General features: G+C 55.8%; 49 protein-coding genes (1 of these 49 running past the window's edge). 25 read left to right on the top strand and 24 right to left on the bottom strand.

Annotated features, from left to right (window positions below):
* Together prlC and rsmJ are read left to right on the top strand one after the other, a co-directional pair.
* Positions 1–303, top strand: partial view of an oligopeptidase A gene (gene prlC / locus GS12_RS06580; protein WP_034945092.1) — the 3' portion only. Its footprint begins 1,740 nt before the window's first position; 303 of the gene's 2,043 nt are visible here — the last part of the coding sequence; its start codon lies beyond the left edge, outside the window; the stop codon is at positions 301–303.
* The gene (rsmJ, locus tag GS12_RS06575) at positions 304–1,053 is read left to right on the top strand and encodes a 16S rRNA (guanine(1516)-N(2))-methyltransferase RsmJ (RefSeq protein WP_034917805.1); all 750 of its coding nucleotides are present in this window, start codon (positions 304–306) and stop codon (positions 1,051–1,053) included.
* Between the two features lie 33 nt (positions 1,054–1,086).
* Here rsmJ and uspA read toward each other — a convergent pair whose 3' ends face one another.
* The gene (gene uspA, locus GS12_RS06570; RefSeq protein WP_034917801.1) at positions 1,087–1,527 is read right to left on the bottom strand and encodes a universal stress protein UspA; all 441 of its coding nucleotides are present in this window, start codon (positions 1,525–1,527) and stop codon (positions 1,087–1,089) included.
* Between the two features lie 399 nt (positions 1,528–1,926).
* Between uspA and uspB the strand changes: the two genes are divergently transcribed.
* A complete protein-coding gene (uspB, locus tag GS12_RS06565; protein ID WP_034917798.1) occupies positions 1,927–2,262 on the top strand; it encodes a universal stress protein UspB in 336 nt (111 codons plus the stop codon).
* 49 nt (positions 2,263–2,311) lie between these two features.
* Here uspB and pitA read toward each other — a convergent pair whose 3' ends face one another.
* Positions 2,312–3,811 carry an inorganic phosphate transporter PitA gene (pitA, locus tag GS12_RS06560; RefSeq protein WP_152601366.1) on the bottom strand — a complete coding sequence of 500 codons (1,500 nt, stop codon included), beginning with the start codon at positions 3,809–3,811 and terminating at the stop codon, positions 2,312–2,314.
* A gap of 243 nt (positions 3,812–4,054) precedes the next feature.
* Between pitA and GS12_RS06555 the strand changes: the two genes are divergently transcribed.
* The 3 genes from GS12_RS06555 (at position 4,055) to GS12_RS06545 (ending at position 9,787) form a co-directional block, all read left to right on the top strand.
* The gene (locus tag GS12_RS06555) at positions 4,055–5,239 is read left to right on the top strand and encodes a BaiN/RdsA family NAD(P)/FAD-dependent oxidoreductase (protein ID WP_034945086.1); all 1,185 of its coding nucleotides are present in this window, start codon (positions 4,055–4,057) and stop codon (positions 5,237–5,239) included.
* 136 nt (positions 5,240–5,375) lie between these two features.
* A complete protein-coding gene (gene cybB, locus GS12_RS06550; protein ID WP_034945082.1) occupies positions 5,376–5,918 on the top strand; it encodes a cytochrome b561 in 543 nt (180 codons plus the stop codon).
* Positions 5,919–6,640: 722 nt separating this feature from the next.
* The gene (locus GS12_RS06545) at positions 6,641–9,787 is read left to right on the top strand and encodes an autotransporter family protein (protein ID WP_034945079.1); all 3,147 of its coding nucleotides are present in this window, start codon (positions 6,641–6,643) and stop codon (positions 9,785–9,787) included.
* A 49-nt stretch (positions 9,788–9,836) separates the two neighbouring features.
* On the opposite strand, the gene proP is transcribed toward GS12_RS06545, so the two are convergent.
* Positions 9,837–11,342, bottom strand: a complete 1,506-nt coding sequence (gene proP, locus GS12_RS06540) for a glycine betaine/L-proline transporter ProP (RefSeq protein WP_034945076.1) — start codon at positions 11,340–11,342, stop codon at positions 9,837–9,839.
* 266 nt (positions 11,343–11,608) lie between these two features.
* A complete protein-coding gene (locus GS12_RS22950) occupies positions 11,609–11,896 on the bottom strand; it encodes a hypothetical protein (protein ID WP_152601365.1) in 288 nt (95 codons plus the stop codon).
* A 125-nt stretch (positions 11,897–12,021) separates the two neighbouring features.
* On the opposite strand from GS12_RS22950, the gene GS12_RS24245 reads away from it, so the two are divergent.
* A complete protein-coding gene (locus tag GS12_RS24245; protein WP_152601364.1) occupies positions 12,022–12,261 on the top strand; it encodes a hypothetical protein in 240 nt (79 codons plus the stop codon).
* A 38-nt stretch (positions 12,262–12,299) separates the two neighbouring features.
* Here GS12_RS24245 and uxuA read toward each other — a convergent pair whose 3' ends face one another.
* Positions 12,300–13,484: a mannonate dehydratase gene (gene uxuA, locus GS12_RS06530; protein WP_034917784.1), complete on the bottom strand. Its 1,185-nt coding sequence runs from the start codon at positions 13,482–13,484 to the stop codon at positions 12,300–12,302.
* Between the two features lie 173 nt (positions 13,485–13,657).
* Here uxuA and GS12_RS06525 point away from each other — a divergent pair, with 173 nt between their 5' ends.
* Complete coding sequence (locus GS12_RS06525; RefSeq protein WP_034917782.1) at positions 13,658–14,347, top strand: FadR/GntR family transcriptional regulator; 690 nt, start codon at positions 13,658–13,660, stop codon at positions 14,345–14,347.
* A 3-nt stretch (positions 14,348–14,350) separates the two neighbouring features.
* Here GS12_RS06525 and GS12_RS06520 read toward each other — a convergent pair whose 3' ends face one another.
* A complete protein-coding gene (locus GS12_RS06520; RefSeq protein ID WP_034945073.1) occupies positions 14,351–15,406 on the bottom strand; it encodes an AI-2E family transporter in 1,056 nt (351 codons plus the stop codon).
* Between the two features lie 175 nt (positions 15,407–15,581).
* Between GS12_RS06520 and GS12_RS06515 the strand changes: the two genes are divergently transcribed.
* Positions 15,582–16,781 (top strand): MFS transporter, encoded by a 1,200-nt coding sequence (locus GS12_RS06515; RefSeq protein WP_034945070.1) that lies wholly within the window; start codon positions 15,582–15,584, stop codon positions 16,779–16,781.
* A 5-nt stretch (positions 16,782–16,786) separates the two neighbouring features.
* On the opposite strand, the gene GS12_RS06510 is transcribed toward GS12_RS06515, so the two are convergent.
* From GS12_RS06510 to ygfK, 3 genes are all read right to left on the bottom strand, one after another.
* The gene (locus tag GS12_RS06510) at positions 16,787–18,259 is read right to left on the bottom strand and encodes a nucleobase:cation symporter-2 family protein (RefSeq protein WP_052118369.1); all 1,473 of its coding nucleotides are present in this window, start codon (positions 18,257–18,259) and stop codon (positions 16,787–16,789) included.
* Positions 18,260–18,396: 137 nt separating this feature from the next.
* Complete coding sequence (gene ssnA / locus GS12_RS06505) at positions 18,397–19,713, bottom strand: putative aminohydrolase SsnA (RefSeq protein WP_034945067.1); 1,317 nt, start codon at positions 19,711–19,713, stop codon at positions 18,397–18,399.
* A 2-nt stretch (positions 19,714–19,715) separates the two neighbouring features.
* The gene (gene ygfK / locus GS12_RS06500) at positions 19,716–22,820 is read right to left on the bottom strand and encodes a putative selenate reductase subunit YgfK (RefSeq protein ID WP_034945064.1); all 3,105 of its coding nucleotides are present in this window, start codon (positions 22,818–22,820) and stop codon (positions 19,716–19,718) included.
* Positions 22,821–23,180: 360 nt separating this feature from the next.
* Here ygfK and GS12_RS06495 point away from each other — a divergent pair, with 360 nt between their 5' ends.
* Positions 23,181–24,032 (top strand): XdhC family protein, encoded by an 852-nt coding sequence (locus tag GS12_RS06495; protein ID WP_052118368.1) that lies wholly within the window; start codon positions 23,181–23,183, stop codon positions 24,030–24,032.
* On the opposite strand, the gene arcC is transcribed toward GS12_RS06495, so the two are convergent.
* From arcC to ygeW, 5 genes are all read right to left on the bottom strand, one after another.
* Positions 24,019–24,951, bottom strand: a complete 933-nt coding sequence (gene arcC, locus GS12_RS06490) for a carbamate kinase (protein ID WP_034945061.1) — start codon at positions 24,949–24,951, stop codon at positions 24,019–24,021. The two genes, GS12_RS06495 and arcC, sit on opposite strands and share 14 nt — an antisense overlap.
* The gene (gene hydA / locus GS12_RS06485; protein WP_034945058.1) at positions 24,948–26,339 is read right to left on the bottom strand and encodes a dihydropyrimidinase; all 1,392 of its coding nucleotides are present in this window, start codon (positions 26,337–26,339) and stop codon (positions 24,948–24,950) included. The genes arcC and hydA overlap by 4 nt, the downstream gene beginning before the upstream one ends.
* A gap of 49 nt (positions 26,340–26,388) precedes the next feature.
* On the bottom strand, positions 26,389–27,606 hold the full coding sequence (locus GS12_RS06480) for a YgeY family selenium metabolism-linked hydrolase (protein ID WP_034945055.1): 1,218 nt from the start codon (positions 27,604–27,606) through the stop codon (positions 26,389–26,391).
* Positions 27,607–27,619: 13 nt separating this feature from the next.
* The gene (dpaL, locus tag GS12_RS06475; RefSeq protein WP_034945053.1) at positions 27,620–28,825 is read right to left on the bottom strand and encodes a diaminopropionate ammonia-lyase; all 1,206 of its coding nucleotides are present in this window, start codon (positions 28,823–28,825) and stop codon (positions 27,620–27,622) included.
* Positions 28,826–28,895: 70 nt separating this feature from the next.
* Positions 28,896–30,086, bottom strand: coding sequence for a knotted carbamoyltransferase YgeW (ygeW, locus tag GS12_RS06470; RefSeq protein WP_034945050.1), 1,191 nt, complete (start codon positions 30,084–30,086; stop codon positions 28,896–28,898).
* Between the two features lie 357 nt (positions 30,087–30,443).
* Between ygeW and GS12_RS06465 the strand changes: the two genes are divergently transcribed.
* A complete protein-coding gene (locus tag GS12_RS06465; RefSeq protein ID WP_235421094.1) occupies positions 30,444–32,222 on the top strand; it encodes a sigma 54-interacting transcriptional regulator in 1,779 nt (592 codons plus the stop codon).
* On the opposite strand, the gene GS12_RS06460 is transcribed toward GS12_RS06465, so the two are convergent.
* From GS12_RS06460 to GS12_RS06450, 3 genes are read right to left on the bottom strand one after another with little or no spacing between them, the layout of a single operon-like run.
* The gene (locus GS12_RS06460) at positions 32,219–32,788 is read right to left on the bottom strand and encodes a CTP--molybdopterin cytidylyltransferase (protein ID WP_034945047.1); all 570 of its coding nucleotides are present in this window, start codon (positions 32,786–32,788) and stop codon (positions 32,219–32,221) included. The two genes, GS12_RS06465 and GS12_RS06460, sit on opposite strands and share 4 nt — an antisense overlap.
* 33 nt (positions 32,789–32,821) lie before the next feature.
* Positions 32,822–33,283, bottom strand: coding sequence for a (2Fe-2S)-binding protein (locus tag GS12_RS06455; protein WP_034945044.1), 462 nt, complete (start codon positions 33,281–33,283; stop codon positions 32,822–32,824).
* A 9-nt stretch (positions 33,284–33,292) separates the two neighbouring features.
* Positions 33,293–36,514, bottom strand: a complete 3,222-nt coding sequence (locus GS12_RS06450; RefSeq protein ID WP_034945041.1) for a molybdopterin cofactor-binding domain-containing protein — start codon at positions 36,512–36,514, stop codon at positions 33,293–33,295.
* A 358-nt stretch (positions 36,515–36,872) separates the two neighbouring features.
* Here GS12_RS06450 and GS12_RS06445 point away from each other — a divergent pair, with 358 nt between their 5' ends.
* The 3 genes from GS12_RS06445 to fdhF are packed head-to-tail and all read left to right on the top strand — an operon-like array spanning position 36,873 to position 41,478.
* Positions 36,873–38,801 carry an FAD-dependent oxidoreductase gene (locus GS12_RS06445; protein WP_034945038.1) on the top strand — a complete coding sequence of 643 codons (1,929 nt, stop codon included), beginning with the start codon at positions 36,873–36,875 and terminating at the stop codon, positions 38,799–38,801.
* A complete protein-coding gene (locus GS12_RS06440; protein WP_034945035.1) occupies positions 38,798–39,313 on the top strand; it encodes a 4Fe-4S dicluster domain-containing protein in 516 nt (171 codons plus the stop codon). Before GS12_RS06445 ends, GS12_RS06440 begins: the two co-directional genes overlap by 4 nt.
* A 14-nt stretch (positions 39,314–39,327) precedes the next feature.
* Positions 39,328–41,478: a formate dehydrogenase subunit alpha gene (fdhF, locus tag GS12_RS06435; RefSeq protein ID WP_034945033.1), complete on the top strand. Its 2,151-nt coding sequence runs from the start codon at positions 39,328–39,330 to the stop codon at positions 41,476–41,478.
* A gap of 36 nt (positions 41,479–41,514) precedes the next feature.
* On the opposite strand, the gene GS12_RS06430 is transcribed toward fdhF, so the two are convergent.
* Positions 41,515–42,072, bottom strand: coding sequence for a DcrB family lipoprotein (locus GS12_RS06430; RefSeq protein WP_034917739.1), 558 nt, complete (start codon positions 42,070–42,072; stop codon positions 41,515–41,517).
* Between the two features lie 72 nt (positions 42,073–42,144).
* The gene (locus GS12_RS06425) at positions 42,145–42,810 is read right to left on the bottom strand and encodes a 7-cyano-7-deazaguanine/7-aminomethyl-7-deazaguanine transporter (protein ID WP_034945030.1); all 666 of its coding nucleotides are present in this window, start codon (positions 42,808–42,810) and stop codon (positions 42,145–42,147) included.
* Between the two features lie 195 nt (positions 42,811–43,005).
* On the opposite strand from GS12_RS06425, the gene tusA reads away from it, so the two are divergent.
* Complete coding sequence (gene tusA, locus GS12_RS06420) at positions 43,006–43,251, top strand: sulfurtransferase TusA (RefSeq protein WP_034919476.1); 246 nt, start codon at positions 43,006–43,008, stop codon at positions 43,249–43,251.
* A gap of 3 nt (positions 43,252–43,254) precedes the next feature.
* Here the strand turns inward: tusA and GS12_RS06415 are convergent, their stop codons facing one another.
* Together GS12_RS06415 and GS12_RS06410 are read right to left on the bottom strand one after the other, a co-directional pair.
* The gene (locus GS12_RS06415; RefSeq protein WP_034945028.1) at positions 43,255–45,486 is read right to left on the bottom strand and encodes a zinc/cadmium/mercury/lead-transporting ATPase; all 2,232 of its coding nucleotides are present in this window, start codon (positions 45,484–45,486) and stop codon (positions 43,255–43,257) included.
* 89 nt (positions 45,487–45,575) lie between these two features.
* Positions 45,576–46,202, bottom strand: a complete 627-nt coding sequence (locus tag GS12_RS06410; protein WP_034917731.1) for a lysoplasmalogenase — start codon at positions 46,200–46,202, stop codon at positions 45,576–45,578.
* 146 nt (positions 46,203–46,348) lie between these two features.
* Between GS12_RS06410 and GS12_RS06405 the strand changes: the two genes are divergently transcribed.
* Complete coding sequence (locus GS12_RS06405) at positions 46,349–46,732, top strand: DUF2500 domain-containing protein (protein WP_052118367.1); 384 nt, start codon at positions 46,349–46,351, stop codon at positions 46,730–46,732.
* A gap of 3 nt (positions 46,733–46,735) precedes the next feature.
* Here the strand turns inward: GS12_RS06405 and GS12_RS06400 are convergent, their stop codons facing one another.
* Positions 46,736–47,005 (bottom strand): DUF1145 family protein, encoded by a 270-nt coding sequence (locus GS12_RS06400; RefSeq protein ID WP_034945025.1) that lies wholly within the window; start codon positions 47,003–47,005, stop codon positions 46,736–46,738.
* Positions 46,995–47,603, bottom strand: coding sequence for a 16S rRNA (guanine(966)-N(2))-methyltransferase (gene rsmD, locus GS12_RS06395; protein ID WP_034945022.1), 609 nt, complete (start codon positions 47,601–47,603; stop codon positions 46,995–46,997). The genes GS12_RS06400 and rsmD overlap by 11 nt, the downstream gene beginning before the upstream one ends.
* A gap of 155 nt (positions 47,604–47,758) precedes the next feature.
* Here rsmD and ftsY point away from each other — a divergent pair, with 155 nt between their 5' ends.
* The 4 genes from ftsY to rpoH all read left to right on the top strand — a co-directional run bounded on the left by ftsY (position 47,759) and on the right by rpoH (position 51,984).
* The gene (ftsY, locus tag GS12_RS06390; protein WP_034945020.1) at positions 47,759–49,231 is read left to right on the top strand and encodes a signal recognition particle-docking protein FtsY; all 1,473 of its coding nucleotides are present in this window, start codon (positions 47,759–47,761) and stop codon (positions 49,229–49,231) included.
* Entirely contained in the window at positions 49,228–49,896 is a 669-nt protein-coding gene (gene ftsE, locus GS12_RS06385) for a cell division ATP-binding protein FtsE (protein WP_034917722.1), read from the top strand. The genes ftsY and ftsE overlap by 4 nt, the downstream gene beginning before the upstream one ends.
* A complete protein-coding gene (ftsX, locus tag GS12_RS06380) occupies positions 49,886–50,878 on the top strand; it encodes a permease-like cell division protein FtsX (protein ID WP_034917720.1) in 993 nt (330 codons plus the stop codon). The genes ftsE and ftsX overlap by 11 nt, the downstream gene beginning before the upstream one ends.
* Before the next feature lie 251 nt (positions 50,879–51,129).
* Complete coding sequence (rpoH, locus tag GS12_RS06375; protein ID WP_034917717.1) at positions 51,130–51,984, top strand: RNA polymerase sigma factor RpoH; 855 nt, start codon at positions 51,130–51,132, stop codon at positions 51,982–51,984.
* Positions 51,985–52,036: 52 nt separating this feature from the next.
* Here rpoH and panM read toward each other — a convergent pair whose 3' ends face one another.
* Entirely contained in the window at positions 52,037–52,432 is a 396-nt protein-coding gene (gene panM, locus GS12_RS06370; RefSeq protein ID WP_034945017.1) for an aspartate 1-decarboxylase autocleavage activator PanM, read from the bottom strand.
* A gap of 384 nt (positions 52,433–52,816) precedes the next feature.
* On the opposite strand from panM, the gene GS12_RS06365 reads away from it, so the two are divergent.
* The 5 genes from GS12_RS06365 to livF form a co-directional block, all read left to right on the top strand.
* Complete coding sequence (locus GS12_RS06365; RefSeq protein WP_034945014.1) at positions 52,817–53,932, top strand: branched-chain amino acid ABC transporter substrate-binding protein; 1,116 nt, start codon at positions 52,817–52,819, stop codon at positions 53,930–53,932.
* A 111-nt stretch (positions 53,933–54,043) separates the two neighbouring features.
* Entirely contained in the window at positions 54,044–54,970 is a 927-nt protein-coding gene (gene livH, locus GS12_RS06360; protein ID WP_034917708.1) for a high-affinity branched-chain amino acid ABC transporter permease LivH, read from the top strand.
* Positions 54,967–56,241, top strand: coding sequence for a high-affinity branched-chain amino acid ABC transporter permease LivM (locus GS12_RS06355; protein WP_034945011.1), 1,275 nt, complete (start codon positions 54,967–54,969; stop codon positions 56,239–56,241). Before livH ends, GS12_RS06355 begins: the two co-directional genes overlap by 4 nt.
* The gene (gene livG / locus GS12_RS06350; RefSeq protein ID WP_034917703.1) at positions 56,235–57,002 is read left to right on the top strand and encodes a high-affinity branched-chain amino acid ABC transporter ATP-binding protein LivG; all 768 of its coding nucleotides are present in this window, start codon (positions 56,235–56,237) and stop codon (positions 57,000–57,002) included. The genes GS12_RS06355 and livG overlap by 7 nt, the downstream gene beginning before the upstream one ends.
* Position 57,003: 1 nt before the next feature.
* On the top strand, positions 57,004–57,671 hold a 668-nt coding region (livF, locus tag GS12_RS06345; protein ID WP_034945008.1), incomplete at its 3' end, for a high-affinity branched-chain amino acid ABC transporter ATP-binding protein LivF.

Genomic DNA, 57,671 nt, shown 5'->3' with positions numbered 1-57,671 from the left:
AAACGCGTTGCAGTGGTACCAAGCCCGGCATGGGGCCGCTTTCCGCATGCCTTCAGCCACATTTTCGCCGGCGGTTACGCGGCAGGCTACTACAGCTATCTGTGGGCCGACGTGCTGGCGGCGGATGCCTACTCGCGCTTCAAAGAGGAAGGGATCTTTAACCGCGAAACGGGCCAGTCATTCCTTGATAATATTCTGACCCGTGGCGGCTCGGAAGAGCCGATGGAGCTGTTCAAGCGCTTCCGTGGACGCGAGCCGCAGCTGGATGCCATGCTTGAGCATTATGGTATTCAGGAACAGTAAGTGAACATCTGTTTAGTCGATGAATCGGGCGCCGGAGACGGCGCCTTATCTGTTTTAGCAGCGCGCTGGCAGCTTCAGCAGGATGACAACGCGTTGATGGCGCTGGTCATGACCGGCGAGCATCTGGAACTGCGTAAGCGCGATGAGCCAAAGCTGGGCGGCATCCGGGTGGATTTCACCAGCGGCGCGATGGATCACCGACGCCGTTTCGGCGGCGGGCGCGGCGAGGCGGTGGCGAAGGCGGCAGGCATCAAGAGCGGCTACCTGCCCACGGTGATCGACGCCACGGCGGGCCTCGGGCGCGACGCCTTCGTGCTGGCCGCGCTGGGCTGTGAGGTAAGGATGTTTGAGCGCCATCCGGTGGTTGCCGCGCTGTTGGATGACGGGCTGCAACGCGGCTATCGGCATCCGGAGATCGGCGGCTGGCTGCGGGCACGGCTGACGCTGATCCATGCTTCCAGCCTGGCAGCGCTGGCGGCGATCGACGACAGGCCAGACGTGGTGTATCTCGATCCTATGTATCCGCACCGGCAAAAAAGCGCGTTGGTGAAGAAGGAGATGCGGGTGTTTCAGTCGCTGGTGGGGGCTGATGACGACGCGGACGGCCTGCTGGAACCCGCCCGGCGGCTGGCGAAAAAACGCGTGGTGGTGAAGCGGCCCGACTACGCGCCGCCGCTGGCAGGTATCGCGACAACCTCAGCGATCGTCACCAAAAGCCATCGCTTTGATATCTATCCACCGCTGGGATGATGAGTAAACGGGCGAGCCTGTCGCCCGTTTATTTTACTCGTCTTCGTCCTCATCGCGCAGCGGCACAATCAGCATGTCAATATGTACGGTGTTGATGAGCTGGCGCGCCGATGACATCAGCTTGCTCCAGAAATCCTGATGATGACCACACACCACTAAATCCACGTTGTACTTCTTAATCGCATCCACCAGCACCTGGCCCAGATCACCGCTGCCGCTCAGCGTTTCAGAGATGGGATAGCCAGCGCCGTGAGACAGTTCGGTAAGCGCGGAATGGGTTTCTTCAGATATGCGTTTTTGCATGTCGCCAAGGTTGACATCAATCAAGCCGGTGTAGAGATCGGAATAATTCACATCAACGTGGATCAGCGAGATTTTGGCATCGTAAGGACGCGCCATGGATACCGCTTTTTCCACCAGCAGCTTGCTTTCTGGTGAAAGGTCTACGGCAATCAGAATGTGTTTGTAAGACATAACGATACTCCTTTCATGCGATGCGGCCTGGTAACAACCGTCAAGGTATGCGTCTTAAAGTCCTGAAATCCTGTGAACACGATGTGGATTTCGCGTGAGGGGTAAGCGAATCAGCGCTCGCCGCCGCCTTTATTATTGATCGCTTTTAAGTATAGACCGAATTGTTAACAGAATCTGTGCCATAACGCGCGGTTTACAAAGGGCGTCATAATGAAAATTTTTCCGTCGGGATAAGTAAACTGGGCTGGAAAACTTTTAATCAGATCTCCTACACTATTAATGACGGGCCGGGGTGCTCGCGCCGCTGTGATAATAAAAAATCGCTAATTCTGTGGTTGACGATCCATCGTGAAGCCTGCCTGCGCAGCTTATTCACTGATGCTAAGTCGGGAGGAGATGATGATCAGCACCATCGCGCTTTTCTGGGCTCTTTGCTTCGTTTGTGTAATTAATATGGCTCGCTATTTTTCTTCTCTGCGTGCGCTGCTGGTGGTGCTTCGCGGCTGCGATCCGTTGCTTTATCAGTACGTCGACGGCGCCGGGTTTTTTACCTCGCACGGTCAGCCCAGCAAGCAGGTGCGGCTGGTGCGCTATATCTGGACTCAGCGCTACCTCGATCATCATGATGATGAGTTTATCCGCCGCTGCGAGCGGGTGCGCGGCCAGTTTTTGCTGACCAGCGCGCTGTGCGGGTTAGTGGTTATCAGCCTGATTGGCCTGATCATCTGGCACTGAACGAAAAAAGGGCGGGCAACATGCCCACCCTTTTCTGCTTTCATACCGCTCAGACGAACTTCAGCGCCACCCAGTAAAGACAGCCGGACAGCACAATTGAAACGGGCAGGGTGAGCACCCAGGCCAGCAGAATATTCTTGATGGTCTTGCCCTGCACGCCACCGCCGTCAACCAGCATGGTGCCCGCCACCGACGATGAGAGCACGTGCGTGGTTGACACAGGCATGCCGGTATAGCTGGCGACACCGATTGAAACCGCCGCCGTCATCTGCGCCGCCATGCCCTGCGCGTAGGTCATGCCTTTCTTACCAATCTTCTCGCCGATGGTGGTGGCAACACGACGCCAGCCGACCATGGTGCCTAGCGCCAGTGCCATCGCCACGGCAATGATGATCCACACCGGCGCGTACTCGACGGTATTCAGCAAATCGCCCTTAAGCTGACTGAGGAAACGGCGATCTTCGCCATTGGTTTCCGGCAGCTTGGCCGCTTTGTCCGCCGTATCAGAGATACACATCAGCAGACGGCGAAGCTGCGCGCGCTGATCGAGGCTGAGCGCATCATAGCTTTGCAGATTGTTCAGCAGACCCTGCGCACGCTCAATGGCGGGCAGCGCGCGAGACGCGTTGCAGTGAAACTCCTTCGGGCCGTCCCGGTTCTCTTCCGGCGTGGGCACCGCAGGCGGCGCCATCTGCACAATGTGCGTCATCGTTTCCGGCTTCTGCTGATAGAACTGTCCCAGATGATTGACCGCATCGCGCGTGCGGGTGATGTCATAACCGGAGGCGTTCATATTGACCACAAAGCCCGCAGGCGCCACGCCAATCAGCACCAGCATAATCAGGCCAATGCCTTTCTGGCCGTCGTTGGCACCGTGAGAATAGCTGACGCCGATGGCAGAAACGATCAGGGCGATCCGCGTCCAGAACGGCGGTTTTTTCTTGCCGTCGATTTTTTCACGTTCGGCTGGCGTCATATGGATACGGCGGCGTTTTTTGCTGCCGCTCCAGTAGCGACGCAGGATGAATACCAGCCCGCCTGCGATGATCAGGCCGACAATGGGTGAAATCACCAGCGACAGAAAGATGCCGATCATTTTTGGGATATTCAGCGCTTCTACCACCGAGGTGCCGGTCAGCAGCGCGTTGGTCAGGCCGATACCAATGATGGCGCCGATAAGCGTGTGTGAACTGGAGGCAGGCAGACCAAAATACCAGGTGCCGAGGTTCCAGATAATCGCGGCCAGCAGCATGGAAAAGACCATGGCCAGTCCATGAGCGGAACCGACGTTTAACAGGAGATCGGTGGGAAGCAGATGGACAATCGCGTACGCAACGCTCAGTCCGCCTAACAGCACACCAAAGAAATTGAATACCCCCGCCATGACGACTGCCAACTGCGAGCGCATCGCGCGGGTATAGATAACCGTAGCCACTGCATTTGCCGTATCGTGAAAGCCGTTGATGGCCTCATAAAACAGAACGAACAGCAGCGCAAGAACAAGTAACAGGCCGGTATGATAATCAAGACCAGCAAACAGATGTAGCATAAGCGTTACGCCATATTTTTGAAGGACATGAACGCGGCGCATTATCCGCGAGAAACTGCGCCAGGGGAAAGCAAAATATAGTCTTTTTTGACAGATTTATGTCAGCTATCAAACGCAGGCAACACAATATGTCGAAAAATCATCCGGTTAATAAATGTTTCTGTAATGACAGGCCGGTGACGCTGGCATCGATCCAGGCAACTCTCTACAATCACCGTCTTTTAAGCAGGTGGGCAAACGCGCGTGGAAAAGTTTGACGTTATTATCATCGGTGCCGGGGCAGCCGGGCTGTTCTGCGCTGCGCAGGCCGGGCAGCGCGGCAGGCGCGTACTGCTGCTTGATAACGGTAAAAAGGCCGGGCGCAAAATATTGATGTCCGGCGGCGGACGCTGTAATTTCACCAACCTCTATACCGAGCCGTCGGCCTACCTTTCCCACAATCCTCACTTTTGTAAATCCGCGCTGGCGCGCTACACCCAATGGGATTTTATCGATCTGGTGAATCGACACGGCATCGCCTGGCACGAAAAAACGCTCGGCCAGCTGTTCTGCGACAACACCGCGCAGCAGATTGTCGATCTGCTGCTGAAGGAGTGCGAGGCGGGGCAGGTGACTCTGCGCCTGCGCAGCGAGGTGCTGAGCGTTGAGCGTGATGAAGGTGGCTATACGCTGGCGCTGAACGGCGCAACCGTGCGGGCGGAGAAGCTGGTGATCGCTACCGGCGGATTGTCGATGCCGGGGCTGGGCGCATCGCCGTTTGGCTATAAAATCGCGGAGCAGTTTGGCCTGAACGTTTATCCCACCCGCGCGGGCCTGGTGCCGTTCACGCTGCACAAGCCGCTGCTGGCGCAGTTACACACCCTCTCTGGCGTGGCGGTGCCCGCCGTTCTGACCGCCGAAAATGGCACGGTATTTAAAGAAGCGCTGCTGTTTACTCACCGCGGGCTCTCCGGTCCGGCGGTGCTTCAGCTTTCCAGCTACTGGCAGCCGGGCGAATTCATCACGGTCGATCTGTCGCCGGCGTGCGATCTTCATCAGCTTATGAATGAAGAGCGTGAGGCGCACCCGAATCAGAGCCTGAAAAATACGCTGGCGAAGGTGCTGCCACGCCGTCTGGTGGAGTGTCTGCAACTGCTGGGTATCGTGCCGGAATGTTCGCTCAGGCAACTTAACAGCCGTCAACAGGAAGCGCTGGCCTCCGCGTTGCACCAGTGGCGCGTGCAGCCGAACGGCACGGAAGGCTATCGCACCGCCGAAGTGACGCTTGGCGGCGTGGATACCACGCTGCTGTCATCAAAAACGATGGAGGCCCGCGACGTGCCGGGCCTGTACTTCATCGGCGAGGTGATCGACGTTACCGGCTGGCTCGGGGGCTACAACTTTCAGTGGGCCTGGAGCTCGGCCTGGGCCTGCGCGCAGGCGATTTGAGCGACCTCTGTTTACCGGCTTGCTTTTATATCGCTCATTAGCGCAGAAAAAGGATTATCCAGAAGTTAATAAATGATACAGAGTAGAGTAATGAGAATTGTTATATTTTAACTTCTGTAAAGGCCCGTATTGAGACATGAACAACTACGCCGCTTCACAAATTTTCCTGCACTGGCTGACGCTACTCCTGCTTGTCCTCGCCTATGGCACGGTGCAAATCCGGCCGTGGGTGCCGGACGGGCCATCATGGCAGGGCTATGCGGTCGCCATTACCCATATTACCGCCGGCGCGACCGTGCTTTGTCTGATGCTGCTGCGGCTTTTCCTACGGCTGATTAAACGCACCCCCGCTATCGTGCCGGTACCGAAGCGCTGGCATACCGGCATGGCCCATCTTACGCATACCTGCCTGTATGCGCTGTTTATCGCCCTGCCTGCCAGCGCCATTTTCTCGCGCTATTTTTGGGGTGCGGAGTGGAGCCTGTACGGCGTGGCGATGCCTTATGCCGACGCCGCGGATCACGCCCTTTCCAAACGTTTTAACCAGTGGCATAAACTGCTGGCTCCGCTGGGGTACTGGCTGATTGGTTTACATACCGCCGCCGCGCTGGCGCACCACTATCTGTTTAAGGACAATACGCTGCTGCGCATGATGCCTTCGCGGCGTCAGCGCCGGTAGCATCACCACAGGCACGGCTTCTTTAACCGCTGCGACAGCGGACTGCTCCGGCGATCGCCAGCGCTGTGCGCCATCCGGCGCGCACGGCCACCTTATTTTTAGTCATTACAGGATTGGGTCATCATTATAAAGCGAATTATTACATTAATTATTTAATCTTTCTGTCAACCGTCACGCTTATTGATTCCAGTAATATGTGATACAACCTGGGATCAGAGCAAAAGGCATTATAATGTTGCGTCAGTGTGAAGATGGTTTTATTTCAACGCCAGCCTGAATTTAATTTTTTGTTATTTTTGGGTGCTTTTTATTCGTTATTAGCGTAGTTGAATCTTATAAAACAGGATTTCTTTGTTTTTCATCCCGTTGTACATCACAAGGGCGTTTTTATTTTAACAGAAACAGTTATTTAACGTATTCTTTCTTCTTTGCAGGTGTTGAAAAACCTGGCTTTAACCGAAAAGATAAGGTTAAACGGAAGCCTTTATTACCATAGTTAATAAAATCGAACGCAATTTACTCTGGCGAGCTGTTTTACTTATTTTACTTTTAGATGTAACATTTGTTCGTATTTATTTTAAATTGATTGCGTGCTAATTATTTTATGCTGACGCTTCTACTGGTGTTGCCATTAATACAGATCTCAATGAATGACTATTGAGGGCCCAATGCAGGATCGATACCTGTGTCTTTGTCCGGGCCGCTATACAAAGGAATGTCTCATGTTTATTAATAAAAAATTCTTCTCACTTAATATAATAACGCTGGCGTTATTCCCGTTTTATGTCTCAGCAGCTTCTTCGTCCGCCTGGGTGGCGGAAAACGGCGCGGTCGTTACCGCAGATGACAACTACACCACCACCACGCAAGATGACGTTCCGCTACGGGTCAACGGTGAAAACAGCCTGTTGATAACCGATCTCGGGACCGTTTTTACCAGCGCCGCCGACGCCACCGACGTTGCACAGGTGACAGATAAAGGCACGCTGCAACTTAATCGCTCCTCACTTTATGCGCAAAAAGCCTCATCCAATGGCATAAAAGTCACGGACGGCACGCTGGAAATGAACGGCGGGCTGGTCGGTACTGCCGGGGGGAATAACAATGGCATTCTGGCTACTCAAAATTCAAACATCACGCTGAATAACGCGCAGGTCGCGCTCAGCGGCATTAACAGCGTGGCAATCAATCTGTCGGGCGGCACGCTGACCGCGAACGATATTGGCATCACCAGCGGCGATGCAGGTAACTTTGGCATCCGACTGGAAGACGGTACGGTTGCAAAAGTGGACAATGCAAAAATAGCCTTAGGCAACGCGGGTGCGCGGCACAGTCTGTATATCCTCAACAGTACGTTTGAAGGCAAAAACGTGGTCATTACCTCGGCAGCGACCGCCGCCGCCGCCATCCGTTTAGATAAAGGCAGTAATACCACTGATATTTCAAGCGTCACCCTTACCGACAGCAGCATTAACGCCGCCGACGTTGGGGTGAGAGTAATGAACGGCGTACTGACGCTGAACAATGTGGATGTTAATTCGGTCAGTCATGCCGTTGACGTTAACCAGGACGAAGGTACAGTACTGATTGATGGCGGCTCCTATACCACCACAGGGGATGAGGCGGACGCACTGATTGTCATGTCGGATCAGGCCCTGCTGACCGCGACGAACACCCGTATTGCTACACAGGGCGACAACGCCACCGCCGTTGCTGCCCTGCTCGGCACGGCAATCGTAAAAGATAGCGAGCTCTCAACCACCGGCGATTACGCATATGGTCTCTACTCGCATGGCAGCGTCGAGGGTGAAGGCCTGACCATTACCACGTCAGGCATAAGCAGTCATGCCGTTGTTGCCGCACTTGGCGGTGAAACCACGGCCCGAGAAAGCGTTATTCACACCCGCGGGGACAACAGCGTAGGGCTGTTTGCGATGCATAATTCAACCGTTAATGCTGACGGTGTGGATCTTCGCACCGAGGGGGTCAATGCGCATGGCATGCGGATAACCTACGGCGGCGCGCTCAACGTCAGCAACAGCATCATCACCGCCGAACAGGCTGAAGGGCTGTATGTCATCATGCCAAGCCCGGCTAATGAGCCACGGCCGCAGGCGACGCTGGATAACGTTGCGCTGACCAGCGCCAATTCGACGGCGATCCTGGCAGGTGGAACAAATGGTTTTCAGCTTACGCTGAAGAATAACACCACGGTTTCCGGTGGTAACGGCGAAGCTATCAGGGCAAGCGCGATCATTGATGACAACCCTGACGTTGCTCCGGTGTATGCAAATATTACGACAACGGCGGCGGGACAGGTCAGGCTGTTGGGCGATGTGGTAACCGACAGCTATGAAAACCGCATTGATTTATCGTTAGCCGACGGTTCCGAACTGCATGGTGCAACGCAGAACGTTAACAGCCTGGCGCTGGATGACAGCAGCGTATGGTTGATGAGTGCAGACTCAAACGTGAAAACGCTGAAGCAGAATGGTCACGTTATTTTTAAACGCGGCGGGGATTATCGCACCCTGACCGTAGACGGCGACCTGAGCGGAAACGGTAACTTTACCCTTAATACTCACCTTGGAGGCGATGACTCGCCTTCAGATAAGGTACACGTCAAAGGCAAGGCAGAAGGTAGCTACAACGTTACCTTCACTAACACGGATGGCGCAGGCGCACAAACCGATGCCGGTATTAAGGTTATCCAGGTTGACGGCGACACGCAGGGCGCCACCTTTACCCAGGCGGGCCGTGCCGTTGCGGGAAATTATGAGTATTACCTGAATAAAGTGGGTAATAACGACTGGTATCTTCAGGCTTCTTACGCCGCCGTTGAGCCGGAAGAAGAGGCGGTTACGCCACCGATTGATGACGGCAATTCGGGTAATAACCAGAACAAGCCGGACAACAATGGGGGCAACGACCAGGGCAATAAGCCCGATGCGCCCAAGACTTATCGTGCGGAGACGGCAGGCTATCTGATGACGCCGTATCTGAATGCGGCTTATGGCTTTATGTCAGTGGGTGCTTACCACCAGCGTATGGGCGCTTACCGGGACGGTCAGGGTGCCTGGGGACGCGTTTATGGACGTCATGACAGCTTCGGTGCCGATCGTTTTGGTTATGACGTTAACAGCTCTTACATTCAGTTGGGCGGTGACGTTTACAATCAGACACTCAGCAACGGCTGGCAGGCAAAAGCAGGCCCAATGATTACCCTGGGACGTCAGAACAGCGCCAATCAGGACTACGCCCGTCGCGCGCGAGCAGGGTTGTCGGTGAATACCGGGCATGCGTACACCACCGCTTACGGCGTGGGCGGCTACTTCACGGCACTGCATGATGACGGCACCTATGTTGATACCGTGGCGCAGCTTACCCGCTACAGCAATCGTCTGCACAGCGACTCATCGGCGAAACTGGACAGTTATGGTCTGGTGGTTTCCGGAGAAGTGGGCAAGCCTTATACACTCTCAGGCCGCGTCAAAATTGAGCCGCAGGCGCAGCTCATGGTGCAATATATGAACGTGAGTCAGACCGAATCCGCAGACGTGAAGCTGAACGATCAGAACTTCTTTATTGGCCAGGCTCGCGGCGGAATGCGTCTGTTCTATGACGGAACGCGTGCGCAGCCTTATCTGAAAGCAGATATGGTGCAGCAAATTGGCGCAACGCCGGGCATCATGATGAATTCAGAGCGCCTGAAGCCAGACGTTCATAAAGCACAGTGGCAGGCTGGGGCAGGCGTCAGCGCCAACGTGGATAAGAATCTGCGCGTCTATGCTGAAGGTCAGTACTCACATACCTTTAGCAAGGGAATTGAGGGCTATACCGGGTCGTTGGGCCTGGAATATAAGTTCTGAGCAAGGCGATAAAAAAGCCCGCGACTGTCGCGGGCTTTTCGCTTTCTGGCTATTCGTTAATGTTGGGATGCTGATTGATCAGATGCTTACGCTTCTCTTCCAGCTCGGCAATCTGCTCATTGATATCCTCAATCTTGTTCTCAATGTTATCGTGATGCTCCTGCAATATTTCGCGCGCCTCGGCCATATCGGAAGCTGCCGGCGTTGCACCGCGTAATGGCTTATTGGCCGTCTCTTTCATCGTCAAGCCGGTGATCAGGCCAATTACCGCCACCACCATCAGATAATAAGCGGGCATATACAGGCTACCGGATGATTCAACCAGCCATGCCGCCAGGGTCGGCGTCAGGCCCGCAACCAGTACCGAAATGTTAAAGGCGCTGGCTAATGCGCTGTAGCGAATATGCGTGGGGAACATCGCTGGCAGCGTCGAGGCCATCACGCCGGTGAAACAGTTGAGGATCACCGCCAGCACCAGCAGACCGGCAAAAATCAGGCCCATAACGTCGCTGTTAATCAGCATGAAGCATGGGATCGCCAGAAGCAGCAGCGCGATGCTGCCGATGATAACGAAAGGCTTACGGCCAAACTTATCGCTCATCATGCCCATTACCGGCTGTACAAACAGCATACCAATCATAATGGCGATAATGATCAGCACGCCATGATCTTCCGGGTAGTGCAGGTTGTGCGAAAGATAACTTGGCATGTAGGTCAGCAGCATGTAATAGGTGACGTTGGTAGAAATCACCAGGCCGACACACACCAGCAGGCTTCGCCAGTGTTTAGTGGCGATCTCCTTAAAGGAGACTTTCGGCCCGTCGGTCAGCCCTTCGCGATCGCCCTGTTCAAGCTTATCAACGTGCTGTTGGAACGCAGGCGTTTCTTCCAGCGCGTGGCGCAGATAAAGCCCGATGATCCCCAGCGGCAGCGCAACAAAGAACGGGATGCGCCATCCCCAGCTGAGGAAGTTTGCCTCACCCACAACGGTAGAGATAAGCACTACCAGACCCGCGCCAAGCACAAAGCCGGCGATTGAGCCAAAGTCCAGCCAGCTCCCCATAAAGCCACGTTTGCGATCGGGCGAGTACTCCGCCACAAAAATTGACGCACCGGTATATTCGCCGCCTACGGAAAAGCCCTGCGCCATTTTACACAGCAGCAGCAGGATGGGTGCCCAGATACCGATCGAGGCGTGGGAGGGGATCAGGCCGATACAGAACGTGCTGATCGACATAATCACAATGGTTATCGAAAGGATTTTTTGGCGACCATATTTGTCGCCCAGCGCGCCAAAAAACAGCCCACCCAGTGGACGGATTAAGAAAGGAACCGAGAACGTCGCCAGAGCGGCGATCATCTGTACGCCGGGGTCGGCGCCCGGAAAAAAGACCTGGCCCAATGCGTAAGCCACAAATCCATACACACCAAAGTCGAACCACTCCATGGCGTTACCAAGCGAAGCAGCGGTAATCGCCTTGCGTAACCTGGCATCATCAATGATCGTTACGTCTTTTAAGCCAATCGGCTTAACACGCTTCCTACGTAGCTTCATATAAAACACCCTGTAGTTTTCTGTTTTCCAATGGGAACTGCGTTCATCTGTCGTCTTGAAAATATGAGACAACGCACATAATAGCTTCCAGGTCTGCCATCCTGCCGACAGCAATATTTAGCGGGCGTTCACGCCTTTTAACCTGTCGCTGACGTTGCTCAGTATATCGTTACTTAAGCACGTAACATAATTTCTACCGGAAATTATTGAATTTTTAAAAAACAGATAACCGGGATTTCATTGCAAATTCATAAGTTTATTTTTTTTCAGAGCCGTTTTTTTTCCACGGTGGCCACCGACATGGCAATCAGCCCACTCACCATCCGCCGCAGGTGTGGTTCATTTTCAACGGATGCTTTCAGGCTGGTCGTGGCGGTGCGCAGGATGAAGGCCATATCGTCAGCCGTAATATAGGGATTACCCGTCAGGTTGGGCGCCAGCACGGTTTTCAACGCCTGTTCAAATTCCGCGTGCATTGCCCGGGTGGCATCGGGCGCCCATGCCTGGCAGTTAACGATCAAATCTGTCGCATTCTCCGATCCCAGCACTGACATTACCGGTTCAATCAGCCAGATATCAAACAGGCAGGCCAGCTGCGCATGCAGGCCACTGGCAGCGGGAAGGCGTTCTGCTGTCGCAAGGCCGTTACGGCGCTGCTATTCCTATTATTATGTCGCCGATGAGTATTTTGTTTATCCGCTCCCGAAGGGGCCGGATCCGGCTGGCGCGCCGCCGTCGCCTCGCCAGTTCAGGCGCTGCGGGAACGAAGGACACTCGCGCGATGCTGGCCTTCTGCCAGCAGCATAATATTGTGGCGGATGTAGAGGTTGTCGCGATACGTGATATCAACAGCGTGCTGGCGCGTCTGGAAAAAGGCGACGTGCGCTATCGCTTTGTCATTGATATGCAACGTGGCTGAAGGTAATACAAAACGGGCGTCGCGGGCGCCCGTCAGCGCTACGCGTTAAAGAACGTCTGGCGCAGCGCCAGCTCCACGCCGCGCACCTCTGCCAGCCCTTTCAGCCGACCAATCGCCGAGTAGCCAGGGTTGGTTTTCTTATGCAGATCGTCCAGCATCTGATGCCCATGGTCAGGACGCATCGGGATTGGACGCTGGCTGCCCCGCTGGCGACGACGCTGCTCTTCGGCCAGAATCACCTTGACCACGCCGACCATATCGACGTCGCCCTCCAGGTGCGCCGCCTCATGAAAGCTCTTCGGGTTGGCCTCGCGTAGCGTCGAACGCAGGTGCGCAAAGTGAATGCGATCGGCAAAGGCGCTGGCCATTTGCACCAGATCGTTGTCCGCGCGGACGCCATACGAACCGGTACAAAAGGTAAAGCCGTTATGAATGCTGTCGACCGTCGCCTTCAGCCACTGCATATCGTCAAACGTTGAGACGATGCGCGGCAGGCCGAGGATCGGACGCGGCGGATCGTCAGGATGCACCGCCAGAACGATGCCCGCCTCTTCCGCCACCGGCACCACGGCGCGTAAAAATTCAGCCATGCTCTCGCGCAGCCCGGCTTTGTCGATGCCGTCGTACTGCGAAAGCTGCGCCTGAAACTGCGCCAGCGTGTAGCCCTCTTCTGCGCCTGGCAGTCCGGCAATGATGTTGCGCGTCAGCGTCTCTACCGCGTCCGGCGTCATGGCCGCGAAGTAATCCGCCGCCTCTTTCTGCTCCTGCGCATCGTAATCCTGCGCCGCGCCGGGGCGTTTCAGAATGTGCAGTTCGAAGGCGGCAAAGGCGATGTGATCGAAACGCAGCGCCTTCGCGCCATCCGGCAGTTCCCAGGCCAGATCGGTGCGCGTCCAGTCCAGCACGGGCATAAAGTTGTAGCAAACGGTATCCACGCCGCAGGCGCCAAGGTGACGAATCGACTGCTGATAGTTAGCAATGTAGCGTTGGTAATCGCCACGTCGGGTCTTGATTGACTCATGGACGGGAATACTCTCCACCACTGACCACACCAGACCTTTTTCCGCCAGCAGCGCCTGACGCGCCCTGATTTCTTCGATGGGCCAGACCTCGCCGTTGGGAATATGATGAAGGGCAGTGACGATGCCGGTTGCCCCCGCCTGGCGCGCATCATCCAGCGACACAGGATCGTTTGGGCCATACCAGCGCCATGTGTGTTCCATAAACTCGCTCCTCGCAAATATTGGCCCGGTGGTCAGGCCGCTGGACCAAGAATAGAACGTAACAACGTTCAGCGCCGTGATACCGATCGCAGCTTTTAGCCAGCAGCAGCCTCAAAAAGGGCAGAACCCTGTGCTAAGCTGCCTGCCAAATCGCATGGCAGGAGCCGTCAGATATGGAATTACCGACGCTTAAACCCGAAAGACTCTATCGGCAGATCTCCGCGCTGCTGATTAGCTGCATTCACAAAGGGCAGTTTTTGCCTGGCGCGATGCTGCCGCCGGAGCGCGAACTGGCCAGGCAGTTGGGCGTCAGCCGCTCTTCCGTGCGTGAAGCGCTGATCGCGCTGGAAATTACCGGCTGGGTGGAAATTCGTACCGGCAACGGCGTGTTTGTCGCCAGTCCGCTGCCGCAGGCGGACGTCACGCCTGTTGACGAAGCGTTCAGCCTGAAGGCCCTGCTCAACGCGAGGAAGATCTACGAAGGGATGACCGCCGAACTGGCGGCGCGCAACGGCACGGACGATCAGCGCGCCAGACTGCATGAACTTGCGCAGGATTTAACTGGCTTAAATATCAACGATGAAAAATTTCTCCATGAAGACAAGCGCTTTCATTTGTTAATTGCTGAAATGACCGGCAACGAGCTGCTGGCGGAAATGATGGAATATCTGTGGAATAAGCGAAAAAGCTCACACTTTATTCGACTGGAAAGTCACTATGCGGAAAACGACTTTCCGCGAGTGATGAATCAGGATCACGACAGCATCGCGCGGGCTATCGCCGCGCGCGATCCGGTGCTTGCCCGGCAGTGCATGGAAAACCATCTCCAGCATGTCTACGATCGCTTATTCAGCGAGACGTAATGGTTACTTCGTCAGGCGCTTATTGGTGCGTGGCCTGCCGTTGCCGAGCAGGATCGCCAGCTTGCTCCCGCCCGGCGTGGTTTCCATCAAAATTTTGCAGACGCAGGTGAGCGGCACGGAGAGCAGCATGCCAACCGGGCCGAGCAGCCACCCCCAGAACAGCAACGACAGAAACACCACCAGGCTCGAGAGCCCCAGCCCTCTTCCCATCAGCCGTGGCTCAAGCAGATTGCCAAAAACCATATGAATGGCGATAAACAGGGTGGCAACCAGCGTGGCGTCGTAAACGCTGTTCAGCAGAAGCGCCTGAAGAAACGGCGGCACGCCGGCGATAATCGGGCCGATATTCGGAATGTAGTTCATCGCAAAGGCGACTACGGCCCACAGCAGCGCGAATTTTATGCCCAGCAGGAACAGCACCAGCCAGACTGAAAGGCCGGTGATCAAGCTGATCAGCGTTTTTAAGGCCAGATAATGGGTTACGCCTTTTAAAGCCTTGTGTAAACCGGCAATGCGGATTTTCGGGTTAACCAGCGCGAAACGCAGTTTATAGGGCAGATGATGCACCTCAAACAGCATAAAGATCACCGTGGTCAGCACCAGCACGATATTGGTCATGACCCCGGAAAACTGGCTCAGCACTGCGCCCGCCATATTCATCACTGAATCGGGGCCAAGTCGGTCAGCCAGTCGCGTGGTGGAAAGGTTAATGTGAAAGGGCGAAGCAAAATGCTGCAAAATCGCCAGTTTGCGCTCCACCTGCGTACTGAGCTGTGGATAAATATCGCTGAATTCACTGACCGAACCGGCAATCATCGCCACCAGCAGGGCAATAAAAATCAGTACGGCAACCACCACCAGCGTCACGGCTATCACCCGTTTGACGCCGCGCCGCATCAGTATTGTGACCAGCGGATTCAGTATAATGGCCAGAAACATCGCCAGTAAAAAGGGCACCATGATCTCCGACGCTGCCTTGATACCCGCCAGAATGACTACCAGCGTCGCCAGCTTCAGCAACATGTTCTGCCCTATCTTCTCCTGCTGTAATTCACTCATTCCGCCTCCGATGCGCCAATTCGCTCATCAAGTCTAGCGCATTCATACGCTTACGCGACGAAATTTAGAGAGTTCGCTGACGTTGACCGATATTTGTCACCACGTGGTGCGATCTTTTTTCGGCAAAACCAGGTATAGTTAATACTCATCTCTGTCCAATAGCGTACTGATTTTCATGCCTGAACAACCTGATACGGAGCCTGCGCTGAGCGGATTACGCCTGAACCTGCGTATTATTTCCGTAGTGATTTTTAACTTCGCCAGCTATATGACCATTGGGCTGCCGCTGGCGGTTTTGCCCGGTTACGTGCACGACATAATGGGTTTCAGCACTTTCTGGGCGGGTCTTGCCATCAGTTTGCAATACTTCGCCACGCTGCTCACCCGACCGCATTCCGGCCGAATGGCCGATCGCTGGGGGCCGAAAAAAGTGGTGATCCTCGGTCTGTTTGGCCCCTTACTCAGCGGCGTTTTTTATGCGCTGGGCGCGCTGGGCGACAGCACGCCCGTTCTGGGCCTGATTTTTATCTGTATCGGCAGGATAATTTTGGGCGCGGGCCAGAGCTTTGCGGGCACCGGCTCCACCCTGTGGGGCGTTGGCGTGGTGGGCTCGCTGCATATTGGCCGGGTAATTTCCTGGAACGGCATCTTTACCTACGGCGCAATGGCGATTGGCGCGCCGCTCGGCGTGGCAATCTATCATTGGGGCGGCCTGCTGCTGCTTTCCGGCATCATTATCGTTATTGCGCTGGCGGCTATTCTGCTGGCACTGCCGCGTGAAAACGTCAAAAGCAGTAAGGGCAAACAGCTCCCGTTCCGTGCCGTGCTGGGCCGCATTTGGGGCTATGGTGTGATCCTGGCGATGGGATCGGCGGGGTTTGGCGTTATCGCCACCTTTATTACGCTGTTCTATCAGGCAAAAGGTTGGGAGGGGGCCGCCTGGGCGCTGACGCTGTTTAGCGGTGCGTTTGTGGGAACGCGGCTGCTGTTTCCGAACGCGATCAACCGCCACGGCGGCCTGATGGTTGCGCTGGTGTGCTTTGCCGTCGAAGCCGTGGGGCTGTTTCTGGTATGGGGCGCGGGCGATCCGTGGGTCGCGAAGCTGGGCGCGTTTCTCACTGGCGCAGGCTTCTCGCTGGTGTTCCCTGCCGTTGGCGTCGTCGCGGTGAAAGCGGTGCCGCCACAGAATCAGGGCAGCGCGCTGGCAACGTATACCGCATTTATGGATCTCTCGCTGGGAATTACCGGGCCGGTCGCAGGGCTGGTAATGAGCTGGCTCGGCGTACCGGTAATCTATCTGTTGAGCGGCCTGCTGATCTGCGTGGCCATGGTGCTGACGTGGCGGCTTCGGCGCGCCACGCCGGCGGCAGGCTGATATCATCAGAGATCGCGTCGTTTCTGCTGGGTGGTTTTGGCGCGGCGCATCAGTAGCCAGACCCGTGCGGTTTTCACTGCGACCCGACGGGCGGCAGTGGTTTCTGTGGCATCTGGCTGTGCATCCGGCTGACACACGCAGTCCGCCTGCTTTTTCCCTTTGCCGTTAAGGATCAGGTTCGCCACAATTGCCACGCTGGTTCCCAGGGTAATACCGCTGTGCAGGAACATTTTTGCCAGTTCGGGGAGTTGATGGAACAGGCTGGGCACCAGTACCGGCATTAGTCCGATACCCAACGTCAGCGCGACGACCATACCGTTATTGTTATTACGATAGTTAACCTGCCCGAGCGAACGTATGCCGGACACCGCCACCATGCCAAACATCACCACGCCCGCGCCGCCCAGTACCGGCTTAGGGATAATCACCACCAGCGCCGCGAGCTTTGCGAAGAGGCCCATCAGGATCAGCATCGCCCCTGAAACGGCGACAACAAAGCGGCTCTTTACGCCAGTAAGGTTAATCAGCCCGACGTTTTGTGCGAAGGCAGCATAGGGGAAAAGATTAAAAAAACTGCCGCTGAAGGTCGCCAGGCCACAGGCCAGCAACCCTTTCCTGAGCGTTTCGCTTTCGGCTTTGCGGCCGACGATCTCCCCCGTTGCCATCATTGACGACATGGTTTCGACCATGACGACGACCATCACCATGGAGAGTAAAAAAATGGGCACGAGGTGGAACTCAGGCGTAGAGAAATAGAGCGGTCTGGGCAGGTTTAGCCAGGGTGCAACCGACACCTGACTGAAATCCAGCGTGTCCACAAGATACCAAACGGTGGAACCGATGAGCAGGCCAATCAGCACGGCGACGTTTTTAATCAGCCCGGATGCAAACGTATAGATATTGAGGATAACGATCAGCGTTAGCGAAGCCAGCGCAAGAGAGAGAATATTGCCAAACCCCTCTGTTTCGCTGCTGCCACCGCCGATCCAACCGCCCGCAACCGGCATAATCGACAGCCCTATCAGGGTAACGATCGATCCCATGACCACCTTTGGAAAAAAGCGAACGAGTTTGGAAAACCACGGGGCGCAAAGCAGTGTAAATGCCCCTGCAACCATTACCGCGCCGGAGATCCCGCCCATGCCATACTCTTTGCCGATAAGAACCATCGGGATGAGGGCGGCAAAGGTACAGCCCTGTACCACCGGCAAACGGCAGCCCAGCCAGCGGCTGACACCCAGCGTTTGCAGCAGCGTGGCGGCACCGCAAACGAAGAGATCGCTGCTGATTAGCAGCACTATCTGGTCGTTGGAGAGGTCAAGCGCCGCGCCGATAACCAGCGGTACGGCCACCGCGCCCGCGTACATCACCAGGACGTGCTGAAGCCCGTAGAGGATCATCTGGCTCATCGGCAGAATCTCATCCACCGGCAATGACCGGGCAGCCTCGGCTGTCATATCAGAAGTTGAAGCGTTCATTAATACATTTCTCCATTACGGCCGGAAAGAGGGGATCTCCGGCTACGACTCGAAGGCGGGTTGCCTCCCTGTCCGATTCAGACGCATGACCATCATCCGACGAATGTATTCGCGCCCTGAATGGACGCAGACGGGTATTAGTCAAGGGCGGCCATTCTTTTCCATAGCTCGCCAGCTGCCTTACGCGCACTGGTGTATAACGGCTCGACATCAAAGGGAAAAGTACGGTTTTCATAAACCATTTTGCCCGCGACCATAACGCTGTTCACCGAACTGCTGTTCATGCCGAAGGCCAGGTGGCCGGCAAGATTGTCACTCAGTAAGGGTGTGGGCGATACGTAGTCGCAAATGGTGAGATCGGCAGTGTAGTTCGCCTCCAGCCTGCCGAATTTCGCCTCGAAGTTGCGTTCAAGGATCACATTGCCGTTGTAAAGCATGCGCAGGAAGCTGTCTGGCCAAAGCGGGCCACCAGCATCGCGGTGTTTGAACCAGGCAAATTTAAGCTCTTCAAACATGTCTGCGCCGATGCCGTCTGTGCCCAGCGCGGCCAGAGTGTAATCAGGAAGGTGCGCGTTATAGCCGACGTTATTATTCATATTTGAACGGGCGTTGTGCGCAAGGCAGGCACCGCGCTGATTAAGCAGGCTGATTTCGTCAGGCTGAAGCCACAATGCATGAGCGATGACGGTTTTCTCATCAAGCAGTCCGAATTTATCGAGCCGCTTAATGGGATCGAGACCATAATGGTGATGGCTGTGCGACACATCATAGCGATCCTCCGCGACGTGGATATGCAGGCCACACCCGGTTTGGCGTTGCGCCTCTTTCAGCATATCCAGACCCGCATCGGGTAACGTAAAGGGCGCATGAGCGCCCAGATGCGCCCTCACCAGACCGCCGCGTGTGTTATTTTTGACCAACTGCGCGAACGCGATATTTTCCTCCACGCCAGCTTCAAGCTCTTTCAGGCCGCCGTTGCGATCGGTCGTTTCAAAACAGGTCATGCCACGCAGGCCAGCCTCAACAAAACCACGGTGTAGCGTAGCCAGTGAACCTTTAATCAGGTTTGGCGAGGCATGATGATCGATGACCGCGGTACAGCCGTGTTTAATCGCCTCCAGCGAGCAGATCAGTCCGCTGTAATAAAGAGACTCTTCATCAAGCACGCGATCGAGACGCCACCAGAGGTTTTTTAAGGTTGAAATAAAATCCGGGCAGGGCGCGATGGGGGCAAGAATGCCGCGGGAAAGCCCGGAGTAAAAGTGATTATGCGCACAAACCAGCCCCGGCATCACCAGACGGTGCCGCATATCCTTGATTTCGGCCTGCGGATAACGCCCGGCAAGATTGCTGCCCGTGTCGACAATTTTTTCGCCTTCAATAACAATATCGATGTCCTGCTCCACCCGACAGGGTTCGAACTGAACGGCAGTGCAATTCCTGAGTAACAGCATAATTATTCCTCCATGTGTCCAAGCAGATAGGGATGATGCTGACGGGTGTAGCTGATGATGGCTGCCATTTCCTGTAGTTCATCCGGCGTCTCACCGATAAGATTGCCGCCACTGTCCAGGTTGAACATCCATTCGCGACCGCGCAGGCGGATCTGCACGCTGTCGCGCTCAACCATAAATCCAGGATTGCTGCTGTTAACGAAGTCCTGCGGCAGACTGAATACGGTGATCTTGTCCTTGTAGGGTTTACCCTGCCACGGGCAGAACTGCGCGCAGTTGCCGCATTCATTGCAGAACGCGTCGAGATGCAGGATCTGCTGACGGCTTTTAAAATTCGGTACGCTCAGCGCGACATTGGCGCGGTTAGGACAGACATCGACGCACTTCGCGCAGACGTAATTACACTCAAGGCAGCGCGCAGACTCCTGACGGGCATAGTCTTCGTCGCTGCTGATCTGGCGAACAAAAACCTGCCCTTTTCGACCGTAAAGCGCTATCGGATCGCTGTTTAGCCAGCGTTTGTCATCTTTATCGGAACGGATATTTTCACGTTTGAGAATGGCGTTGCTGGCTTTACGCGCGCTACCGATGGCGGAAACAATCGAGGCCGGGCCGGTTTGCACATCACCAATCATAAAGACGTTGGTAAGATCTGTTTCCAGCGTATCAGGATCGTACTGCGGCACGCCGTTGGCGGGTACGGAAAGGCCGAGTCTGCGCAGGGTGGTATCGTCCGGGTTTTCCCCGGTGGCGGCGATCAGCGCATCAAAATGGATAATGCGCGTTTCATCGGTGGCCAGCGGGCGACGACGCCCACCCGCGTCGGGTTCGCCTGGCTGCATAACTCGTAGCAGAAGCGCGCCATCGGCTTCGAAGCGTTCAGGGCTGACCAGCGTCATAAATTTTACGCCGTCATGCGTGGCCTCAGCGATCTCCTCCGGCCAGGCGGGCATATCCGCCGCTTCACGACGGTAGACAATGGTGGCGGAGGTGACGCCAGGCGTTCTGAGCGCGGCTCTTGCGCAGTCCATCGCGGTATTGCCTGCGCCCACGATGGCAACATCGCCGCCGATACCGCAAGCGGCAGGGTTATCGTTAAAGCCGCGCAGAAAATCAAAGGATTTCATGACGCGGGGGTTGCCGCCCGGTAAGGCCAGCACGTTACTTTTTTCTGCGCCGATTGCCACGCAGACGTAGGTGTAACCCTGCTGGCGAAGCGCATCGATGTTCAGATGGGGATCACAGTTATAGATGAATTTGACACCATGATCGGCAATAAACTTAATATCGTGTTCGATCAGTTCGGCGGGTATACGAAAGCGCGGCACGATATTATTCGCCACGCCGCCGGCGCCAGCTTCACGTTCAAAAAGCGTTACCGGATGCCCGGCGCGGGCGAGGAAATAGCCGGCGGCAAGACCCGCCGGGCCAGCACCAATCACCGCAACCGGATGCCGGTTGCCGGAACCCGCAGGTTTGTGCCAGCGCTGGCGGTAGGCTTCCCATCCTTTTTCCAGCGCGATTTTTTTAATCCGACGGATATTCAGCGCGCTGTCATAGTCGAGGCGCGTACAGTTGTACTGACACTGATGGTCGCAGATATGTCCGGTAATGGCGGGCAGCGCGTTGCGCTGATAAATCAAATCCAGCGCGTCCGCGTAGCGGCCTTCGCCAGCCAGGCGCAGGTATTCCGGAATATCCTGCTTGATGGCGCAGGCGGTTACGCAGGGCGCGACGTAGCAATCGGTTAGCGGCAGCGGACCGCCTGCATCAATTTCATCACGGCTTTTCCAGGCTTTTTTTGACCACTCTGCGGTAAGCGAAGCGTCTGCCAGCACTCTCAGCTTTTTAGTATCGATGCCGTTGCTGCGCCAGCCTTCGCCCTTATCCAGCCTCTCTGCACAGATTTTCATCCGCAGGTAGCCGCCCGGCTTCAGCAGATCGGTCGCCATGGTAACCGGCTGGATGCCGGTGGCAAAAATATCGGCGATGTTAAACTGGCTGGCTCCGCCCGAATAGGAGATGGGAAGCTGTCCGTTGAAATGCTCCGAAAGAAACGCGGCGACATTGATTGAGAGAGGATAGAGCGCCCGCCCTGACATATACATTTCATCGCCAGGCAGACGATGTTTATGGTTGCGTGCGCCCAGCGTATTGGTCAGTTTTACGCCAAAGGTGCGCTGCCGGGCTTTACCCAGCGCCATTAGCCGCTCCAGCATTTCCAGCGCCTGCGTCGGTTGCAGATCGTGGCTAAAAGATTCTTCACTTAAGGAGATATAGTCGAAGCCGTTATGGCTCAGGATCTCCCTGACTCGCGCATAGCCCAGCAGCGTAGGATTAAGTTTTACATAGGTATGCAACGCTTGCTCCTGCAACATATAGCGACAGATGGATTCAATCTCATCCGGCGGACAGCCATGCATGGTGGAGAGCGTCACGCTGTTGACCATGCGAGGTGAGATGTTGTCCACCAGCGTCATCAGCATTGTTCGTTCGGCTTTTTGCAGCAGAGTGAATGCTGCGCCCCGGTCGATAAACGTTTTCATCTCCTGCTGGTAGCGAGCGAACTTCTCATTTTTACTGGCATCACGCATCTCGTTGATAAAGGTCTGCATCGGGGGCTGCTTAATCCCTTTCAGGTCATAACCGACGCTCATATTAAAAATGAAAGAGCGCCCCTGGCCTTGCCGGCGAGGCGTGTAGAGTTCTTCCAGCAGGTGCAGCACCATCCATGCCTTGAGGTACTCGTCCCAGGCTTTTGTAAGCGTAAACTCCGTTGACCACTCGGTATTGAACGCCTCATCGCTGGCGTCAATACAGGGCTTTTCAATCTCAAGGCGATCGAGGATCTGCACCGTTTTCAGTTCAATAAAACTGCCGCCGGTCAGCCAGGCGACGATGATATTCTGAGCCAGTTGGGTATGTGGCCCGGCTGCCGGCCCGACCGCCGTGTCGCAGGTTTCGCCAAAAAGCGATAGCTGCCGGGCAGGATTGCGATGATAAAAATGCTGTTCCGGAATGCCAAATATGGATTGGTTTTCCTGATACTCCGCACAAACTCTCGTCATGAGTTCTCCGAAGGGAATGGGACGCATAATGTCACCCATAACAAGCTCCTCTTTGTTTTCCAGTCATCCCGCTCGGCATACCTGCTTTGCGAATAATTTTGCATTGCTAAAGCAACAACCGCGCCAGGAAAGAAACGCATCGACGGTTTGAACAGGTTTCGTGACGGGATTCGCAAACCTGATGGCAGATCGCCGCCGTCGGCGCAATTAACTGAAAATGAAAATTATTTCTTTTCGATGTTCTCTTCTTCTCGCGCAAATAAGTTCGCAAATTAAGAATTCCCCTCTCAATATGAGAATTTCAGCGACCTGATTGAAATATGCCTTTGAAAGATATGATTAAAATTGAGGTATAAACCTTGCATATGTCTAATCAGGCAATCGACAGGGAGAAGGATCATGTCAGGTTTATTTGCAAAGGCAGCAGAGTTACAGCGCCAGAATGGCGCATTCGCGCTATTGCACATTGTGCAGAGTCGCGGTTCCACGCCGCGTCATTCTGCCAGCATGCTGGTCAGCGAAGAGGGAGAAACAGTGGGAACGATCGGTGGCGGAATGATGGAGCGGCTGGCTATTGAGCAGGCCACACAGGCGCTGAGTGAAGGAAGATCGCAGCTTTTTCATGCCCGGCTCGCCCGCCAGGGCAGGGATGCGGTGGGATCGGACTGCGGCGGCGACATGACGGTATTCATTGCGGTCTACCCGCGTCGCCCTGCACTCTATTTATTCGGTGCCGGTCACGTCAATCGCGCGGTGGCGCAGGCCGCGCAGCCGCTCGGTTTTTCTGTTGTGGTTGCCGATACCTGGGAGAAGAATTTATGCGATCCCGCATTACCTGCCGATTGCCGCTGTATCAGTGGCGAAAGCTATAGCCGCATCATCGAAGAGCTGACGCTGGATGCGCAAGGCTATGCCATTATTGCGACTAACAGTCAGGACAGTGAAGTGCTGAAGGCGATCGTCACGCGGCCGCTGGCTTACCTTGGGCTGCTTGCCAGCCGGCGGAAAGCCTGGCGCTTTCGGGAATCGCTTAAAAACGAGCAAGGGCTGAACGATGAGGCGCTGGCGCATTTTCATTCGCCTGTCGGCATCGATATTGCAGCGGAAACGCCAGAGGAGATCGCCATCAGCATTCTGGGAGATATTGTCCGGCATTATCGTCAGGCAAACCGACAGCGCAGCAACGAAAAAATAAATGAGCAGGGCGGTCTGGAACTGCTGACCGCCGTGCCGCAGACTACTGCTGTATGAGCGTACCGGTTTCTCCGGCGATGCCTTCTCTGGCTTTTTCAAGCTGAGTAATCAACGCCTGACAACCTTTGCCAGCGGCGGCGAAAAACAGCGCCGCTTCTACTTTCGGCAGCATCGAGCCGGGCGCAAACTGACCATCAGCGATGTGCCTGCGCGCTTCCTTCGGCGTCATGCTGTCGAGCCAGCACTCGTCGGGGCGGTTAAAGTTGATAGCTACTTTTTCTACCGCAGTCAGAATAATCAACATATCAGCATTGATCTCGCGAGCCAGTATCGCACTGGCCCAGTCTTTATCGATGACCGCACTGGCGCCTTGCAGATGGTTGCCTTTACTCACAACCGGAATGCCACCGCCGCCAACCGTAATGACAACCTGTCCGGCCTCAAGCAGCGCCCTGATTGAAGCCGCTTCTACAATCTCTGTTGGTCGTGGAGAAGCCACCACCCGTCGCCAACCGCGACCGGCATCTTCGCGCAGCACCTCGCCTTTCGCGATGCGCTTCTGCGCTTCTTCTGTCGAGACAAAGCTGCCAATCGGCTTATCGGGATGCTGAAAAGCGGCATCCTGCTCGTCCACTTTTACCTGAGTAATCAGCGACACGACGGCTTTATCGATGCCAGCATTGAGTAGCGCCTCACGGATCGCATTTTGCAGATCGTAGCCAATGTAGCCCTGGCTAAGCGCAACGCAAACCGACATCGGCAGGGCGGGCGAATCCGCATCAATGCGCGATGCCGCTTCAAATGCCTGATTTATCATGCCAACCTGCGGGCCATTGCCGTGCGTAATGACCAGTTCGTGCCCGGCGGCTATGAGTTCAACAATCGTTTTTGCGGTGTTTTTCACCGCGTTCATCTGCTCCGGCAATCCTTTACCCAGCGCGTTGCCGCCGAGCGCCAGTACAATTCTTTTTTTCATGACTCCTCCCTGTTAACAAAGGCTTTGCGAAATAGAAATTTTCCATCACCAGCTCGACCGATAAAGCGTCCGTGGCTGCAAACGACTTTTCCTTTTGACAGTGTGATAACTGGCCAGCCGTCGCACACAAAGCCTTCCCACGGGGAGTAATCACCGTTGTCGTGCAGCGCGCTGTGGCGAATGGCACTTCTGGCAAGGGGATCAAAAAGGGTGAGGTCAGCATCGGCGCCGGGCAGAAGGCTGCCTTTTTCCGGCCACAGGCCAAACAGTTTCGCGGGTTGCGTACTGGTCAGCGAGACAAAGCGTGAAAGGCTGATACGCCCTTTCATCACGCCTTCGGAAAAAAGTAGCGGCATACGATTTTCCACACCAGGCAGACCGTTGGGGCAGCGGGTAAAATCGGTCGAGGCCATCTTCTGCCGCTGCTGAAAAGGAAAATTGCAGTGATCGGTCGCGACTGTATCAATGTCGCCATCGGCGATACCCACCCAAAGCTTATCCAGCTCTGAACGAGGCCGCAGTGGCGGGCAAAGCATATATTTCAACGGTTCGGCATGCCGATAGCGGCTGTCGTCCAGCAGTAGATATTGTGGACAGGTTTCCACCCAAACCGGCTGCCCCTGTGCGCGCGCCATACGAACGTAGTCCAGCCCCTGTCCATTAGACAGATGTACAATATAGAGCGGGGCATCCCCGGCCAGCCGGGCAAGATTGAGCGTTCTGGCAATGGCTTCGGCTTCGCATACCGCCGGACGGCTCCAGGGATGTCGCGTTGCATCGCCTCTCTCCTGTTGTGTAAGCTGCTGAAGCCGCCACTTTATGGATGCGTCGTTCTCAGGATGCACGGTAGCCAGCGCGCCGCACTCCTTCAGCTTAGCGAGCAGCCGCAGCACGTCGCCGTCGTTAAGCAGATGTTTATAGGTAAGATAAAATTTAAAACTGCTGATGCCCTCCTGATGCACCATCTGCGGAATAGCCTCAAGGATGGCGTCGTCTATGTGCTGAATGACACCATGAAAACTGTAATCAATGACGGCCTGGCCAGCCGCGTCGTGATGATACTTTTTTAACTGATGATCCAGACTGCATCCGTCAGGCCCAAAGCCCATATGGTCGATAATGGTGGTTGTGCCGCCGCAGGCCGCAGCGCGCGTGCCGCTGAAAAAGTCATCGCAGCTCTGCGCAATGCCAACATCAATATTGAAATGGGTATGCACGTCGATGCCGCCGGGCATCACCAGTAAACCGCGCGCGTCAATGACTTCCATGTCCGCATCGCTGGTAATATCGGTATCACGTCGGATTATCTTTTGTCGGTCGATAAGCAGATCCTGACGGTATTTGCCTGAGTGATCCACTAGCGTGCCGCCTTTGATTAAGGTTTTCATTATGTTGCTCCCGTCGGCGTCCGAAGCCAGGCGCCGACAACAAAAGCCGCTATCTCTTCAACTGCTGTAGCCAGGCGAGCGGCGTGGCTGCATACATTGCCGCACAGGTGACCAGGTGAGACTTCCAGGTTTTTTCATTGGGCGCGTGTGCTTCCGGCTCTTTACCGGGGCCAAAACCAATGACCGGAATACCGTGGCGCCCCATAATGGAGACGCCGTTAGTGGAGAAGGTCCATTTATCCACAACGGGGGCCTTGTTAAACAATCCGCGATAGGCTTCGCTGAGCGTAGTAACGGTGATGTGGTCTGGTTCCACTTTCCAGGTAGGGAAGTAGCATTCGGTGGGGTAAACCAACCCGGTCCAGGAAGCGCGCTCGTAGTTATAGAGCGAGACCTCCGCGTTGGCCGCTTTCACCGCTGGCAGCGCGCGGATCTCCTCCAGGGCGCTCTCCCAGGTTTCCCCCCAGGTCAGACGGCGGTCAATGGAGACGGCGCAGCTATCCGCAACGGCGCAGCGGCTTGGAGAGGTAAAGAAAATTTCTGATACGGTGAGCGTACCTTTACCAAGAAATTCATCATGACCAAGCTGGCCAGCCAGTGACTGCAAATCCAGAAGTACTGGCGCCATTTTGAAAATAGCATTGTCGCCGCGTTCAGGGGCAGAGCCGTGGCAGCTTACGCCCTGAACCTCAACCCGGATCTCCATACGACCGCGCTGCCCACGGTATATCTGACAATCGGTAGGCTCAGTGCTGATGACAAATTCGGGACGGATCTTTAGCTGTTCAATAATGTACTGCCAGCAGAGGCCGTCGCAGTCCTCCTCCTGTACCGTACCGGTGACCAGCAGCGTATAGTCATCTTCCAGCTTGAGATCTTTAATGATTTTTGCCGCGTAGACCATCGCGGCCATGCCCCCCTCCTGATCGGATGAACCACGACCACCGATCACCTCGTCGTCTTCCATCCCCTCATAAGGGTCGAAGTGCCAGTTCTTCAGGTTGCCGACGCCGACGGTATCAATGTGTGCGTCCATCGCCAGCAGGCGCGAACCGTGGCCGACGTAGCCCAGAATATTGCCCATAGGATCAATCTCGACCTTGTCAAAGCCGACCTTAATCATCTCTTCGCGAATGCGCTTGATAACGCGCTCTTCATCGCAGCTTTCGCCGGGAATGGCGATCATATCGCGCAGGAAGCGCGTCATATCTGGCTGGTATTTTTTTGCCAGTTTGAGGATGTCCTCATAGGGAATGGGTGTAGACATGTTATCGCTCCTGTTAACGGTTGACGGTTATTCCATTTTTTCCTGCCCACACCACCTCGCGGTAATGACCGGGGTCGGTATCGCCTTCGGTGCTGATGAGCAAAATGCGTGAGGATGGCGTGAGCCTGAGTTCTTTCATCAGCGCATCGCGCTGTGGGTGATGCTGGATCGCGGCAAGGACGCCCATGCCTACCGCGCCCGACTCGCCGGAAACAATGCGCGGGTCGCTACCCACCGGGTTACCCAATACGCGCATGCCCAGTGCGGCCACAGCGTCTTCGCAGGAAATAAAGTGCCGGGAGAGGTCGCGCAGCAGCGGCCAGCCGAGGGGATTAGGTTCGCCGCAGGCCAGACCGGCCATGATGGTGTCCATCTCGCCGCTTACGGCCACAATCGTGTTCTGCTGCGCTGAGCGAAACAGGCAATCTGCTTTGTCCGGCTCAACGATGACGGCATGCAGCGCTTCAATGCCATAGATGTCGCTGAGATAACCCAGCACCCCGGCAGCCATCGCGCCGACGCCTGCCTGGAGAAATACGTGGGTGGGAGGGTCAATATTCATTGCTGCTATCTGCTCGACGGCTTCGTCAGCCAGCGTGGCATAGCCCTGCATGATCCAGCACGGCACCTCCGTGTAACCCTCCCAGGCGGTATCCTGCACAACGCTCCACCCCTTCTCCCGGGCGGTTTTCATGGTCAGGCGCACCGTATCGTCGTAGTTCATGTCGGTGACGATGCACTCCGCTCCCAAATCGGTGATGTGGCTGACGCGCGCGGGAGAGGATCCTTTCGGCATATAGATCACGGCGTGCTGGCCCAGTTCGCGGGCCGCCCAGGCCACGCCGCGACCGTGGTTGCCATCGGTGGTGGTGGCAAAGGTCATCGGTTTTTCATTGCGCTGACGAAAAGCAGAAAAAGAAAAGGTATTGATATCAATGTCGTAGTCTTTACACAGCAGACGGGCGATAGCCCAGGCGCCACCCAGCATTTTAAAGGCGTTGAGAGCAAAGCGCTGCGATTCATCTTTTACCAGCACTTCCTTCACGCCCAGCATCTGTGCGAAGTCAGGCAGTCGGCGCAGCGGCGTAGGCTGGTAGCCCGGCAGCTTGCGGTGAAAATTCCTTGCTTCCTTTGCGCTTTGCCGGTTGAACGTATCGTATTTGGTTGGCGTGAAATGCCCATTCGCAACGATCTGCATTTTTAATGAAAATTGTGACATGGCGTGCCCTTCTTCGATGGAGGAGACAATCAGATCGAGTCATGTGTGGCGACCCGCGTCGCCATTCCAGTCAATATTTAATGCGTGGCTGCGCGGCGTTCAGACGGCGCTGCAACGCCTCGGCTGGATTAGTGAATTTACGCGCGACGATCATGGCGGCGATGATCCAGGGTTTCCAACTGGCTTCTTTATAGGTAGGGATGCGATAACGCTCGAAGACGCTGGCTTCAACTTCGCCCGCTTCGCAGGAGACGCCGGTGATGTCGGCTGGCAGGCAGTGCATATAGAGCGCATTGCCGCCGCGAGTGCGTTTCATTATCTCTTCCGTGCAGTGCCAGTTTTTATGGCCTGCATTCTGTTGCAGACAACGCTGCTCCAGCATTTGCAAACCGACGCTGTCATGACTCCGCAGCAGATCGGTACGCTGCTGCATGACCTGCCACGGTGCCCAGGACTTGGGATAAACGATGTCCGCATCCAGGAAGGCCTCTTCCATGCTGCTGACCTGCCGGAATTTTCCGCCGGATACGGTAGCATTGTTACGCGCGACCTCCAGCACGTCCGGGATCAGGTCATAGCCTTCAGGGTGCGCCAGCGTAACCTCCATGCCAAAGCGGGTCATCAGACCGATAATGCCCTGTGGAACGGAAAGGGGTTTGCCGTAGCTGGGCGAATAGGCCCAGGTCATGGCGATTTTTTTGCCCTTCAGGTTTTCCAACCCTCCAAAGTGCTCCTTCAGCCATGCCAGATCGGCCATTGATTGCGTCGGATGATCGATATCGCACTGTAAGTTGACCAGCGCAGGACGCTGCGGTAGCACGCCCTGCGCAAAGCCGTCGTCCAGCGCGCTACCCACTTCGCGCATATAAGCGTTGCCGGCACCGAGGTACATATCGTCGCGGATGCCGATGGCATCTGCGCAAAAGGAGATCATGTTGGCGGTTTCGCGTACGGTTTCGCCATGGGCGATTTGTGATTTGCCCTCATCCAGATCCTGCTGCGTCAGCCCCAATAGATTGAGCGCCGAGGCATAAGAAAAGCGCGTGCGGGTAGAATTATCGCGAAAGAGAGAAATGCCTAAACCATTATTAAACAACTGCGTATCGATATTTTTTTCCCGCAGGGTTTTCAATGCAGCGGCAATATCCAGTATCTGTTCTAACTCATCGCGAGATTGCTCCCACGTCAGCAAAAAGTCTTTATTAGCCAGATCTGATTTTCTCTGGCCAATGGCATGCAAAAGCGCATTAAGGTTTTCCATTTCGAGGCGGTCCTTGTGACAGAAAAGTTAACCCACGCAGAGCTGACGGGCCGTCGGGCCTCAGATGCCGGGAAAGGCAGTATCGGAGGGATATAATCAACTTTTGTGCCAATCCGCTTTTGCATAATGCTTAATGTGATCCTCTTTCGAAAAATGCATTGATGATCCTCTAAAAACAGGGTTATTAGTGTTTCATCACTTTTATAAAGAGGTAAATAACGATATTTTGCGGGATGCAAAATGGCGGGATTGCCATTCGGCGCGACGAAATAAATAACTCAAAATGAGAAAGCTCAGCGCTATTCTCAAAATGATAAATATCGCGCGCAAAAAAACTGCAAGGAAAGGAGGATCGTTATGGAAGAGACTATCGCAGCGCCCTCGACAATGATGTCCATTCAGACCACTATTCTGAATTTCTGTCATCTGCTGGCGCAGGTATTACAACTGGAAGTTGAAGTTGTCGATCATAAACTGTTGCGCATCGCAGGCACCGGGCCATATGGCAACCGTTTCGGCCAGACCCCGGAAAGCAACACGCTTCTACTCGGAAATGTTATTGAACAGCAAAAAGAGATCCTGATTGCGGACTCTCGATTCAATTCTCTTTGTCAGGGCTGCGACCAGCGCGGCGACTGCAAGGAACGCGCTTTTTTGGGCGTGCCCATCGTAGGAAACCAGCGCTGTTATGGCGTGGTAAGCCTGATTGCCGTTAATGACGATCAGCATCGCCGCCTGGTCGAAAATGCTGAAAACTATATGCAGTATATTCGCTACGTTTCTAATCTGATGGTATCTCAGTTATCAAGTTCCCGACAAAATGAAAGTGAGAGTGATGCTGTGCTAACGTCGCTGCTTACGTCTATGGATCAGGGCGTTATTCTGCTGGATCGTGACGATCGCGTGCAGAAGATTAACGAGCGCGCGCTTCAGCATCTTTATCTTCACCCGTCGGGGCTGGCGCCGGGCACCGTCGTTACGATTGAACCGCTTACCCGCGGCAAGGGTTATACGCAGCACGTTGTCTCGTTTCTCAACCAGCAATTTTTACTGATTGGTCAGCTACAGCGTATCGGCAGGCAAACGCTTTTTATACTCGCTTTTCATCAAAACGCCTCATCGACCCCGGTTGAAACAACGCGACAGGACCCGCTCTTTATCGATCGCGTTATCGGGCAATCAGCGGCAATGAAAAAGGTTAAGCAGCTTATGGCAAGGATCGCCTCCAGCCCTTCCAGCGTGCTGATACTTGGTGAAAGTGGTACGGGTAAAGAGGTGGTTGCGCGCGCCATTCACCGCTTCAGCAGCCGTCATGACAAGCCTTTCGTCGCTATTAACTGCGCAGCGATACCGGAAAACCTGCTGGAAAGCGAACTGTTTGGCTATGTGAAGGGGGCGTTTACCGGTGCCGCGCCAGGAGGTAAGGCCGGCCTGATCCAGTCTGCACACGGTGGTACGCTGTTTTTAGATGAAATTGGCGATATGCCGCTGAGTTTGCAGGCGCGATTACTGCGCGCTATTGAAAGTCGCGAAGTGATGCCGGTGGGCGCCAGTCGTGCGGTGCCGGTGGATATTCGCATTATCTCTGCCACGCATCAAAATCTGGGCAATTACATTGCAGAGGGGCGCTTCAGGGAAGATCTCTATTATCGGTTGAACGTTATTCCCCTCCTGCTACCGCCACTGCGAGATCGTGAAGGCGATCTGGCATTGCTTCTGCACTACTTTATTAATCTGCATTCTCAACGTATTGGCTGTTCCTATCCTGGCATCAGTAAAGAAGTCATGAGGTTGCTTCAGCGCCACCGCTGGCCGGGAAACGTGCGCGAGCTGAGTAATCTTGTTGAATATCTGGTAAATATTGTGCCGGACGGCGAGATGATCGACAGCGCGCTGCTTCCGCCAGTGTTCCACCTTATCCCCCCGATGAAATCTTCACCGACACTTCATGACATGCAGCCTGAAATATGCGATCGCGAAGACACGAATGTTGCGATGGCCGATTTTAAATCTATGGAGAAAACGCTGATTAAAGAGGCGTTGGAACATACCCGCGATAAATCGTTAATCGCCGACCAGTTAGGGATCGGCGTGGCGACGCTTTACCGCAAAATTAAAAAATATGGACTCGACTAGCTTAGCAGGCCGCGTAGTTGTTGATACTGCTCCGGTGTGTCGAGATCCCAGTGAATGCTTTTACTGGTTACCTGCACGTCCTGGCATCCGTGATGCAGCATCAGCTGACGCAAGTTACTTTCTGGCGGCGCGGCGAGAATTGTCGGAGCCAGCGCCGGCGGCAGCAAAACAGGATGGCCTTTACCACTGTCGCAGACCGGACGCTGGCAGCGTATGGCGTTGGGCCTCCACAGGGCTGCGTATATATTGGGATCAACGGCGGGCATATCGCCCGGCACGATAAAAAAAGGTTCCTCTGAGCACAGCGCCGTCACGCCGCGCTGCACTGATGAAAACATCCCCGCTCGGTAAGAGGCATTAAAGCACAGCGCGATCTGGGGATGCTGACGGTAGCGCTGATGCAGCTCATCAGCGCGATGCCCCGTGACTAAAATGACCCGATCGCAAAAGCTGAGCGCGCCACCCAGCGCGCTGTCGAGCACGGTGCCCGTTCCCCATGGAAGCAACATTTTCCATGTTCCCATTCGTTGGGAAAGACCTGCGGCCAGCATGATGCACTCTTTCATCTCTCTGCTCCCTGCCTTTTTACGTCCGGTTTGTCAGGGCGTTTTTAACACCGCTTTAATGGATTTAATGATGGGGTGATAACCGGTACAACGGCAGAGGTTGCCTTCCAGCGCCTCGTAGATCGCTGCGTCATCGGGATGCGGATTGCTGTCGAGCAGCGCTTTGGTGCTCATCAGCACACCCGGCGTACAGAAGCCGCACTGAACACCGCCGTGACGAATAAAAGCATGCTGAAGCTTTCTGCCCTGTTTGCTGAACGCCAGCGCTTCTATGGTGGTGATCTCGGCGCCGTCACACTGCGCCGCCAGCAACAGGCAGGCACAGACGGATTTTCCATCAACAATCACGGTGCAGGCACCGCATTCGCCCACTGAACATCCTTCTTTGGTACCGGTCAAACGGAGGTCTTCCCGTAAAAAATCCAGCAGCCGACGATTATCGTCTACCTCTTTTTCCACCCGAATGCCGTTTACTGTAAGTTTGATACTATTCATGACCTTTCCTTATCTGCCCTGGCTGTTTTTTACGTCGTCCAACATCTGGTGCAGCATGTCTTTCGCCACCGGAATTTTATAAGCCGCCGACCAGCGGTTGCCGATTGTCTTCTCAAGCAGCATTTCCAGCTCGGTTATGCCCGCGCTGATCAAGACGTCGTCAAGCTTCCTGCCCGTCAGCGCTTTTTCAACCGTAATCAGCCGTTGCGGCTTATTCATTAATGCGCCATCCACCAGGCGACACCAGATCAAAATACCGTTAGGGTTAATCAGGAACTGACCGGTAAAGCTCTGGCGGGTGATGTTAAGCGCATTGCGACGGCCTAATTGCAGATAGCGCTGTTGCATCCCAGGCCCATCGTTTTTAAACGGCGGCAGGATCACTGCGCTAAGCAGTTCGCCCTTCTTCATGCAGGTTTTATAGGCAGAAGTCATAAATCCGGCGAGCGGAAGGCGCCGCGTTCCCCGCAGGCTTTGCAGTTCTACTTCCGCATCATAGATAATGAGCGGCGGCACTGAATCCGCGCAGGGCGCCGCATTAACAATATTGCCGCCAAGGGTGGCGCGATTTCGCAACTGAAGTGAACCGATTGTTTTGCACGCCTGCACCAGCAGCGGATAGCGTTCAATCACCAGCGGATGCGCCGTCAAATCGCTGAAGCAGACGCCAGCGCCAATCGTCAGTTCCTCATCGCGCAGCTCAATACGTTTGAGCATGTGCAACCCGGAGATATCAACCAGCGGCACGGGCGCGTTTTTCATGCGCGCCTGCACCAGCACGTCGGTGCCGCCCGCCACGGGCTGCGCGTCCGCTTCCGCCAGCATGCGTAGCGCATCATCCACATTCTCAGGGCGCAGCAGCGTAAGCGTATTAAGGCGCAGCACCTGTTTTTTATCCGCTGATTCCGCCAGCAGCTCACTCTGTCGTACCGGTTTTTTCAGCGCATAGCCAAGACGAACCTGCTCAAGCGTCAGCGGGAGAGTGTAGTTTCTGCGGTTCAGGGCAAAACTGACCGCGTTGTTCAGCGCCGCGCCGCCCAGCTCCAGTACCGGCTCACCGATCACCTTGGCACCGAACGGCCCCGCTTTGTCGTGGTTTTCTACCGCGACGATGTCAATTTCCGGCACATCTTTGATGGTGGGCAGCAGATAGGTGTCGAAATTTTCTGATTTCACCTCACCCTGTTCGATATTGAACTCCTCCAGCATACCGTAGCCGACCAGCCCCTGAACAATTCCGCCATAAACCTGGCCCTCAAAGCCCACCTTATTAATCACTTTGCCGACGTCATGCACCGCCGTAACCTTATTGATAGTGATTTTTCCGGTACGAGTATCCACCGCGATATCAGCGATCTGACAGGCGTAGACCCAGGTAAAGTAAGGGCTGCCGCAGCCTTTTTCTTCATCCCAGTGAATATCGGGCGCGACGTGCCAGCCATAGGCTGAAAGGTTGGCGCCGGTGGCTTTGGTGAGATCGACAACCTGCTGGAAGCCGAGCCGTTTCCATGGGGAGTGACGGTTAAACACTTTGCCATTTTCCCACACCAGATCGCCCGGGCTCTCCGTTGCAAGCGTTTCCATAATCGCGTCCGCCATGCGCTGCTTGATTTTATTCGCCGCGCTGAGGACTGCCTGGCCGCCCATTAACGTACCGCGCGAGGCCACCGTTGAACCGCCATCGGCGATCATGGCCGTTGCCGGCTCGCTGAAGGTGATGCGATCGAGACCGAGGCCAAAAGCCTCGGCGGCAATGATCGACATGGTGGTTTGCAGCCCCTGTCCGTTTTCAGAGACGGAGGTGGAGATGTTAATACTGCCATCGGCATTAACCTGCATCAGGGCAGAGGAGGCATCCAGCCCCTCAGCGCCCAGAGAGCAGCCGCGATGACTGACGGCCAGGCCGATGCCATATTTAACCGGGCCGGCCTGACGATTAAGCTCGCGGTAGCGTTTTCTTTTCTCAACAAAGTCGCTTTTAGCGAGCGCTTTTTCGAGCACCTCCTGCGCGGAAACGCGATGCTCGCTCAGGCGCTGCCCCGCCATGCTGATATCGTCCTGATGCAGAATATTGCGCAGCCTTAGCTCTACGGGCGACATGCCCAGTTTCTCCGCCACCTCGTCCATCAGTGACTCATTAGCGAAAATTACCTGCGGCGCGCCAAAGCCACGGTAGGCCGAGGTGTAATTGTTATTGGTATAGACGCCGGTAACGTCAATGCGCACGTTGGGAATATTGTAAGGACCAGCAGCCTGCACCGAACTGCGCCAGGTGACGAATACCGTCTGACCGGCGTAGCTGCCGCCATCCGCTATGACATTAATTTTTATTGCCTGAATATGGCCGTGATCGTCCAGGCCAATTTTGTAACGCATCAGATAAGGGTGGCGCTTATAGCTTTCGCGCATCGACTGTTCGCGATTGTAGGACATTTTTATTGGGCGACCGGTCAACTGAGCAAGCAGCGCAGCACGGCAGGCAAGGTGATCGATAATATCATCCTTGCCGCCGAAGGAGCCGCCGAGTATTGAACGCTTTACATTCACTTTTGACTGCGGCAGATCGAGATATTTCGCCACCATACCGCGCAGACGGTGCGCATTTTGAATGGAGCCATAAAGGGTGAGGATCTGTTGATCGTCATCGATACAGGCGGTAATCGACTCCGGCTCAATATAGCCATGCTCCTGGAAACCGACCTCATACTCACGTTCAAATATATGGCTGGAGGCGGCAAAACCCGCTTCGATATCGCCCTTGACGGTGTGATGGTGGTTAATGATGTTGTCTGCGCGGTTGCTATGGATCAACCGCGCACCGGGACTCATCGCCTCTTTCACAGAGGTTATGGGCGTCCAGGGGCGATAGGTGACGCGAATAGTTTCCGCCGCCTGGCAGGCAGCCCCATAGGTTTCGGCGGCGATCACGGCAATAACGTCGCCGCGAAACGCGATCTCCCGGTCAATGATTGGCGGGTAGTCGGCGGTGACTACGCCGATGTGCTTCTGACCGGGAATATCTTTCCAGGTCGCAATACGTACCACGCCGGGTACTTTCTCTGCATCGGCGATGTCCAGCGTTTCGATCTCGCCCGCAGCGATATCCGCATAGCGGCAGACGCCGTAAAGCATGTTTTTGAAGACGAGATCGTCGCCGTAGATTGCAGAGCCTTTCACCTTTGCCAGCCCGTCAACGCGAGATACTTCTGTGCCCGCCAAAAGTGTTTTCATAGCGCCATGCTCCCTTCAGGTAAATTTCAGGCGAATGCCTGTCCTTACTTCAGGATTAGCAAAGGCTGTGCCAGAGCGGCAGAATAGCGCGCAGGGTACGTCTGGCAGGCGTTTTCGCCGGGCAGACATCCTTTTTTTCTCTCCTGTCTCCGGATAGTTTTTCAATTTGAGCGGTAACTTTCTCAAAGTGAGAAAAATGCGTTTCAATGTCGCATCACATCAGTGGCTTGCCGCCAGTAATGGGCCGCTTCTGCGAGTTTACTCACAGAACCCGCTTATTTATGGCGATCCGCGCAGGATTGTCCTCCTTTTTGCATAGCGAACGACTGGCAATGTCGTGCGAAAGAAAGGGATAACAATGAACCACTTTATTATTGCTGACTCAGAGGCGTGCATTGGCTGCCATGTTTGCGAGGTGGCGTGTGCACTTTCTCATCATCAGGAGCGCTGGCCGGAAAAGCGCTCGGATTTCCGGCCGCGCATTCATCTGATCGTGCAGAATGAGGCCCTGATACCTTCAACCTGTCGTCAGTGTAATGATGCGCCCTGCGTAAAAAGTTGTCCGACCGATGCGCTGGTATTTACCGACGACAGCATACAAATCAGGGAAGAAAGATGTATCGGCTGCAAAAACTGCCTGCTCGCCTGTCCGTTTGGCGCGATTGAACCCTCCGCTGAGGCGACGACGGTGATTAAATGCGATCTTTGCCGTCACAGCGCCAGCGGGCAGCCCGCCTGTGTGGCGAGTTGCCCGACTCAGGCATTGCAGGTGATGGACGATAGCGCGCTGACGCGCCTGCGGCTTGGTCGTCAGCGCGCCAGCGCGAAACCGAAAAAGACACTGCCCCCGCGCCGCCCGGCAGTGCTTACGAAGCCAGCGCGTATCGGCGCGCAAAAAGTAGCCGCCGACTTGCGTAAAACGAATTTCAAAGAAATTTACCCGGTGCTTGCTCCTGAACAGGCACGTTATGAAGCCGCGCGCTGCCTTTACTGCGCACAGAAAGCCTGGTGCGGCTGGACTTGCCCGCTGCATAACGGCATTCCTGATTTCGTTCGTCTCGCTGGCGAAGCACGTCTTATCGACGCCGCCCGTCTCTCTCATCAAACCAGCAGCCTGCCTGAAATATGCGGGCGGGTTTGTCCACAGGATCGGCTATGCGAAGGCGCCTGTACCCTGAACGGGGAGGGTGGCGCGGTCACCATCGGTAATATTGAGCGCTACATCACCGACGCCGCGCTGGCACAAGGCTGGCGGCCGGATCTCAGCGAGGTTAAACCGCGCTCTGAAAAGGTTGCCGTCATCGGTGCCGGTCCGGCGGGCCTTGGCTGTGCCGACATCCTGGTGCGTCAGGGCGTGAGCGTAGAGGTGTTCGATCGTTACCCGGAGATCGGCGGGCTGCTTACCTTTGGCATCCCCTCTTTTAAGCTGGAAAAACAGCTGATGATTAATCGACGCGACATTTTCAGCGAGATGGGTATCCGGTTTCATCTTAACTGCGAGGTGGGGCGCGACATCGCTTTTAGCGAACTATTGAAAGAATACGACGCCGTCTTCCTTGGCGTTGGCACCTACGGACTGATGCGAGCTGGCCTTGAGCATGAAGAGGCGCCCGGCGTGCTACAGGCCTTGCCTTATCTGATCGCCAATACGCGTCGGGTGATGGGGATCGGGGACGACCCTGAGGCGCCCTACATTTCGCTAACTGGTAAACGCGTCGTCGTGTTGGGCGGCGGCGATACCGCCATGGACTGCCTGCGCACCGCGGTGCGACAGCAGGCAAGCGAGGTGATTTGCGCCTATCGACGTGATGAAAAAAGCATGCCGGGCTCGAAAAAAGAGGTGACTAACGCCCGTGAAGAGGGCGTGGAATTTATGTTTAACGTGTTGCCGCAGTATATCGAACTGGATGTTGAAGGCGTATTAAGCGGTATCGGCCTGGTACGTACCGCGCCCGGCCAGCCCGGCAGCGATGGCAGACGTCGCCCTGAACCGCTGGCCGGTTCGGAGTTCGTGCTTAAAGCGGACGCGCTGATCATGGCATTTGGTTTTCAACCCCATGCTATGCCGTGGCTGAGCGGACACGGCGTTGATTTTGATCGCTGGGGGCTGATAAAAACCGGCGGTGCAGGGCGTACGCCAACGCAGACGGCAAATCCGAAAGTTTTTGCCGCCGGGGATGCGGTGCACGGCGCCGATCTGGTAGTCACCGCCATGGCGGAAGGACGCCGTGCCGCCAGGGAGATGATCATGATGTTTAACAACAGTATTCAGGAGCAGGGAGCATGAATAACTTCATTGTTGCCACCGCAGAACGCTGCATTGGCTGCCACACCTGTGAAGTCGCCTGTGCGGTCATCCACGCCGGGACAATTGCGGTGAGCGACGCGGACTATTTCCCGCGCCTCCGGGTCATCCGGGAAGGGGTAATCAGCGCGCCCGTGATGTGTCGTCAATGTGAACGTGCGCCCTGTATCGCCGCCTGCCCGGTTGATGCGCTGCGGCAGGGCGAAAACGGCATTGAGGCGCTGGACGCGCGCTGCATCGATTGCAAAAGCTGCATGGTCGCCTGCCCGTTCGGTGCCATTGAGATTGTCAGACGCGTTGCCGACGCCGAAAAAAGGGAGGAGCGTTTGATTGCAAAATGCGACCTCTGCGCCGCCAGCGACGACGGCCCTGCCTGCGTTCGCGTTTGTCCTACCGAGGCGCTGGCGCTGGTCACGCCAGCCGCTCTGGATGCGCAACAGCGAAAACGGCAGCAGCAAGTCGCGCAGAAAATGGCCGGTGTTAGCTCGTTATAAAGGAGAACTCAGTAATGGAAAACGTTATTACCGTCTGTCCCTATTGCGGCTGCGGCTGCAAAATCGCCTTACAGATCAGGGAAGGAAAAATCGTCGGCGCCACAGGTGCGCAGGGCGTGACCAATCAGGGTGAGCTGTGTCTTAAAGGCTATTTCGGCTGGGAATTTCTCAACGACACACGTCGGCTCACGCCGCGCCTGAAGCAGCCCGCCATTCGCCGCAAACGCGGTGGGCCGTTTGAAGCCGTCAGTTGGGATGAAGCGATCGCTTTTGTCAGCTCGCGATTGAAAAAGATCCGCGAACGCCACGGCCCGGAAAGTATTATGGCCACCGGCTCCTCGCGCGGACCCGGCAATGAAACCAACTACGTAATGCAAAAATTTGTTCGCGCGGTGCTGGGCAGTAATAACGTCGACTGCTGCGCACGCGTCTGCCACGCGCCCTCGGTCGCTGGCCTGCAAATGACGCTGGGCAACGGCGCAATGAGCAATTCCATTGAAGATATTGAAAAAAGCGATTGCCTGCTGATTTTTGGCTATAACGCGGCGGACTCGCATCCTGTCATTGCCCGGCGCATTTTACGCGCGCGGGATCGGGGCGCCAAAATCATCGTCTGCGATCCGCGCTACATCGAAAGCGCGAGGTTGGCCGATCTCTGGCTACCGCTGAAAAACGGCAGCAACATGGCACTGGTCAACGCATTCGCCAATGTGCTGGTCACGGAGAAGCTATGGAACCGCAGCTACATTGATAAATATGTGGAGGGTGTTGAAGAGTGGCTGGAGGTGGTGAATCGCTATACGCCCGAATCAGTCAGTGACATTACCGGTCTGGCTCCGGATCTCATCCGTCAGGCCATGCGCATTTACGCTACAGCGAAAAATGCCACCATATTATGGGGCATGGGCGTTACCCAATGGGGACAAGGTGTGGACGTGGTAAAAGGGCTGTCCGGGCTGGCGTTGGCAACCGGAAACTTTGGTCGTCCGGGCGTAGGCGTCGGGCCAGTCAGAGGGCAAAATAATGTGCAGGGTGCCTGCGACATGGGCGCTTTGCCAAATTTGTTTCCTGGTTATCAATCCGTTACGGATAAGAAGACGCGCGATAAGTTTGCGGCCGCGTGGGGCGTCAGCACGCTCAGCGATAAGCCAGGCCACGCCATTACCGATGTTCCTCATCTGGCGCTGGAGGGAAAACTACGCGCCTACTGGATAATGGGCGAAGATCCCCTGCAAACCGAACCTGACCTCGCCCTGATGCGCCGGGCGATGGAAAAGCTGGAGCTGATTATCGTGCAGGATATTTTCATGACCAAAACGGCGGAAGTGGCCGACGTGCTGCTGCCCGCCACCAGTTGGGGCGAGCATGAAGGCGTTTATACCAGCGCGGATCGCGGCTTTCAGCGCTTTTATAAAGCGGTGGCGCCGCAGGGCAACGTGCTGCCCGACTGGGAAATTATCAGTCGAATGGCGCGGGCGATGGGCTATCCGATGCAATATAAAAATAATGAAGAGATCTGGAATGAACTGCGTGCGCTTTGTCCGCTCTTTGCCGGCGTCACCTGGGAAAAAATGGCAGATTTAGGCTATGTGCAGTGGCCCTGTGGCGACGAGCAGCATCCCGGCACGCCCTGGCTTTACGAGAACAATGTTTTCTCTCGTCCCTCCGGCAAAGGTCTGCTCTTCGCCTGCGACTGGCGACCGCCGCAGGAGAACATCAGTGCCGAATGGCCGCTGGTGTTATGTACCGTTCGCGAGGTTGGCCACTACAGTTGCCGCTCCATGACTGGCAACTGCCATGCGCTGAGCGCTCAGGCCGACGAGCCGGGCAGGGTGCAGATGAATACGCAGGACGCCGCTCAACTCGGCATTAACGATGGCGAACTGGTGTGGGTTTCTTCGCGCAGGGGCAAGGTTATCAGCCGGGCCGCGGTCAGCGAGCGCACCAATCGCGGCGCGGTCTATATGACCTATCAATGGTGGATTGGCGCCTGTAACGAACTGACGGTGGATGTCGTCGATCCCGTCTCGAAAACGCCGGAATTTAAGTATTGTGCGGTGAAAATTGAAAAAATCGACGACGCGAACTGGGCGGAGAATTACGTCAATGAACGCTACACGCAATTGAAAAAAAGACTGGCGGAGACGGCCGCGCCGCTGGCGTAAAGCCATAACAAAACGCCCCGAATCGGGGCGTCAGGATTACTTCAGCGTAATCGTTTTGATGATGCTTTCCGCATCGGTTTGCGACTGCTGCTGGTTATCCGCTGGCAGGGTGATTTGCAGCGTCAGCAGTTTGCCTTCGCTTTTCGCCAGCACCACGCTTGACCAGGAAGACTGGTTTTTGGCTGAAATAACAGAATCCAGCTGCTGCGCGGGCTGGCCCTTCAAATCAATTGATTTGTTGGAAACCAGCTGAAGCTGCGGATCGCGATTGCGCTGTTGCTGCTCCAGACGTTTAGCGAGCACGTCCAGGCTCTCGTTTGTCGCATCGCCTTCAATCACGATAAGAGCTTTTTGCCCGGTGGCATCGGCGTAAACGTGCATGTTATTAGACTGCGTGCCCATTTTTCCGCTCTGATCGGACATGCCCGCAGGCAGAGTAAAGCTCAGCTTGCCGTCCAGTAATGTCACGTTTTGGCTGCTCTGGCTGCTGCTCACGCCATTGTCATCGGCTGCGGCTTTGTCATCGTTGCCGTCGCAGGCGGCCAGTCCGACCACCAGTAAGCCGATACCGGCGTACTTCACTAGATTACGCATTATTCTTCCTTTTACGTTAGTTCAGCCACTCATAAGATAATAATTGCTCAGCAAAAGCAACCGACTATCAGACTAGCCGAAGCTCGCCTGTGCGCCAGTAGATTTTTCCGCTAAGCGCTTCAGCATCGCATTCAGCAGCACGCCATAGGCAGGCAGGAAGAAGACCAGGCAAATAAGGAGCTTGAAGCTGTAATCCACCAGCGCGATTTCCACCCAGTGCTGCGCCATAAAGGCATCGGTGCTCTTGTAAAACGCGATAAAAAAGAAGGCCAGCGTATCGCTGATGTTCCCTAAAAACATGGCGGTAGCAGGCGCCAGCCACCACTGCGGCCGCTGACGCAGACGGTTAAAGACGTGCACATCGAGGATCTGCCCCAGCGCGTAGGCCATAAAGCTGGCGCAGGCGATACGCGCCACGAAGAGATTGAACGCCTGTAGCGCAGGGAACCCCTGCCATTCTCCCTGGTAAAACAGCGCTGAAACGGCGTAGGAGATAAACAACGCGGGGACCATCACGGCCAGAATGATGCGGCGGGCCAGCGGCGCGCCGAAAATGCGCACGGTCAGATCGGTTGCCAGGAAAATAAACGGAAAGCTGAAGGCGCCCCAGGTGGTATGGAAACCAAAGATGGAAATGGGCAGCTGCACCAGATAGTTACTGGAGGTGATCACCAGCACGTGGAATAACGACAGCCAGATCAGCGCGTGTCTACGCTGACGAGAAGAGAACGAAATCATCAATGTGCCTTTTTGAACAGTGGGGTGAGGGAACCCAATTAATCATGTCTCGCGGTGCGAGTGCGCGGCATGTTACTCCATCAGTCTGCCAATGCAACGGTTAATTTATGCGCAAACGTTTTCGCATGGTGCGAGGTTGCGAAGGACGCTGCGGCGGGTAAAATAGCGGACAACTGTAATCCGTCTGAGAGCGCCATGAACAATCTGTTCGCCAATCCTGACAAAACCCTTGATGCCCTGGGCCTGCGCTGCCCGGAGCCGGTGATGATGGTGCGCAAAACCGTGCGTCACATGGCAGAGGGCGAAACGCTGTTGATCATTGCTGACGATCCCGCCACCACGCGCGACATACCCGGCTTCTGCCGCTTTATGGAGCATACGCTGGTGGCGCAAAATACCGATGAAATGCCCTACCGCTATTTATTGAAGAAAGGGCTTTAAGACTTATTTCTGCCGCAGCAGGCGAAGTGCGTTAGCGGTCACTAACGCGGTGGCGCCTGAGTCCGCCAGTACCGCCAGCCACAGGCCGGTTATTCCCAATAACGTGGTGAGCAGAAACACGGCCTTCAGCCCCAGTGCAATCGCCACGTTTTGACGGATGTTGACATGGGTGGCGCGCGACAGGCGGATCATCGCGGCAAGCCCGCCCAGTCGGTTGTGCGTCAGCGCCGCGTCGGCCGTCTCCAGCGCGACGTCGCTGCCGCTGCCCATTGCAATGCCGATGGTGGCTGCCTTCATGGCGGGCGCGTCGTTGATGCCGTCGCCCACCATCGCAACCGGTGTTTTCTGGTTCAGTTCGGCAATGGCCGCCACTTTTTCAGCAGGCAGCAGCCCGGCACGATGCGCGATACCCAGTTCACCGGCAATCACCGCCGCCGCGCGGGCGTTATCGCCGGTGAGCATAATGCAATCGATATTCATGGCTTTCAGTTCCGCAAGCGCGGCTCGCGCGTCCTCGCGCAAATTATCGCGCAGGCCAATCAGGCCGGTTGGGTTGCCCTCTTTTAACAGCACTACTACCGTTTGTCCCGTCGACTCAAGCGCGATAACTCTTTCCAACGCTTCTGCCTGCAATAAATTTGCTTCAAGCCGCGAAGGCGCAATCAGAGATAGTTTGTAACCACTCACAAACCCCTCAATGCCGCTGCCCGGAAGGGCGTGTAGATCGGAGGCGGCGGGAACCTTCAGTTCTGACGCCTGCGCTCTGGCAACAATGGCCTGCGCCAGCGGGTGCGTCGAACCGGTTTCAATGGCGGCAGCGTTTGCCAGGATTTCTGTTTCGCTTATGTTTGCCAGCGCCACCACCGCCATCACCTGCGGCTTCCCGGCCGTCAGCGTGCCGGTTTTATCAAATGCCACCGTGCCAATACCGTTCAGGCTCTCCAGCGCCGCCCCGCCTTTAATCAGCGCACCGCGACGGGTTGCCGCCGCCAGCGCTGAGGTAATGGCCGCCGGCGTGGAGATGACCAGCGCGCACGGGCAGCCAATCAGCAACAGCGTCAGGCCTTTATAGATCCACGGCTGCCAGGCCGCGGCAAACAGCAGCGGCGGTATCACCGCCGCCAGCAATGAGAGCGCCATAATCATCGGCGTATAGATACGACTGAAGCGATCGAGAAAACGCTCAATGGGCGCCCGACGCGTCTCCGCTTCCTCAATCAGATGAAGAATACGATCGATAGCGCTCTCGCCCGGCTGCGAGGTGACTTCCAGCCTGACCTGACGATCGATGCTCAGGCTCCCTGCGGTGAGCCGTTCTCCCTGTCGGCGATCAACCGGCACCGACTCGCCGGTCAGTGCGCTTTCGTCGAAGCTGGCAAAAGGGGAAAGCAGCTTCGCATCGGTTGGCAGTCGGGAGCCGGGCGCAACCTCAATAATATCGCCGGGGCGAAGCGCAGCCGGCGAAACAACCTCTCGCGTTTCATGACGAATGCGGACGGCATTTTCCGGCTGGAGGGCCATCAGAGCAGTGATGCCGCGACGCGCGCGCCCGGCCGCAAATGCTTCCAGACGTTCGCCAAGCATAAACAGCAGCAGTACCATAGCCGCCTCTGCCGTGGCGCCGATAAACAGCGCACCCACCGCTGCCACGCTCATCAGCGTTTCGATAGAAAAGGGCGCGCCACTTCTCATCAGGCGCAACGCGTTGCGTGCCACCGGAAAGACGCCGACCAGCGTGGTAACAATGAAAGCTATGTATCCCGCCTGCGCGTCAACCTGCTCAATCAGCCAGCTGGCCGTCATCAGCACGGCCAGAAGAATAAGCAAACCGTTTTCCTGCCAGAAACCGGGTGTTTTGGCCTCTGTTCGCGGCGTATCGTTGCGGTGGAGCGAAAATCCTGCGCGACCGACCGCCTCCTCAACCTCACTGCGCACGTCCTCACTGGCGCTGACGGCCAGTTTTTGCGTGGCAAACAGGACGCGAACATCATTCACCGCCGCGAGTCGCGCTACCGCGTTTTCGATTTTTCGGGCGCAGGCGGGGCAGTCCATACCGGTAATTTGCCAGCTGTAGCTATCGCCTGTGTCGGGCGCCGGGCGCGGTGTCTCACTGGCGCAGCAGGCGCCCTGCGTGCAGCAGTCGGGCGCAGGGGCGACAATGGCGGAGATTTTGCCGATGACCGGCGCGGGTTGCAGGCCGCCGTTACGATCGCGGCGAGAAGTGGGCTGATGCATGACGTCTCCTGATGCGGACGATGAGAAAAGTTCTCATCGTCACGCATCTTACACTCTGGAGCTGACTCCAGAGTCAAGACGCAATGCGGTCAGAGATAGAGTGAGCGCACAATCATGAAGTGTCCGGCAAAGTAACAGGCAGCGATAATGGCGCTATCAGCAGAGAAGCGGCGGCGATAATGCGTGATATACCAGATAATATTCGCCAACAGCAATAATGATGAACCCACCATGATTGAGAACGTATAATCGGTCGGACGGAAGAAGTACTGCTCCGTTGCCAGCCAGACCATCAGCAGCGTCATACCGATAAACGTGCAGACGGGCCAGCGCAAATCTGCCAGACGGCTCCAGATTGTGGCGATCAGCGCCACGCCAATCAGCAACACCACCAGGGGGATTGGCCAGAAAAAGGTCAGCGTCATATGACTGGCGAAACAGATCGTATAGAGCAGATGCGACAGAAAGAAAGCGCCAATGGCATAGAGCGTGCGCTTGTTGGGCAGCAGCGTCAGCGCGTCGCCGACCAGCGTGGCTAACAGCCCGAAGAGGATCAGATAGTCCGTGGTATTGAGCACCGGCGCCTGCCAGGCGAGCGCCAACAGTAAAAGAAGGGTAACCGGTTTGAAAACCCAGCGCTGCCACTGTGGCCCGCGATAAGATGCATCGACATACAGCCAGCCGGAAAAACAGACTGCCAGAAAAGACCAAATCATAATGTGTCCCTTTGTTGAGAGGCAAAACTCCAAAAATTCTGAAATGAGTCTAGGACAGAGCAGCACAATGTGACAATGAGAGGGCTCTGGTTGTATCCTTGCCAGCCGATGTTCAATCCAGCAGTGACCAGGAGGAGAGAGAAAACGTGAAGCCGCCTCTGATTTTTTTTATCGTACTGGCCGTTATCGCCGTGCTGGCGACAAGACAATTTATTAAGCAGCGGCGTGAAGTCGCGGTAAATGATGCGTCGCCCGTCAAATCGTTGCCGGTTGAAGTAAAGGCAAAACGCGAAGTGCCGGTGTCGAACCGACGTTCGCGGCAGCGCGAAGCGATCCCGGTTGAGGAGATGCGCTATGAAGCGTGGTTTCATCCGCTTAACGGCGCGGGCGACTTCAAACTGGTGCTTGAAGCGCGTGACTACCATCAGATTGATAAAGGCGAGCGGGGCGAACTCAGAGTGAAAGGCACGCGTTTCGTGTCGTTCTCCGCCCGCACGTCAGCCGCGCAGAGCGCGTCGCCCGCGCGGTGAGCACTACTGCTTTGGCAGGTTTTTTTTCTGCCAGGCGAGCAGTTCGAAGACGCCGAAAAAGAAGATTTTGGCCTGCGTTATGCCGCTCAGCTTTGGCGCCGTTTTAGGCTGAGTGGCGCGCATCAGCACCAGTTGCAGGCCGTGCATAATCACCATAAAAAGAAGCGCGACATCGATAAAATACTTCAGCGGTTTTGGAAACGGGTGAACAAAGTTGAACAGTAAAAATGCCCATACGCAGAGCATTAACAACCTTCCCAGATTAATCAGCATGGTTTTCTCCCTGGTTTTCATCGGCGCGACGAATAAAGAGGCGGCAGGCGACCTGACCGGCGACTTTTTCGCGATGCGGCTGCCAGTTTTGCGGCAGCGGCGGTAAACCGTTCTCCACTTCGCTTTCAACGTAGATCAGCGCATCTTCCGCCAGCCAGCCTTTGGTTTCCAGCAGCGTCAGCGTTTGCTCAAGCAGGCCTTTGCGAAACGGCGGATCGATAAACACCACGTCGTACGGTTCGCCATTCTGCTCCAGCCACTTCAGTGCGTTGGCGTTAATCACGTTTCCCGTTTGCGCGCCCAGCGTGGCGAGATTTTTTTCAAGCTGCTGCGCAACCGGGCGCTCCAGCTCCAGCAGCGTGGCGGAAGCGGCATGACGTGAAAGCGCCTCCAGCGCCAGCGCGCCGCTGCCGGCGAAGCAGTCCAGACAGCGCGCGCCCTGTATCACCGGCGCCAGCCAGTTAAACAGCGTTTCACGAATGCGGTCGGTGGTGGGACGAAGCCCGGCGCTGTCGGGCACCGGCAGTTTTCTGCCGCGCCACTGGCCGCCAATAATGCGGATCTGACCGGCTGCGCCGCTGCGGTTTTTTTTATTCATACTGCTCAGCTCTTCATAATTTGTTGCACAGTTTAACCGGCTTGGCGGGCCGGGGAAACACGGGCGCTGTGTCGCGCTGGCAGGAAAGTGTTAGACTAAAGAGATGATTTTCAGAGACCTGACAGATTTTCCCCCGCGAGGAGAGTGGTTGTACCATGGCAAAGAATAAAAAACGTGGCTTTTTTTCCTGGCTGGGATTAGGACGCGACGAGAAGGACGCGCCCGAAGAGACGACAGAGAAGCCGGAAGAACAGCCCGCCGCCGTTGCAGAGACGCCGGAAGCTGCGGTGGAACAGCAGGCGGAAGAGTGGGTTGAACTGACGGAAACCGTCGCCCGCGAGCAGGCCGAAGAAGCCCCTTCCATCGCCACCGGACCTCTCTCTGCGCCTGAAGAGGAGACGCTGCCGGTAACAACACCTGCGCCGAAAGAAGAGATCCTGCCGGAGGAACTGCCGGTAACAGCATCAGCGCCGAAAGAAGAGATCCTGCCGGAGGAACTGCCGGTAACGACGCCAGCGCTTAAAGAAGAGATCCTGCCGGAGGAACTGCCGGTAACGACGCCAGCGCCGAAAGAAGAGATCCTGCCAGAAGAAGCGCCCATCGTTTCCGCGCCGGAAGACGCCGAACTGATTGATAAAGCGCATTCGCTGGCGGCAGCGCTGGATATTGTCGAGCAGGTCGAACAAGAGCGTCCGACGAAAGAAGGTTTCTTTGCCCGCCTGAAGCGCAGCCTGGTCAAAACGCGTCAGAATCTCGGTTCAGGATTTGTCGGATTGTTTCGCGGCAAGAAAATCGATGACGATCTGTTTGAAGAGCTGGAAGAGCAGTTGCTGATTGCCGACGTCGGCGTTGAAACCACGCGTCGAATCATCACTAATCTTACCACGCAGGCGAATCGCAAGCAGCTGCGTGATGCGGAAGCGCTTTACGGCCTGCTTAAGCAGGAGATGTCAGAAATTCTGGCGAAGGTTGACCAACCGCTGGACGTGGGTGGAAAAACGCCGTTTGTGATTTTAATGGTCGGCGTCAACGGCGTGGGTAAAACCACCACCATCGGCAAACTGGCGCGCCAGTATCAGGCCGAAGGAAAATCGGTGATGTTGGCGGCAGGCGATACCTTCCGCGCCGCCGCCGTCGAACAGCTTCAGGTCTGGGGGCAGCGCAACAATATTCCGGTTATTGCCCAGCACACTGGCGCAGACTCCGCTTCGGTGATTTTTGATGCCATCCAGGCCGCTAAGGCGCGCCATGTGGACGTGCTGATTGCGGATACCGCCGGACGTTTGCAGAACAAGGCGCATCTGATGGAAGAGCTGAAAAAAATTACCCGCGTAATGAAGAAACTTGATGAGCAGGCGCCTCACGAAGTGATGCTGACTATTGATGCCAGCACGGGGCAAAACGCTATCAGCCAGACTAAGCTGTTCCACGAAGCGGTGGGCCTGACCGGCATCACGCTGACCAAGCTCGACGGCACCGCAAAAGGCGGGGTGATCTTCTCGGTTGCCGACCAGTTCAGCATTCCGATCCGCTACATTGGCGTGGGTGAAGGGATTGAAGATTTGCGCACGTTTAAGGCACACGATTTTATTGAGGCACTTTTTGCCCGAGAGGACTCATTTGAATGATTCGCTTTGAAGAGGTCAGTAAGGCTTATCTCGGCGGTCGGCAGGCGCTTCAGGGCGTGGATTTTCATCTGCAACCGGGCGAGATGGCGTTTCTGACCGGGCATTCCGGGGCAGGGAAAAGCACCTTGCTAAAGCTAATCTGTGGCATTGAACGCCCCAGCGCAGGACAGATTTGGTTCAGCGGGCATGACATCAGCCGACTGAAAAACAGCGAAGTGCCGTTTTTGCGTCGGCAAATCGGTATGATCTTCCAGGATCACCATCTGCTGATGGATCGCCCGGTTTATGACAATGTGGCGATCCCACTGATCATCAGCGGGGCGAGCGGAGAAGATATTCGCCGTCGCGTCTCTGCCGCGCTGGATAAGGTCGGGCTGCTGGATAAAGCAAAAAGCTATCCTGTCCAGCTTTCAGGCGGCGAGCAACAGCGCGTGGGCATTGCGCGCGCGGTGGTGAATAAACCCGCCGTTCTGCTGGCCGATGAACCGACCGGTAACCTTGACGATGCGCTGTCGGAAGATATTTTGCGTCTGTTTGAAGAGTTTAACCGCGTTGGCGTCACTGTGCTGATGGCGACGCACGACAGCGGGCTGATTGCCCGCCGCAACTATCGCCTGATGACGCTGAATCAGGGGCGTTTGCACGGAGGCTTCGGTGGTCAATAAACGTAATAAACGCGCTGCCGCCCCGAAACCGGCAAGGCAGAAGCAGCCTTCTAAAAGCAAGGCCCTCAAGGGCGGCTGGCAGGAGCAATGGCGCTACGCGCTGCGCGGAACGCTTTCGGATATGTGGCGACAGCCGCTGGCAACGTTGCTGACGGTAATGGTTATTGCCATTTCACTGACCCTGCCGAGCGTATGCTATATGGTCTGGAAAAACGTCAACCAGGCGGCCGAGCAGTGGTATCCGGCGCCACAGCTTACCGTTTACTTCAGTAAAACGCTTGATGATGATGCGGCGGAAAGCGTGGTGGCGCAGCTCAAGAAAGAAGACGGCGTGGATAAGGTGAACTATCTGTCGCGTGAAGAAGCGATGGGCGAGTTCCGTAACTGGTCAGGATTCGGTGGCGCAATGGATATGCTTGAGCAGAATCCACTGCCCGCCGTGGCTATTATCACGCCAAAGCTGAATTTCCAGAACTCTGACACCATGAACAACCTGCGCGATCGCGTGGCAAAAGTTCAGGGCATTGATGAAGTGAAGATGGATGACAGCTGGTTCGCGCGGCTGGCGGCGCTCACGGGCCTGGTGGGTCAGGTGGCGACCATAATCGGCGTACTGATGGTGGTGGCGGTTTTTCTGGTGATCGGCAACAGCGTGCGGCTCAGCATCTTTGCCCGTCGCGATACCATTAACGTGCAGAAGCTGATCGGCGCCACCGACGGCTTTATCCTGCGGCCCTTCCTGTATGGCGGCGCGCTGCTGGGTTTCGCTGGCGCGCTGTTGTCGCTGGTGCTTTCAGAAGCGCTGGTGCTGCGTCTCGAATCGGTCGTGACGCAGGTTGCGGCGGTGTTTGGTACGACCTTCAGCCTGCATGGTCTGGCGTGGGATGAATGCCTGCTATTGTTGCTGACTTCGGCGATGATCGGCTGGATCGCCGCCTGGCTGGCAACGGTACAACATTTACGTCGCTTTACGCCGCAGTAACCTCTTTACATGTTTTTTTAGTATAATATTCTCTTGCCGTCCGGGTATCGACGGCAGGGGAAACGAGCTTATCTGCTATACTTTCCCCGCCCTGAGCCGTGTTTAGTTTATACACCGGGCAATATGAACTTGTGGATAACTTTGCGGTCGAAGTAGCACAGATTGCTTCCATTTTCTGCTGCTGCTCACGTATTCTTGGGGATTGTGCAGGGAAATGCGCGGCAATAATGATAAATACTGAGAGGGCTTGAATGACCAAAGAAATGCAAACTTTAGCTATTGCTCCTTTAGGCAACCTGGATTCCTATATTCGGGCAGCCAACGTCTGGCCTATGCTGACGGCAGAAGAGGAAAAAGCGCTGGCTGAACGGCTGCATTACCAGGGCGATCTGGATGCAGCCAAGACGCTGATCCTGTCTCACCTGCGCTTTGTTGTTCACGTTGCTCGTAACTATTCAGGCTACGGCCTGCCGCAGGCCGATCTGATTCAGGAAGGTAACATCGGCCTGATGAAAGCAGTGCGTCGTTTTAATCCCGAAGTCGGCGTGCGTCTGGTTTCCTTCGCCGTGCACTGGATCAAAGCGGAGATCCACGAGTACGTGCTGCGTAACTGGCGCATCGTGAAGGTAGCCACGACGAAAGCACAGCGCAAGCTGTTCTTTAACCTGCGTAAAGCCAAGCAGCGTCTGGGCTGGTTCAACCAGGACGAAGTCGAAATGGTGGCCCGCGAGCTGGGCGTTTCCAGTAAAGACGTGCTGGAGATGGAGTCGCGGATGGCGGCGCAGGACATGACCTTCGATCCGACGCCGGACGACGAAGGCGAAGGTCGCTCAATGGCGCCGATGCTCTATCTTCAGGACAAATCTTCTGACTTTGCCGACGGCATAGAAGAGGATAACTGGGATGCGCACGCTGCCGATAAACTCAGCGACGCAATGCAGGGTCTGGACGAGCGCAGTCAGGATATCATCCGTGCGCGCTGGCTGGACGACGACAACAAGATCACCTTGCAGGAACTGGCCGATAAATATGGCGTTTCCGCAGAGCGTGTGCGTCAGCTTGAAAAGAACGCGATGAAAAAACTGCGCGTGGCAATAGAAGCGTAACGCAGGTTGCGGTAGTCACTGAAGGGCAGCGCTTGAGCTGCCCTTTTTGCTGTCAGCGCCGCAGACAGGACCAGCCGCCCGTCCCGGCAATAAATCCGCCGTTTTGCATAAACGCCGCCACGATTTCCCGGTCGACGTTATCAACATCGGCAATCCACCACTGCGTCACGGCCGGATTTTGCGCCAGCGTCTCTGAGAGCAGATAGCTGCCAACCCCACGACGACGCGTCACCTCCCGTACCATCAACCCCTCCAGCTCGCCTGATGTGCCTTCTACAGTGACCCGCACCGCCGCCAGCAGCCGATCGTTAAATTTCGCGGCATAAAGCTGATGCTGTTCATTAAGGCTTTTTTCAGCGTCGTCCAGATTTGCCCCTGGCCAGATTTTTGCCAGATCGAGGCGATCCTGAGCAGAAAATTGATGCAGCCTGATAACCGTTAATTTCATGTGCAGTACCGGAAGCCTGAAAAGGCATATTGTAGCGAAAAGGCGCGCATCGTCGCGCGTAACTTTTCCTGGGTGAAAACAAATCAATCTGTTTGCTGCTGCATCATACAGCAGTCGATTTATTCAACTACCCTTTTCAGGGCAGCGCAATTCGCTGGTATTTGGCGAAAACTTCAACCATTTCTTCCAGTAGTTTATCCTGTGTCCTGCGAAGATTTCGCAATATGTAAGTTGATTTACAGAAGAAAATTCCTGTTTAATAACCTGAAATGTAAAGCCTTATTAATAAAGACTACTGTGAAACGCGCTAACTTGTTATTCCTCAAGCTTTTACGCGGATTCACAGGTATAAAAATAGCAAACACAACAGATGGGGTAGGTTGGATGAAAATCACTCAAGGTCGCGCACTGCTGGCAGGCTGTATTGCTCTGGCGATGAGTCACGCGGCGGTAGCGAAAGAGATCAAAATTGCGATTGTGGGCGCGATGTCTGGCCCGGTTGCTCAGTACGGCGACATGGAATTTACCGGTGCGAAGCAGGCCATCGCCGATATTAATGCAAAAGGCGGCGTCAACGGCGACAAGCTGGTCGGCGTGGAATATGACGACGCCTGCGATCCCAAGCAGGCCGTGGCGGTTGCCAACAAAGTGATTAACGATGGCATCCGCTACGTAATCGGCCATCTCTGCTCCTCATCCACTCAGCCTGCTTCCGATATTTATGAAGATGAAGGCGTGCTGATGGTCACCCCGGCCGCAACCAACGCTGATTTAACCACACGCGGTTATAAAACCATTATGCGCACCACCGGTCTGGACTCCGACCAGGGGCCAACCGCAGCGAAATACATTCTCAGTGAAATCAAACCGCAGCGCATCGCCGTTATTCATGACAAACAACAATATGGCGAAGGCCTGGCGCGCTCGGTGCGTGACAGTCTGAAAAAATCTAACGGCAACGTGGTGATGTTTGAAGGGATTACCGCAGGCGATAAAGATTTCTCCACGCTGGTGGCGCGCCTGAAGAAAGAAAACGTCGATTTCGTCTATTTTGGCGGTTACTACCCGGAAATGGGGCAGATCCTGCGTCAGTCACGCGCGGCCGGTCTGAAAACCCAGTTTATGGGCCCGGAAGGCGTCGGCAACTCTTCGCTCTCTAATATTGCCGGTGCGGCGTCAGAAGGCATGCTGGTCACCCTGCCGAAGCGTTACGATCAGGTGCCTGCGAACAAAACCATTGTGGATGCATTAAAAGCGAAGAAACAGGATCCGACCGGCCCGTTCGTCTGGACAACTTACGCAGCGCTGCAATCGCTGGTTGCCGGTATGGAGCGTAGTAAAAGCGCCGAGCCGGAAGATATCGCGAAAAACCTGAAAGAAGGCGCGGCGGTTCCTACGGTAATGGGCGACCTGACCTGGGACCAGAAGGGCGATCTGAAAGGCTTCGAGTTTGGTATTTTCAAATGGCATGCTGACGGTTCCTCCACCACCGTGAAGTGATCCGGAGCTGCATAATAAAGGCGATTTAACTCCTCGCCGATAACATCAACGTCTGGCAAAACAGCGCCAGACGTTCTCTTCGCGCCAGCGGAAAGAAGTAAGGTATTAGGTATGTCCGAGCAGTTCCTCTATTTTTTACAGCAAATGTTCAACGGCGTCACGCTGGGGAGCACCTATGCGCTGATCGCCATTGGCTACACCATGGTTTACGGCATTATCGGCATGATTAACTTCGCCCACGGCGAGGTCTACATGATCGGTAGCTACGTTTCATTTATCGTTATTGCCGCGCTGATGATGATGGGTATCGATGCCGGCTGGATGCTGATTGGCGCCGGGTTCATCGCCGCGCTGGTGATTGCCAGCGCATACGGCTGGAGTATTGAGCGCGTCGCGTACCGTCCCGTCCGTTCATCCAAGCGTCTTATTGCGCTGATTTCCGCCATCGGCATGTCCATTTTTTTGCAAAACTACGTGAGTCTGACGCAGGGTTCACGCGACCTGGCGCTGCCGGGCCTGATTGCCGGTCAGTGGACGCTGGGCGAAAGCAACGGCTTTGCCGCAACGATTTCCAGCATGCAGATTGTGATCTGGGTGGTGACCTTTATTGCGATGCTGGCGCTGACGCTGTTTATTCGCTATTCCCGCATGGGCCGCGCCTGCCGCGCCTGCGCGGAAGATCTGAAAATGGCCAGCCTGCTGGGCATCAACACCGATCGCGTTATTTCCCTGACCTTTGTGATCGGCGCCGCCATGGCGGCGGTGGCGGGCGTGCTGCTCGGCCAGTTCTACGGCGTGATTAATCCCTACATCGGCTTTATGGCCGGGATGAAAGCCTTTACCGCAGCGGTTCTGGGCGGCATTGGCAGCATTCCGGGGGCCATGCTGGGTGGCCTGATCCTCGGCATTGCCGAGGCGCTCACGTCCGCCTACCTGAGCACGGAATATAAAGACGTGGTCTCGTTTGCGCTGCTGATCGTCGTGCTGCTGGTGATGCCGACCGGCATTTTGGGGCGCCCGGAGGTTGAGAAGGTATGAAACATCTTAACCTTATCAACGCTATCACTTCGTCGCTGATGCTGCTGGTGCTGGCCGCGTTCTTTATGGGAATGCGCCTTGGGCTTGAGGGAACGCATCTGGTGGTGCACAGCGCCGACAGCGTGCGCTGGCAGTGGATTGCCGCAGGCTGCGTTGTGGTCTTTTTCTTTCAACTGCTGAAGCCGCTGTTTCAACAAGGATTGAAAAAAGTTTCCGGCCCCGCGCTGGTGCTGCCGGGTATTGATGGTTCCACGCCGAAGCAAAAGCTCTTTATGCTGCTGCTGTTGGTGGCCGCCGTCGCCTGGCCGTTCATGGTATCGCGTGGCACCGTGGACATCGCCACGCTGACGATGATCTACGTCATTCTCGGCCTGGGGCTGAACGTGGTGGTGGGGCTTTCCGGCCTGCTGGTACTCGGCTATGGCGGCTTTTATGCCATCGGCGCCTATACATTTGCCCTGCTGAACCACTACTACGGCCTGGGCTTTTGGGAGTGTCTGCCGCTGGCCGGGCTGGTAGCAGCGATGTTTGGCCTGCTGCTCGGTTTCCCGGTGCTTCGTCTGCGCGGCGATTATCTGGCGATTGTGACGCTGGGCTTTGGCGAGATCGTGCGTATCCTGCTGCTCAATAATACGGAAATCACCGGCGGTCCTAACGGCATCAGTCAGATCCCTAAACCGTCGTTTTTTGGCCTGGAGTTTAACCGCAGCGTGCGCGACGGCGGCTGGGATACCTTCCACAATTTCTTTGGCCTGAAGTACGATCCCAGCGATCGCGTTATCTTCCTTTACATGGTGGCGCTACTGCTGGTGGTGCTGACGCTGTTTGTGATTAACCGTCTGCTACGGATGCCGCTGGGCCGCGCCTGGGAAGCGCTGCGTGAAGATGAGATCGCCTGTCGTTCGCTGGGCCTCAGCCCGACGCGCATTAAGCTCACCGCCTTTACCATCAGCGCAGCCTTTGCGGGTTTTGCCGGCAGCCTGTTTGCCGCGCGTCAGGGCTTCGTCAGTCCGGAATCCTTTACGTTTGTCGAGTCCGCTTTTGTGCTGGCTATCGTGGTGCTGGGCGGAATGGGTTCGCAGTTTGCGGTGATCCTGGCCGCCATTCTGCTGGTGGTTTCACGCGAGCTGATGCGCGACCTGAACGAATACAGCATGCTGGTATTGGGCGGCCTGATGGTGCTGATGATGATCTGGCGGCCGCAGGGGCTGCTGCCGATGAAGCGTCCGCACCTGAAGCTGACGCGCGTGGAAAAAGGAGAGCCATCATGAAGCCGGTGTTAGCCGTAAATGGCCTGATGATGCGCTTTGGCGGCCTGCTGGCGGTCAATAACGTTGAGCTGGAGCTGCGCCCGCAGGAGATCGTGTCGCTGATTGGGCCGAACGGCGCGGGTAAAACCACGGTGTTCAACTGCCTGACCGGTTTTTATCGTCCGACCGGCGGCAGTATTCGGCTGGGCGACCGCGAGCTTGCCGGGCTTTCCGGCCAGAAAATCGCCCGGATGGGCGTGGTTCGCACCTTCCAGCACGTACGCCTGTTCCGCGAAATGACGGTGATCGAAAACCTGTTAGTGGCGCAGCATCAGCATCTGAAAAGCGGCGTGTTTGCCGGGCTGCTGAAAACGCCGGGCTTCCGCAAAGCGGAGAGCGACGCGCTGGATCGCGCGGCGACCTGGCTTGATCGCGTGGGGCTGCTTGAGCTGGCTAATCGCCAGGCAGGTAACCTGGCTTACGGCCAGCAGCGTCGTCTGGAGATCGCCCGCTGCATGGTAACGCGCCCGGACATTCTGATGCTGGATGAACCGGCCGCAGGACTGAACCCTAAAGAGACGCACGAGCTGGATGAGCTTATCGCCGAACTCAGAGCCGAACATCGCGTCTCGGTACTGCTGATTGAACATGATATGAAACTGGTAATGGGTATTTCCGACCGCATTTACGTGGTGAATCAGGGCACGCCGTTGGCAAACGGCACGCCGGACGACATTCGTCATAACCCGGACGTGATCCGCGCCTACCTGGGAGAAGCATAAAATGAGTTCAATGCTCTCTCTTGATAAAGTAAGCGCCCACTACGGGAAAATTCAGGCGTTGCACAACGTCAGCCTGCACATTAATCAGGGCGAAATTGTCACGCTGATCGGCGCGAACGGCGCGGGAAAAACCACTATTCTGGGCACGCTGTGCGGTGAACCTCGCGCCACGCAGGGCACGATTACCTTTGATGGCAAAACCATCACCGACTGGCAGACCGCGCGCATTATGCGGGAGGCGATAGCTATCGTGCCGGAAGGCCGCCGGGTGTTCTCGCGCATGACGGTGGAGGAAAACCTGGCGATGGGCGGGTTTTTCGCCAGTCGCGATCGGTATCAAATTCTTATTAAACGCGTTTACGAACTGTTTCCGCGGCTTTACGAGCGGCGCGTGCAGCGGGCCGGCACCATGTCCGGCGGGGAGCAGCAGATGCTGGCGATTGGTCGTGCGCTGATGAGCCAGCCGCGTCTGTTGCTGCTGGACGAGCCGTCGCTTGGCCTGGCGCCGATCATCATTCAGCAGATCTTCGACACCATCGAGCAACTGCGCCAGGAAGGCATGACGATTTTCCTCGTCGAGCAGAACGCCAACCAGGCGTTAAAACTGGCGGATCGCGGCTACGTGCTGGAAAACGGCCACGTGGTGCTGGAGGATACCGGCGATGCGCT

This window comes from Erwinia oleae (assembly GCF_000770305.1).
GTDB classification, from domain to species: Bacteria; Pseudomonadota; Gammaproteobacteria; order Enterobacterales; family Enterobacteriaceae; genus Erwinia; species Erwinia oleae.
Note: the sequence above shows the minus strand (reverse complement) of the source record. Positions and strands in the feature narration are given on the sequence as shown.

Excerpts from the sequence above, each read along its gene's own strand:
- uspA (WP_034917801.1), bottom strand. The coding sequence starts at position 1,527 with ATGTCTTACAAACACATTCTGATTGCCGTAGACCTTTCACCAGAAAGC.
- uspB (WP_034917798.1), top strand. The coding sequence starts at position 1,927 with ATGATCAGCACCATCGCGCTTTTCTGGGCTCTTTGCTTCGTTTGTGTA.
- pitA (WP_152601366.1), bottom strand. The coding sequence starts at position 3,811 with ATGCTACATCTGTTTGCTGGTCTTGATTATCATACCGGCCTGTTACTT.
- cybB (WP_034945082.1), top strand. The coding sequence starts at position 5,376 with ATGAACAACTACGCCGCTTCACAAATTTTCCTGCACTGGCTGACGCTA.
- GS12_RS06545 (WP_034945079.1), top strand. The coding sequence starts at position 6,641 with ATGTTTATTAATAAAAAATTCTTCTCACTTAATATAATAACGCTGGCG.
- proP (WP_034945076.1), bottom strand. The coding sequence starts at position 11,342 with ATGAAGCTACGTAGGAAGCGTGTTAAGCCGATTGGCTTAAAAGACGTA.
- GS12_RS22950 (WP_152601365.1), bottom strand. The coding sequence starts at position 11,896 with ATGTCAGTGCTGGGATCGGAGAATGCGACAGATTTGATCGTTAACTGC.
- GS12_RS24245 (WP_152601364.1), top strand. The coding sequence starts at position 12,022 with ATGAGTATTTTGTTTATCCGCTCCCGAAGGGGCCGGATCCGGCTGGCG.
- uxuA (WP_034917784.1), bottom strand. The coding sequence starts at position 13,484 with ATGGAACACACATGGCGCTGGTATGGCCCAAACGATCCTGTGTCGCTG.
- GS12_RS06525 (WP_034917782.1), top strand. The coding sequence starts at position 13,658 with ATGGAATTACCGACGCTTAAACCCGAAAGACTCTATCGGCAGATCTCC.
- GS12_RS06520 (WP_034945073.1), bottom strand. The coding sequence starts at position 15,406 with ATGAGTGAATTACAGCAGGAGAAGATAGGGCAGAACATGTTGCTGAAG.
- GS12_RS06515 (WP_034945070.1), top strand. The coding sequence starts at position 15,582 with ATGCCTGAACAACCTGATACGGAGCCTGCGCTGAGCGGATTACGCCTG.
- GS12_RS06510 (WP_052118369.1), bottom strand. The coding sequence starts at position 18,259 with ATGAACGCTTCAACTTCTGATATGACAGCCGAGGCTGCCCGGTCATTG.
- ssnA (WP_034945067.1), bottom strand. The coding sequence starts at position 19,713 with ATGCTGTTACTCAGGAATTGCACTGCCGTTCAGTTCGAACCCTGTCGG.
- ygfK (WP_034945064.1), bottom strand. The coding sequence starts at position 22,820 with ATGGGTGACATTATGCGTCCCATTCCCTTCGGAGAACTCATGACGAGA.
- GS12_RS06495 (WP_052118368.1), top strand. The coding sequence starts at position 23,181 with ATGTCAGGTTTATTTGCAAAGGCAGCAGAGTTACAGCGCCAGAATGGC.
- arcC (WP_034945061.1), bottom strand. The coding sequence starts at position 24,951 with ATGAAAAAAAGAATTGTACTGGCGCTCGGCGGCAACGCGCTGGGTAAA.
- hydA (WP_034945058.1), bottom strand. The coding sequence starts at position 26,339 with ATGAAAACCTTAATCAAAGGCGGCACGCTAGTGGATCACTCAGGCAAA.
- GS12_RS06480 (WP_034945055.1), bottom strand. The coding sequence starts at position 27,606 with ATGTCTACACCCATTCCCTATGAGGACATCCTCAAACTGGCAAAAAAA.
- dpaL (WP_034945053.1), bottom strand. The coding sequence starts at position 28,825 with ATGTCACAATTTTCATTAAAAATGCAGATCGTTGCGAATGGGCATTTC.
- ygeW (WP_034945050.1), bottom strand. The coding sequence starts at position 30,086 with ATGGAAAACCTTAATGCGCTTTTGCATGCCATTGGCCAGAGAAAATCA.
- GS12_RS06465 (WP_235421094.1), top strand. The coding sequence starts at position 30,444 with ATGGAAGAGACTATCGCAGCGCCCTCGACAATGATGTCCATTCAGACC.
- GS12_RS06460 (WP_034945047.1), bottom strand. The coding sequence starts at position 32,788 with ATGAAAGAGTGCATCATGCTGGCCGCAGGTCTTTCCCAACGAATGGGA.
- GS12_RS06455 (WP_034945044.1), bottom strand. The coding sequence starts at position 33,283 with ATGAATAGTATCAAACTTACAGTAAACGGCATTCGGGTGGAAAAAGAG.
- GS12_RS06450 (WP_034945041.1), bottom strand. The coding sequence starts at position 36,514 with ATGAAAACACTTTTGGCGGGCACAGAAGTATCTCGCGTTGACGGGCTG.
- GS12_RS06445 (WP_034945038.1), top strand. The coding sequence starts at position 36,873 with ATGAACCACTTTATTATTGCTGACTCAGAGGCGTGCATTGGCTGCCAT.
- GS12_RS06440 (WP_034945035.1), top strand. The coding sequence starts at position 38,798 with ATGAATAACTTCATTGTTGCCACCGCAGAACGCTGCATTGGCTGCCAC.
- fdhF (WP_034945033.1), top strand. The coding sequence starts at position 39,328 with ATGGAAAACGTTATTACCGTCTGTCCCTATTGCGGCTGCGGCTGCAAA.
- GS12_RS06430 (WP_034917739.1), bottom strand. The coding sequence starts at position 42,072 with ATGCGTAATCTAGTGAAGTACGCCGGTATCGGCTTACTGGTGGTCGGA.
- GS12_RS06425 (WP_034945030.1), bottom strand. The coding sequence starts at position 42,810 with ATGATTTCGTTCTCTTCTCGTCAGCGTAGACACGCGCTGATCTGGCTG.
- tusA (WP_034919476.1), top strand. The coding sequence starts at position 43,006 with ATGAACAATCTGTTCGCCAATCCTGACAAAACCCTTGATGCCCTGGGC.
- GS12_RS06415 (WP_034945028.1), bottom strand. The coding sequence starts at position 45,486 with ATGCATCAGCCCACTTCTCGCCGCGATCGTAACGGCGGCCTGCAACCC.
- GS12_RS06410 (WP_034917731.1), bottom strand. The coding sequence starts at position 46,202 with ATGATTTGGTCTTTTCTGGCAGTCTGTTTTTCCGGCTGGCTGTATGTC.
- GS12_RS06400 (WP_034945025.1), bottom strand. The coding sequence starts at position 47,005 with ATGCTGATTAATCTGGGAAGGTTGTTAATGCTCTGCGTATGGGCATTT.
- rsmD (WP_034945022.1), bottom strand. The coding sequence starts at position 47,603 with ATGAATAAAAAAAACCGCAGCGGCGCAGCCGGTCAGATCCGCATTATT.
- ftsY (WP_034945020.1), top strand. The coding sequence starts at position 47,759 with ATGGCAAAGAATAAAAAACGTGGCTTTTTTTCCTGGCTGGGATTAGGA.
- ftsE (WP_034917722.1), top strand. The coding sequence starts at position 49,228 with ATGATTCGCTTTGAAGAGGTCAGTAAGGCTTATCTCGGCGGTCGGCAG.
- rpoH (WP_034917717.1), top strand. The coding sequence starts at position 51,130 with ATGACCAAAGAAATGCAAACTTTAGCTATTGCTCCTTTAGGCAACCTG.
- panM (WP_034945017.1), bottom strand. The coding sequence starts at position 52,432 with ATGAAATTAACGGTTATCAGGCTGCATCAATTTTCTGCTCAGGATCGC.
- GS12_RS06365 (WP_034945014.1), top strand. The coding sequence starts at position 52,817 with ATGAAAATCACTCAAGGTCGCGCACTGCTGGCAGGCTGTATTGCTCTG.
- livH (WP_034917708.1), top strand. The coding sequence starts at position 54,044 with ATGTCCGAGCAGTTCCTCTATTTTTTACAGCAAATGTTCAACGGCGTC.
- GS12_RS06355 (WP_034945011.1), top strand. The coding sequence starts at position 54,967 with ATGAAACATCTTAACCTTATCAACGCTATCACTTCGTCGCTGATGCTG.